Origin of the sequence: Serratia sp. ASV30, from assembly GCF_016428815.1 — a bacterium.
Lineage (GTDB): Bacteria > Pseudomonadota > Gammaproteobacteria > Enterobacterales > Enterobacteriaceae > Chania > Chania fonticola_C.
This window is the reverse complement of the sequence record NZ_JAELTL010000015.1, coordinates 1-57671: the sequence shown is the minus strand read 5'-3', so window position 1 is coordinate 57671 and position 57671 is coordinate 1. Positions and strand designations below refer to the sequence as shown.

At 53.7% G+C, this 57671-nt stretch carries 52 protein-coding genes, 1 tRNA gene and 2 pseudogenes (1 of these 55 running past the window's edge); 19 read left to right on the top strand and 36 right to left on the bottom strand.

Annotated features, from left to right (window positions below):
* The 3 genes from JHD74_RS09255 to argF all read right to left on the bottom strand — a co-directional run.
* Positions 1 to 687, bottom strand: partial view of an ABC transporter permease gene (locus tag JHD74_RS09255; protein WP_199062496.1) — the 5' portion only. It extends 366 nt beyond the left edge of the window; only the first 687 of its 1053 coding nucleotides appear in the window; the start codon lies at positions 685 to 687; its stop codon lies beyond the left edge, outside the window.
* Positions 688 to 698: 11 nt separating this feature from the next.
* A complete protein-coding gene (locus JHD74_RS09250; RefSeq protein WP_024529419.1) occupies positions 699 to 2267 on the bottom strand; it encodes an ABC transporter substrate-binding protein in 1569 nt (522 codons plus the stop codon).
* A gap of 221 nt (positions 2268 to 2488) precedes the next feature.
* Entirely contained in the window at positions 2489 to 3508 is a 1020-nt protein-coding gene (argF, locus tag JHD74_RS09245; RefSeq protein WP_024529418.1) for an ornithine carbamoyltransferase, read from the bottom strand.
* Positions 3509 to 3669: 161 nt separating this feature from the next.
* Between argF and rraB the strand changes: the two genes are divergently transcribed.
* Together rraB and miaE are read left to right on the top strand one after the other, a co-directional pair.
* Positions 3670 to 4098: a ribonuclease E inhibitor RraB gene (gene rraB / locus JHD74_RS09240; protein WP_024529417.1), complete on the top strand. Its 429-nt coding sequence runs from the start codon at positions 3670 to 3672 to the stop codon at positions 4096 to 4098.
* A 44-nt stretch (positions 4099 to 4142) separates the two neighbouring features.
* A complete protein-coding gene (gene miaE, locus JHD74_RS09235; RefSeq protein ID WP_199062494.1) occupies positions 4143 to 4910 on the top strand; it encodes a tRNA isopentenyl-2-thiomethyl-A-37 hydroxylase MiaE in 768 nt (255 codons plus the stop codon).
* Between the two features lie 184 nt (positions 4911 to 5094).
* Here the strand turns inward: miaE and JHD74_RS09230 are convergent, their stop codons facing one another.
* The 5 genes from JHD74_RS09230 to pepA form a co-directional block, all read right to left on the bottom strand.
* Positions 5095 to 6699: a GMC family oxidoreductase gene (locus JHD74_RS09230; protein ID WP_199062491.1), complete on the bottom strand. Its 1605-nt coding sequence runs from the start codon at positions 6697 to 6699 to the stop codon at positions 5095 to 5097.
* 512 nt (positions 6700 to 7211) lie between these two features.
* Positions 7212 to 7715, bottom strand: coding sequence for a GNAT family N-acetyltransferase (locus JHD74_RS09225; protein WP_024529414.1), 504 nt, complete (start codon positions 7713 to 7715; stop codon positions 7212 to 7214).
* 172 nt (positions 7716 to 7887) lie between these two features.
* A complete protein-coding gene (locus tag JHD74_RS09220; RefSeq protein WP_199062489.1) occupies positions 7888 to 10764 on the bottom strand; it encodes a valine--tRNA ligase in 2877 nt (958 codons plus the stop codon).
* A 14-nt stretch (positions 10765 to 10778) separates the two neighbouring features.
* A complete protein-coding gene (locus JHD74_RS09215; RefSeq protein WP_021179113.1) occupies positions 10779 to 11228 on the bottom strand; it encodes a DNA polymerase III subunit chi in 450 nt (149 codons plus the stop codon).
* Between the two features lie 81 nt (positions 11229 to 11309).
* Positions 11310 to 12821 (bottom strand): leucyl aminopeptidase, encoded by a 1512-nt coding sequence (pepA, locus tag JHD74_RS09210; protein ID WP_024486368.1) that lies wholly within the window; start codon positions 12819 to 12821, stop codon positions 11310 to 11312.
* Between the two features lie 280 nt (positions 12822 to 13101).
* Between pepA and lptF the strand changes: the two genes are divergently transcribed.
* The gene (gene lptF, locus JHD74_RS09205) at positions 13102 to 14196 is read left to right on the top strand and encodes an LPS export ABC transporter permease LptF (RefSeq protein WP_024529412.1); all 1095 of its coding nucleotides are present in this window, start codon (positions 13102 to 13104) and stop codon (positions 14194 to 14196) included.
* On the top strand, positions 14196 to 15266 hold the full coding sequence (gene lptG / locus JHD74_RS09200; protein ID WP_024529411.1) for an LPS export ABC transporter permease LptG: 1071 nt from the start codon (positions 14196 to 14198) through the stop codon (positions 15264 to 15266). The genes lptF and lptG overlap by 1 nt, the downstream gene beginning before the upstream one ends.
* A gap of 102 nt (positions 15267 to 15368) precedes the next feature.
* Here lptG and JHD74_RS09195 read toward each other — a convergent pair whose 3' ends face one another.
* The 20 genes from JHD74_RS09195 to JHD74_RS09100 form a co-directional block, all read right to left on the bottom strand.
* Entirely contained in the window at positions 15369 to 17165 is a 1797-nt protein-coding gene (locus JHD74_RS09195; protein WP_199062482.1) for a glycoside hydrolase family 28 protein, read from the bottom strand.
* A 181-nt stretch (positions 17166 to 17346) separates the two neighbouring features.
* Entirely contained in the window at positions 17347 to 17676 is a 330-nt protein-coding gene (locus JHD74_RS09190; protein ID WP_021179117.1) for a multidrug efflux SMR transporter, read from the bottom strand.
* Positions 17677 to 17687: 11 nt separating this feature from the next.
* Complete coding sequence (locus tag JHD74_RS09185; protein ID WP_024529409.1) at positions 17688 to 18047, bottom strand: multidrug efflux SMR transporter; 360 nt, start codon at positions 18045 to 18047, stop codon at positions 17688 to 17690.
* A 304-nt stretch (positions 18048 to 18351) separates the two neighbouring features.
* Positions 18352 to 19008, bottom strand: a complete 657-nt coding sequence (locus JHD74_RS09180; protein ID WP_199062480.1) for a hypothetical protein — start codon at positions 19006 to 19008, stop codon at positions 18352 to 18354.
* Between the two features lie 10 nt (positions 19009 to 19018).
* A complete protein-coding gene (locus JHD74_RS09175; RefSeq protein WP_161712736.1) occupies positions 19019 to 19654 on the bottom strand; it encodes a phosphate propanoyltransferase in 636 nt (211 codons plus the stop codon).
* A 35-nt stretch (positions 19655 to 19689) separates the two neighbouring features.
* Complete coding sequence (locus JHD74_RS09170) at positions 19690 to 20124, bottom strand: BMC domain-containing protein (RefSeq protein WP_173409885.1); 435 nt, start codon at positions 20122 to 20124, stop codon at positions 19690 to 19692.
* A gap of 10 nt (positions 20125 to 20134) precedes the next feature.
* Positions 20135 to 21085 (bottom strand): choline TMA-lyase-activating enzyme, encoded by a 951-nt coding sequence (cutD, locus tag JHD74_RS09165; protein ID WP_074028373.1) that lies wholly within the window; start codon positions 21083 to 21085, stop codon positions 20135 to 20137.
* 64 nt (positions 21086 to 21149) lie between these two features.
* Positions 21150 to 24569, bottom strand: a complete 3420-nt coding sequence (gene cutC / locus JHD74_RS09160) for a choline trimethylamine-lyase (RefSeq protein ID WP_173409884.1) — start codon at positions 24567 to 24569, stop codon at positions 21150 to 21152.
* Positions 24570 to 24639: 70 nt separating this feature from the next.
* Positions 24640 to 25794 carry a 1-propanol dehydrogenase PduQ gene (locus tag JHD74_RS09155; RefSeq protein ID WP_199062478.1) on the bottom strand — a complete coding sequence of 385 codons (1155 nt, stop codon included), beginning with the start codon at positions 25792 to 25794 and terminating at the stop codon, positions 24640 to 24642.
* Positions 25795 to 25812: 18 nt separating this feature from the next.
* The gene (locus JHD74_RS09150; RefSeq protein ID WP_021179125.1) at positions 25813 to 26070 is read right to left on the bottom strand and encodes a EutN/CcmL family microcompartment protein; all 258 of its coding nucleotides are present in this window, start codon (positions 26068 to 26070) and stop codon (positions 25813 to 25815) included.
* A 22-nt stretch (positions 26071 to 26092) separates the two neighbouring features.
* Positions 26093 to 27709 (bottom strand): acetaldehyde dehydrogenase (acetylating), encoded by a 1617-nt coding sequence (locus JHD74_RS09145; protein ID WP_098928933.1) that lies wholly within the window; start codon positions 27707 to 27709, stop codon positions 26093 to 26095.
* Positions 27710 to 27797: 88 nt separating this feature from the next.
* The gene (locus JHD74_RS09140) at positions 27798 to 28076 is read right to left on the bottom strand and encodes a BMC domain-containing protein (RefSeq protein WP_021179127.1); all 279 of its coding nucleotides are present in this window, start codon (positions 28074 to 28076) and stop codon (positions 27798 to 27800) included.
* A gap of 14 nt (positions 28077 to 28090) precedes the next feature.
* Positions 28091 to 28375, bottom strand: coding sequence for a BMC domain-containing protein (locus JHD74_RS09135; protein ID WP_021807825.1), 285 nt, complete (start codon positions 28373 to 28375; stop codon positions 28091 to 28093).
* Between the two features lie 25 nt (positions 28376 to 28400).
* The gene (locus tag JHD74_RS09130) at positions 28401 to 28679 is read right to left on the bottom strand and encodes a BMC domain-containing protein (protein WP_004249182.1); all 279 of its coding nucleotides are present in this window, start codon (positions 28677 to 28679) and stop codon (positions 28401 to 28403) included.
* Positions 28680 to 29311: 632 nt separating this feature from the next.
* Positions 29312 to 29833, bottom strand: a complete 522-nt coding sequence (locus JHD74_RS09125; RefSeq protein WP_199062476.1) for a FidL-like protein — start codon at positions 29831 to 29833, stop codon at positions 29312 to 29314.
* A 3-nt stretch (positions 29834 to 29836) separates the two neighbouring features.
* Positions 29837 to 30631, bottom strand: coding sequence for a winged helix-turn-helix domain-containing protein (locus JHD74_RS09120; protein ID WP_199062474.1), 795 nt, complete (start codon positions 30629 to 30631; stop codon positions 29837 to 29839).
* A gap of 40 nt (positions 30632 to 30671) precedes the next feature.
* A complete protein-coding gene (locus tag JHD74_RS09115; RefSeq protein ID WP_024484717.1) occupies positions 30672 to 31238 on the bottom strand; it encodes a TetR/AcrR family transcriptional regulator in 567 nt (188 codons plus the stop codon).
* Positions 31239 to 31464: 226 nt separating this feature from the next.
* Positions 31465 to 32853 (bottom strand): GntP family permease, encoded by a 1389-nt coding sequence (locus tag JHD74_RS09110; protein WP_024529399.1) that lies wholly within the window; start codon positions 32851 to 32853, stop codon positions 31465 to 31467.
* Entirely contained in the window at positions 32853 to 33815 is a 963-nt protein-coding gene (gene denD / locus JHD74_RS09105) for a D-erythronate dehydrogenase (protein ID WP_199062472.1), read from the bottom strand. Before denD ends, JHD74_RS09110 begins: the two co-directional genes overlap by 1 nt.
* Before the next feature lie 31 nt (positions 33816 to 33846).
* Positions 33847 to 34614 carry a DeoR/GlpR family DNA-binding transcription regulator gene (locus tag JHD74_RS09100; protein WP_199062470.1) on the bottom strand — a complete coding sequence of 256 codons (768 nt, stop codon included), beginning with the start codon at positions 34612 to 34614 and terminating at the stop codon, positions 33847 to 33849.
* A 554-nt stretch (positions 34615 to 35168) separates the two neighbouring features.
* Here JHD74_RS09100 and JHD74_RS09095 point away from each other — a divergent pair.
* Positions 35169 to 35253, top strand: a tRNA-Leu gene (locus JHD74_RS09095).
* A gap of 232 nt (positions 35254 to 35485) precedes the next feature.
* Here JHD74_RS09095 and JHD74_RS09090 read toward each other — a convergent pair.
* Both JHD74_RS09090 and JHD74_RS09085 read right to left on the bottom strand, forming a co-directional pair.
* Positions 35486 to 36757 (bottom strand): type II toxin-antitoxin system HipA family toxin, encoded by a 1272-nt coding sequence (locus JHD74_RS09090; protein ID WP_074028383.1) that lies wholly within the window; start codon positions 36755 to 36757, stop codon positions 35486 to 35488.
* Between the two features lie 2 nt (positions 36758 to 36759).
* Complete coding sequence (locus JHD74_RS09085) at positions 36760 to 37272, bottom strand: helix-turn-helix domain-containing protein (RefSeq protein ID WP_074028385.1); 513 nt, start codon at positions 37270 to 37272, stop codon at positions 36760 to 36762.
* A 375-nt stretch (positions 37273 to 37647) separates the two neighbouring features.
* Between JHD74_RS09085 and JHD74_RS09080 the strand changes: the two genes are divergently transcribed.
* Positions 37648 to 38283 carry a carbonic anhydrase gene (locus JHD74_RS09080; protein ID WP_024530881.1) on the top strand — a complete coding sequence of 212 codons (636 nt, stop codon included), beginning with the start codon at positions 37648 to 37650 and terminating at the stop codon, positions 38281 to 38283.
* A 346-nt stretch (positions 38284 to 38629) separates the two neighbouring features.
* On the opposite strand, the gene JHD74_RS09075 is transcribed toward JHD74_RS09080, so the two are convergent.
* The 3 genes from JHD74_RS09075 to JHD74_RS09065 all read right to left on the bottom strand — a co-directional run bounded on the left by JHD74_RS09075 (position 38630) and on the right by JHD74_RS09065 (position 40926).
* On the bottom strand, positions 38630 to 39247 hold the full coding sequence (locus tag JHD74_RS09075) for a LuxR C-terminal-related transcriptional regulator (RefSeq protein ID WP_074028386.1): 618 nt from the start codon (positions 39245 to 39247) through the stop codon (positions 38630 to 38632).
* Positions 39248 to 39633: 386 nt separating this feature from the next.
* Positions 39634 to 40125 carry a FidL-like protein gene (locus JHD74_RS09070; protein ID WP_199062468.1) on the bottom strand — a complete coding sequence of 164 codons (492 nt, stop codon included), beginning with the start codon at positions 40123 to 40125 and terminating at the stop codon, positions 39634 to 39636.
* A 6-nt stretch (positions 40126 to 40131) separates the two neighbouring features.
* Positions 40132 to 40926, bottom strand: coding sequence for a winged helix-turn-helix domain-containing protein (locus JHD74_RS09065; RefSeq protein WP_199062467.1), 795 nt, complete (start codon positions 40924 to 40926; stop codon positions 40132 to 40134).
* Positions 40927 to 41360: 434 nt separating this feature from the next.
* Here JHD74_RS09065 and JHD74_RS09060 point away from each other — a divergent pair, with 434 nt between their 5' ends.
* The 10 genes and pseudogenes from JHD74_RS09060 (at position 41361) to JHD74_RS09015 (ending at position 50611) form a co-directional block, all read left to right on the top strand.
* A complete protein-coding gene (locus tag JHD74_RS09060) occupies positions 41361 to 41888 on the top strand; it encodes a fimbrial protein (protein ID WP_074028399.1) in 528 nt (175 codons plus the stop codon).
* A gap of 85 nt (positions 41889 to 41973) precedes the next feature.
* A complete protein-coding gene (locus JHD74_RS09055) occupies positions 41974 to 42507 on the top strand; it encodes a fimbrial protein (RefSeq protein ID WP_199062465.1) in 534 nt (177 codons plus the stop codon).
* A gap of 136 nt (positions 42508 to 42643) precedes the next feature.
* Complete coding sequence (locus JHD74_RS09050; RefSeq protein WP_370592623.1) at positions 42644 to 45175, top strand: outer membrane usher protein; 2532 nt, start codon at positions 42644 to 42646, stop codon at positions 45173 to 45175.
* A 102-nt stretch (positions 45176 to 45277) separates the two neighbouring features.
* Positions 45278 to 46021: a fimbria/pilus periplasmic chaperone gene (locus JHD74_RS09045; protein ID WP_275505122.1), complete on the top strand. Its 744-nt coding sequence runs from the start codon at positions 45278 to 45280 to the stop codon at positions 46019 to 46021.
* Between the two features lie 27 nt (positions 46022 to 46048).
* Positions 46049 to 46699, top strand: coding sequence for a fimbrial protein (locus JHD74_RS09040; protein ID WP_065684347.1), 651 nt, complete (start codon positions 46049 to 46051; stop codon positions 46697 to 46699).
* 22 nt (positions 46700 to 46721) lie between these two features.
* The gene (locus JHD74_RS09035; RefSeq protein ID WP_065684348.1) at positions 46722 to 47225 is read left to right on the top strand and encodes a fimbrial protein; all 504 of its coding nucleotides are present in this window, start codon (positions 46722 to 46724) and stop codon (positions 47223 to 47225) included.
* Positions 47222 to 47707: a fimbrial protein gene (locus JHD74_RS09030; protein WP_074028403.1), complete on the top strand. Its 486-nt coding sequence runs from the start codon at positions 47222 to 47224 to the stop codon at positions 47705 to 47707. The genes JHD74_RS09035 and JHD74_RS09030 overlap by 4 nt, the downstream gene beginning before the upstream one ends.
* Positions 47704 to 48237 carry a fimbrial protein gene (locus tag JHD74_RS09025; protein WP_199062461.1) on the top strand — a complete coding sequence of 178 codons (534 nt, stop codon included), beginning with the start codon at positions 47704 to 47706 and terminating at the stop codon, positions 48235 to 48237. Before JHD74_RS09030 ends, JHD74_RS09025 begins: the two co-directional genes overlap by 4 nt.
* 1184 nt (positions 48238 to 49421) lie before the next feature.
* Positions 49422 to 49565 (top strand): annotated as a pseudogene (locus tag JHD74_RS09020) (carbonic anhydrase); the annotation flags it as partial.
* Between the two features lie 329 nt (positions 49566 to 49894).
* Positions 49895 to 50611, top strand: a complete 717-nt coding sequence (locus JHD74_RS09015; protein WP_199062459.1) for a LuxR family transcriptional regulator — start codon at positions 49895 to 49897, stop codon at positions 50609 to 50611.
* On the opposite strand, the gene JHD74_RS09010 is transcribed toward JHD74_RS09015, so the two are convergent.
* On the bottom strand, positions 50612 to 51256 hold the full coding sequence (locus JHD74_RS09010; RefSeq protein ID WP_199062457.1) for an acyl-homoserine-lactone synthase: 645 nt from the start codon (positions 51254 to 51256) through the stop codon (positions 50612 to 50614).
* A 337-nt stretch (positions 51257 to 51593) separates the two neighbouring features.
* On the opposite strand from JHD74_RS09010, the gene JHD74_RS09005 reads away from it, so the two are divergent.
* From JHD74_RS09005 to JHD74_RS08995, 3 genes are all read left to right on the top strand, one after another.
* Entirely contained in the window at positions 51594 to 52925 is a 1332-nt protein-coding gene (locus JHD74_RS09005) for a VWA domain-containing protein (RefSeq protein WP_186529849.1), read from the top strand.
* A gap of 11 nt (positions 52926 to 52936) precedes the next feature.
* Complete coding sequence (locus tag JHD74_RS09000) at positions 52937 to 54454, top strand: cell wall metabolism sensor histidine kinase WalK (RefSeq protein WP_199062455.1); 1518 nt, start codon at positions 52937 to 52939, stop codon at positions 54452 to 54454.
* Between the two features lie 145 nt (positions 54455 to 54599).
* Positions 54600 to 55283, top strand: coding sequence for a response regulator transcription factor (locus JHD74_RS08995; RefSeq protein ID WP_074028409.1), 684 nt, complete (start codon positions 54600 to 54602; stop codon positions 55281 to 55283).
* Positions 55284 to 55302: 19 nt separating this feature from the next.
* Here JHD74_RS08995 and JHD74_RS08990 read toward each other — a convergent pair.
* Both JHD74_RS08990 and JHD74_RS08985 read right to left on the bottom strand, forming a co-directional pair.
* Positions 55303 to 55461: pseudogene (locus tag JHD74_RS08990) on the bottom strand (restriction endonuclease); the annotation flags it as partial.
* 99 nt (positions 55462 to 55560) lie between these two features.
* Complete coding sequence (locus JHD74_RS08985; protein ID WP_199062447.1) at positions 55561 to 56298, bottom strand: LuxR family transcriptional regulator; 738 nt, start codon at positions 56296 to 56298, stop codon at positions 55561 to 55563.
* Between the last annotated feature and the right edge of the window lie 1373 nt (positions 56299 to 57671).

Genomic DNA, 57671 nt, shown 5'->3' with positions numbered 1-57671 from the left:
CGAATAATAGGCCAGCAGGCAAACCGGCAGCACCAGGTGTGCCAACGCATTGCGCACGGCCCCCGCATCGCCGGAAAGCCAGGTGTCGATCAGCGCGAAGCCGGTTTTGGCCTCGACGGTGTATTGGTAGACATCGTCCAACCGCCCCGGCCCGGCGCTCCACTGTAGCTTGGCGTAGAAAAGCAATAGCATCAGCAGCCCCAGCCAGAAGATGGGCACCGAATTGCCGAGCAGGGTAATAAAGCGCACGCCGATGTCCAGCTTGCTGCCGGCAAAACGCGCGCACAATACGCCAGCCAGCACGCCGAGCGGGGCTCCAATCACCAACGACAGCGTGGCCAATTCCAACGTGGCCGGGAAGGCATGCAGCAGATCCTGCAATACCGGTTGGCCGGTGGCGCTGGCGGTGCCGAGATCGCCATGGGCCAGCCGCTCCAGATAGTGCCAGAACTGCACCGGCAAAGAGCGATCCAGGCCAAGCTGCTGTTTTACCTGCTGATAGGTGGCGGCGCTGGCGTGATCGCCGACGATCTGCAACACGCGATCCACCGGCGACAGGGCAGACAGCAGGAAGGTGATCAACAACAGGCCGAACAGGGTCAGCGCCAGCGTGAGCAGCCCCTGCGCCAATCCCCAAAGACGACGCCGGGAACGGCTTCCCGGCGTAGATTTTATTGCTACCGACATGGCAATCCTGATTATTTGCTAACGCGATCGTAATAGACCATATCTGCATTCAGGCCCTGTTGATAGCCTTTGACGTTATCGCGCAGCACCACCTGCGTTTTGGCCTGATCGATAAACACATACGGTGAACTGCGCTGCAATTCCTGTTGCATAGCGGTATAGAGCGCAGTGCGTTTGGCCGGATCGGCCTCTGCGACCGCTGCCAGCGTTTGTTTGCTTAGCTCAGGGATCTGCCAACTGTTCAGCCCGGCTACCGTGCTGCTTTTGCCGTCGTTATAGGCGAAAGCGCTGGCATTGGAGTGCGCATCGAAGTAATCCGGGATCCACAGGCGGATCGCCGCCTGATGCTGCTTGGCGCGTACGCGGGCATAGACCTGGCTACCGGCGGCAGGCAACAGATCGAGCTTCACGCCACCTTGGGCAAAGCTGGCCTGTAACGACTGGGCGATGGTGATAAACGGCGGTTTGTTTTCCACGTCCAGCGTCAGGCTGGCGTTGGTGATCCCGGCTTTTTCCAGGATCGCCTTGGCCTTGGCCGGATCGAAGCTGAACGGGTTATCCTCCAGCGCCCCCGGCAGGCCGACGGGCAGGAAACTCTGATGGACGAAGTATTGCCCTTTCAGCAGATCTTTGGTGATGCCCTGATAATCCACCAGATAGCGAGCCGCTTCCCAGAAGGCCGGGTTCTTCAGCAGCGGGTTGGCGGTATTACCGGTGTTGAACACCAGATAGTTTTGCTCGGCGGAAGGGATTTCCAGCACCTTCACACCCGCCTGGCTTTTCAGCGCGGCGGTTTGATCCGGGCCGAGTTCACGCGCCACGTCGGCATCCCCTTGCTGGATCAGCAGGCGGCGCGCGCTTGGGTCTGGCACGTTCTTGATAATGATATTGCTCAGCAGCGGCTTATCGCCCGGTGAAGTTGGGTTGGCGTCCAGCACGATCGCCTGATGTGGCTGGTAAACCCGCATCTTGAACGGGCCGCTGCCCGCAGAGTGCATCTTCAACCAGGCGTTGCCGAAGTCATCACCCTTCACGTTAGGCTGCACGGCTTTGCTGTCGACGATTGAGGCGATCGGCGTCGAGAGGATATTCAGGGCAACCGCCGGGCTGACGTCTGCCGTCCAGCTTAGTTGCACGGTATGCTCGTCGATCTTTTTCAGCTGTTGTTCGATATTGTCCGGCTGCCAGCCGAGCACGTTGAGGATAAACGCCGGTGACTTGTTCATCTTCACTGCGCGGGTATAAGAGAAAATCACGTCGTCTGCAGTCAACGGGTTACCGGAGGAAAACGCTGCCTGTGGGCGCAGCTTGACCGTCAGGGTCTTGGCGGCGGCATCATCCTGCCAACTTTCCGCCAGCACCGGGATCACCTTGGCCGGATTGTCACGATCGGCCTGCACCAGACGCTGATAGAGGCTGGGGACGGTCTGGATGCTGGAAAGCTCATTGGCCTCCGCCGGATCCAGGCTGACGATATCGTCCAGTGACTGCACCACTACCAGCGTATTTGGCGGCGTGGCAGCCAGTGCGGTCGTGGAGAGGGCGGCAAGAATAAACAGCGGCAAGACTTTGGCTTTCATAGACGTTTTCCCTTAAATGTGCCGGTAAACCAGAACGGAGAAGAGGTTGTTCTCATTAGTTTTTTACGGCATTTCTGCCGCCAGAATGCCACGGTAGAACGTTGGTAAAAAACAGGCAAAGGCCAAGAAGTTATTTGATATGACGAAAAAGACTATAGAACCAGAAGGGGGGATTAACCAGAAGAAACCCTTCTATGAGAAGGGTTTTTTGAGAGGGTGATTTACAAGGTTTTGCTTAACGTGGCGACCATCACCGCCTTAATGGTGTGCAGGCGGTTCTCTGCCTGATCAAACACGATGCTGTGCTCTGACTCGAACACCTCGTTGGTCACTTCCATACCGCCGTGCATGCCGTACTGTTCGGCCATCTGTTTACCCAGCGTGGTTTGATCGTCGTGGAATGCTGGCAGACAGTGCAGGAATTTCACCTGTGGGTTGCCGGTCAGTTTCACCATTGCCATATTCACCTGATACGGCCTGAGCAGCGCAATCCGCTCCTGCCAGACTTCTTTGGCTTCCCCCATGGAAACCCAAACGTCGGTATACAGGAAATCGGCACCCTGTACGCCTTCGGCAATATCTTCCGTCAGGGTGATTTTGCCGCCGGTCTGCTGTGCGAGCGCCTGGCATTCTGCAACCAGCTCGGCCTGCGGCCAACAGGCCTTCGGCGCGACCAACCGCAGATCCATGCCTACCAGCGCGGCGGCTTCCAGCAGGGTATTGCCCATATTGTTACGTGCATCGCCAATGTAGGCGAATTTCACCTCGCTCAACGCTTTCCCCGGCAGGTGTTCACGCACGGTGAGCAGATCTGCCAGCAGCTGGGTGGGGTGGAACTCGTTGGTCAAGCCATTCCACACTGGCACACCAGCGTGTTCTGCCAAGGTTTCCACCAGGCACTGGCCAAAACCACGATATTGAATACCGTCGTACATCCGGCCCAGCACGCGTGCGGTGTCTTTCATCGACTCTTTATGGCCGATCTGGCTGCCGCTTGGGCCAAGGTAGGTCACCTGAGCGCCCTGATCGAATGCGGCAACTTCGAAAGAGCATCGGGTACGGGTAGAGTCTTTTTCGAAGATGAGCGCAATGTTCTTGCCTTGCAGATGGCGGGTTTCCTGGCCTTGCTTCTTGGCCAGCTTCAAATCGGCGGCCAACTGCAACAAGGACTGGATCTCACTGGGGGTAAAATCCATTAATCTCAAAAAGTGACGACTGTAGAACGGGTTCATCTGGCTCATCTCCGTAAATCCCTATCGTTTGATTGAATTTAAATTCACTTTATATGTATGAATATTCAATTTCAACCCCGAAGCAGAAATCTTTCACGTTTATCGTGGCAGCGGTGCCAGCGGTGTGTGAAAATAGAAGTAACGAAGCCCATTTTATTGAGGATAGAGGCATGGCAAACCGCGAATTGCTGGAAGAACAACGTGAAGAAACCCGCCTGATCATCGAAGAACTGCTGGAAGACGGCAGCGATCCGGATGCGCTCTACACTATCGAGCACCATTTCTCTGCCGAAAAGTTTGAAGTTCTGGAGCAGGCCGCCGTGGAAGCCTTCAAGTTGGGCTACGAAGTGACCGATGCCGAAGAGCTGGAAGTGGAAGATGGCTCCATGGTGATGTGTTGTGACGTGATCAGCGAAGTTGCGCTGAATGCCGAGCTGATCGACAGCCAGGTAGAACAACTGGTGGCACTGGCAGAAAAATGCGGTGTCAATTACGACGGTTGGGGCACCTACTATGAAGATCCGAACGGTGAAGAAGGCGACGACGATGAAGAAGACGGCGACTTTATCGATGAAGACGACGACGGCAAACGTCATTAATTAAATCCTGCGGGCTGGCGCAAGCTGGCCCCTGATAGAACCCGATGAAATACCAATCTCTGTTATCCCCGATTTTAAACTTCCTGCACTGTGAAACCCCGGATGGCTGGATCGAAGCGGCCCGCCGCCCGGAAAACCTGCCCCTGTTGCTGACCGACCACCTGGTATGCGAGCTGAAAGCGGCGCAGACCGGCATGTGGCTGATCCGCCGCTACGTGGCCGATAAAGAGAGTGGTGATGCCCTGCTGGCACTGCTCAGGCCCTATGAGGCGTTTGTGCACGAGGCGCAGGAAGTGCCGGAAGAGCTGTTCCGCCAGAGCGCGTTTACCAGGAAGATCCTGCCGAAGAATGGCTCGGCCTATGGCCAGGATTTGGTCGACAAGATGGTGTTGCTGATCAAAGAGGAGTTGCATCACTTCTCGCAGGTGCTGGAGATCATGCAGGCCCGGCAGATCCCTTATAGAAAGATCACCGCCAGCCGCTATGCCAAAAGCATGATCCGCGAGGTGCGTACTCACGATCCGGCCACTCTGATCGATAAGCTGATCTGCGGCGCGTATATCGAGGCCCGCTCCTGCGAACGCTTCGCCAAGCTGGCCCCGTTCCTGGACGATGAGCTGAACCGGTTTTATGTTTCGCTACTGCGTTCCGAAGCCCGCCATTATCAGGATTACCTGACGCTGGCAGAGCAGATCGCCGGTGGCGATATCAGCGAACGCGTGGCGTTTTTTGGCCAGTTGGAGGCGGAGCTGATCCGTTCACCGGACACCGAGTTCCGCTTCCACAGCGGCGTGCCGTTTCCCTCACCCTAACCCTCTCCCACAGGGCGAGGGGACCGATCGAGTTGGGCTGTAAATGTAGTGATTCTGCATGAGCGCCGACTAACTCACCTTGGTTGAAGGGGCGATAGCGGTTGCCAAGGTGACTCCTTCATTTCCAAACTGAGCAGGGGCTATCAGCTCCCTCTCCCTGTGGGAGAGGGTCGGGGTGAGGGGCCTATTCGGTTCCCAGTATCAAATCCACCGCCTTCTCGGCCAGCATAATGGTGGGGGCATTGGTGTTACCGCTGGTGACCTGCGGCATCACCGAACAGTCGACCACCCGAAGGCGTTCAAAGCCATGCACTCGTAGCTGCAAGTCGGTCACCGAGTCCTCCGTGTTTTGCCCCATACGGCAACTGCCCACCGGGTGATAGACCGTCTTGCAGAAGTTGCGCACAAACTCCTCCATCTGCGCCTCATCGTTTACCCACGCCGGTTGTGGCATCAGCAGATCTTTAATCAGCGGCTTGAGAGAGGCGGTCTCCAGGAAGCGCAGGCCAAATTTAACCGCGCGAATGCTGCCCGCCAGATCGTCTGGATGACCAAGATAGTTGGCCTGTAGCTTGACGGGATCGGCGGGGTTACGGCTGCGTAACTGCACCTGGCCACGCGCTTTGGGTTGCAGATAACCGACCTTGAGCGACATGCCGTGGATCGCCGGTAGCGGTTCGCCGGGCACGTCGTCCCAACTGTCGAGTATCGGCAGGAAATGTACCTGCACGTCTGGCCTGCCATTGCCTTGGGAATCGGCGAAGGCGGCCCCCTCCAGTACGTTAGAGGTCAAGACGCCGCTGCGAAAGGCTAGCCACTCGGCACCGTGACGCAGCGCCTGCAAGCCCCGATCGGCACCGAACAGGCTGACAGGTTCGCGGGTGCTGACGTTAATCGACATATGCAGGTGATCGTGGAAGTTTTTGCCCACCGGCAGATCGGCCAGTGGCGTAATGCCCAACTGCTCCAGATGTTCACGCGGGCCGATGCCGGACAGCATCAGGAGCTTCGGTGAGCCAACCGCCCCGGCGCTGAGGATCACTTCCTGGCTGGCGTGGGCGACGATCTCATTGCCACCGTTCAGGCTGTAGACTACTCCAGTTGCCACGTTGTTTTCGAAGGTGACGCGGTGTACCAGCGCGTTGAGTTTCACCACTAGCCGCGAGTTATCGCGTACGGCTTGCAGATAGGTGCGCGAGGTGCTGGCGCGTTCACCGTTGCGGGTGGTGGTCTGGTAGAATCCTACGCCGTGCTGGCTTTCACCGTTAAAGTCGTTGCGGTAGGGCAGATCCAACTCCTGGCCCGCGCGGATAAACGCCATGCTGAGCGGATGGCGGTAGCGGTTCTCGCTGACCGGCAGCAGCCCTTCGTTGCCGTGATACTCATCCGCCAGGCTTTCATTGGCTTCGGCGCGTTTGAAGTAGGGCAGCACGTCCTGATAGCCCCAGCCGGTACAGCCATACTGTTGCGCCCAGTCGTCGTAATCCTGCGGTTGGCCGCGCAGATAGATCATACCGTTTACCGAGCTACTGCCGCCCAGCACTTTGCCCTGGGCGATTTGCATGCGGCGGTTATTGGCGTGCGGCTCTGGTTCGGTTTCATACGGCCAGCTTTTCTTGGCGATGATCTTGGCAACCCCGGCGGGCATTTTGATAAACAGATTATTGTCGTCGCCGCCGGCTTCCAGCAGCAGGATGCGGGCCTGGGTACGGCGGATGAGCTGTGCCGCCAACACGCAACCCGCTGAGCCTGCGCCAACAATGATGTAATCGAAGTTATTTTCTGACATGACCGTTCCCTGTGCGTGATGGTTAGAGACTGTCATGGCAGAGTAACTCAGAGGAATAGTAGGTCAATTTGCGATCGTTAATTTATTAACGAATATCACAATAAATTTACATTACAGAATTCAGCATCATTTTAACTGGCTGAAATATAAAAATACCGTGCGTTTTTTTGAATAATGTTGATGTTAATGATTTTTTGAGGGTGATGTGTTCTTTCCCTCACCCCAACCCTCTCCCCAAGGAGAGGGAGCCAGTTCAGTGATGCGATTAGTCATCAGATTAAAATTATGGCTAGGGAGTTGTTGCGAAATTAAGGTCAGGCGTAGGAGATAATCTTTGGCACATTCTGTCCCCCAAGGAGAGGGAGCCAGTTCAGTGATGCGATTAGTCATCAGATTAAAATTATGGCTGGGGAGTTGTTGCGAAATTAAGGTCAGGCGTAGGAGCTAATCTATGGCACATTCGGTCCCCTCTCCCTGTGGGAGAGGGTTAGGGTGAGGGGGCATTGCGGCGGTTAAAGTGACTTCAGCATGGTGACTTCGCAGTCGCCGTGGCCGGTATTGCCCATGGCACAATCGATATGCTCAAAACCAAGATGCTCATACAGGCCAATCGCCTGCTGCAACGTGGCGGTCGTTTCCAGATAGCAGCGGTTGAACCCTTGCTGGCGTGCAAACTCCATCGCCTGTAGCGCCAGGCGTTTTGCCAAACCTTTGCCACGCAGCACCGGCAGGAAATACATTTTCTGTAATTCGCAGACGTCGATCTCACCGCCTTGCAGCGGCGCAACGCCACCCCCACCGGCAATCTGACCGTCTATCTCCACCACCCAGTAAGCACTGCGCGGTTGGCTATAGAGTTGGAACAAGGCGTCCAGATTGGGATCGGAAACGGTATAACCTTTATCCGCCGTCAGGCCATGTTCGGCGGAGACTTCGCGAATAACGTGAGCAATAGCGGCATTATCGTCGGCCGTGATTGGGCGTACCAGAAGACGCACTGGGGTGGCTGTTGTCATGTTTACACTCACCATCAAAGGGAACCTGAGGGGACCCGGAATTTCGTTGTTATTACGGAATGCACCGCATCAATAATACTTTGTAATAACACTTAAGCCTGGCTTTTGGCAATGCCGATAAAAAAACAGCGGGGAAAAATCACCCGCTGTTTTTGATCGGTAGTTTGCAGAATTACAGTGCAGCGATAGTCGCCTGCTGCTCCTGCAGCTTCAGCTTACCTTCTTTGCAGGCTGCCAGGCGTTCACGTTCTTTGGCCACCACTGCTTCCGGTGCACGAGCCACAAAGCCTTCGTTGGACAGCTTGCCTTCGATAGAAGCAATCTCACCATCCAGCTTGCCCATCTCTTTCGACAGGCGCGCGATTTCTGCGTCCTTGTCGATAAAGCCCGCCATCGGGATCAGCAGTTCGGCACCGTCCACCAGCTTGGTGACTGAAACCGGGCCTTTCTCGCCCGCAGGCAGCAGGGTGATGGAGCTCAGGCGCGCCAGGCGTTCGATAAAGCTCTGGTTTTCCTGCACACGACGTTGGGCATCACCATTGGCGTTACGCAGCAGCACTTCCAGCTGTTTGCTTGGCGCGATGTTCATCTCGGCGCGGATGTTACGCACCGCGATGATCGCCTGCTTGATCCACTCCAGATCGTTCAATGCCTGCTGGTCTTCCAGCGCGGCGTCAAAGGCTGGGAACGGCTGCAGCATGATGGTGTCTGCGGTTTCACCGGTCAGAGGCTTGACGCGCTGCCAGATGGTTTCGGTGATAAATGGAATGATTGGGTGCGCCAGGCGCAGCAATGCTTCCAGCACGGTGATCAGCGTATTGCGTGTGCCGCGCTGTTCGGCTTCGCTGCCGTTGAGCACGACCGGTTTGGTCAATTCCAGATACCAGTCGCAGAACTGGTTCCAGGTGAATTCGTACAGGATGCCCGCCGCGATATCGAAGCGATAGGTGTCCAGCGCCTCACGGTAGGCTTTCACCGTGCGGTTGAATTCGGCCAGGATCCAGCGGTCAGCCAGCGACAGCTGCATTTCGCCACCGTTGAAGCCGCAGTCGTGCGCTTCGGTGTTCATCAGCACAAAGCGGCTGGCGTTCCACAGCTTGTTACAGAAGTTGCGGTAGCCTTCCAGGCGCTTCATATCCCAGTTGATGTCACGGCCAGTAGAGGCCAGTGCGGCCAGGGTAAAGCGCAGGGCGTCGGTGCCGTGCGGTTCGATGCCGTTCGGGAACTGCTTCTCAGTGCGCTTGCGGATTTTCTCTGCCAGCTGCGGCTGCATCATGTTGCCGGTACGTTTCTCCAGCAGATCTTCCAGCGAGATACCGTCGACCATATCCAGCGGATCGATGACGTTACCCTTCGATTTGGACATCTTCTGCCCTTCGTCGTCGCGGATCAGGCCGGTCATGTACACGGTCTTGAACGGAACCTGTGGCTTGCCGTTTTCATCTTTAACGAAGTGCATGGTCAGCATGATCATGCGGGCAATCCAGAAGAAGATGATGTCGAAGCCGCTGACCAGCACGCTGGTCGGGTGGAAGGTCTTCAGATCCGGGGTCTGCTCTGGCCAACCCAGGGTCGAGAAGGTCCACAGGCCGGAGGAGAACCAGGTATCCAGCACGTCTTCGTCCTGGTTCAGCGCCACGTCGGCACCCAGGTTGTTTTCGCGACGTACTTCTTTTTCAGTGCGGCCAACGTACACTTTGCCTTCGGCGTCGTACCAGGCCGGGATGCGGTGGCCCCACCACAGCTGACGGGAGATACACCAGTCCTGGATATCGCGCATCCAGCTGAAGTACATGTTTTCGTACTGCTTAGGTACGAACTGGATCTCACCTTGCTCAACCGCTTCCACCGCGACTTTCGCCAGCGGTGCGGTACGCACGTACCATTGGTCGGTCAGCATTGGCTCGATAACTACGCCGCCACGGTCGCCGTAAGGCACGGTCAGATCGTGAGGTTTGATCTCTTCCAGCAGGCCGAGTTCGTCAAAGGCGGCAACCACGGCTTTACGCGCAGCAAAGCGCTCCAGGCCACGGAACTGCGCTGGCAGTTCGCCGCTGTAGGCGGTGCTGGCTTCGCCCAGGGTGTCGAACACCTCGGCTACTTCGAGGATGTCACCGTCGAAGCTCAGGATGTTGATCATCGGCAGGCCGTGACGCTTACCCACCTCATAGTCGTTGAAGTCGTGTGCCGGGGTGATTTTCACGCAGCCGGTGCCTTTCTCCATATCGGCGTGCTCGTCACCCACGATGCGGATGCGGCGGCCCACCAACGGCAGAATGATCTCTTTGCCAATCAGATCTTTGTAGCGTGGATCTTCCGGGTTTACCGCTACGCCGGTATCACCCAGCACGGTTTCCGGACGGGTGGTGGCAACCACCAGGTAGTCTTTGCCTTCCGCCGTTTTTGCCCCATCGGCCAGCGGATAGCGCAGGTGCCACATGGAACCTTTGGACTCGCGGTTTTCCACTTCCAGATCGGAGATGGCGGTGCGCAGTTTTGGATCCCAGTTCACCAGGCGTTTGCCACGGTAGATCAGATCTTCTTTGTACAGGCGGACAAACACTTCTTTCACCGCGTTGGACAGGCCTTCATCCATGGTGAAGCGCTCGCGCTCCCAATCCACGGAGTTGCCCAGACGGCGCATCTGGCGGGTGATGGTGCCGCCGGACTCGTCCTTCCACTGCCAGATTTTATCGATGAACGCATCGCGGCCATAATCATGGCGGGTTTTATTTTCTTCTGCGGCGATCTTGCGCTCAACCACCATCTGGGTCGCGATACCGGCATGGTCGGTACCGGCTTGCCACAGGGTATTTTTACCCTGCATGCGCTGGTAGCGGGTCATGGTGTCCATGATGGTCTGCTGGAACGCGTGGCCCATATGCAGGCTGCCGGTGACGTTCGGCGGCGGGATCATGATGCAGAAACTTTCCTGGCTGGTATCGCCATTCGGTTTGAAATAGCCCTGGCTTTCCCAGTGATCGTACAGCTTCTGTTCGATCTGGGTTGGGTCATAGGCGGTATCGAGATCGGTGTTGGTCTTTTCCATTTTTATTTCAAGGTTCAGTTAGTTGGCGGCGTGGCCGTGGTCAAATGGAAGCCGACGCTGCGATAGGCTTTGTAACGTTCGCGCGCCAACTGTTTCAAGGTGTCTTCGTAAGGGACGAAGTCTACCACTTCATGGAAAGCAGTAGCAAAATCTGCAAACTGCGGCAGCAGGGCGATCAGCAGATCGCGCGGGGCATTGCCGCGTTTGCCTGGCCAGCACAGTTCGACCGGGGCGCCAAAGTTTGGCCCTTCGCCTGCGAGATTGTGCGGCACAAATTGGTGTGGTTCACGTTGCCACAGGGCTTCATCCAGCCGCTGGGCCTGCTCCTGGCTTTCACAGGCGATCAGCACCCGCTTGCCAGCGCGCCATCTTTCGGCGGCAACGGCACAGGCCACAGCCTCGTGTGCACTGAGCGCACCAGCGGGTTCTGCGTGTTCAAGAAGGTAGAACGTTGCCTGTTTCATGATTCAATTCACCGTGGCCAAAAAATGTAAGGGCACAGCGTGCTGTGCCCTCGGTGATTATACCTGAATTACCGCGCGGATTTAATCGTCGCCGTTCAAGCCGGCACGATTGAGCAGGAACTGCGCCAGCAGGGCTACCGGGCGGCCAGTGGCCCCTTTGGCCTTGCCGGAGCGCCAGGCGGTACCGGCGATATCCAGGTGCGCCCAGCTGTACTTGCGGGTAAAGCGTGAAAGGAAGCACGCGGCGGTGATAGCACCACCAGGGCGGCCGCCAATGTTGGCCATATCCGCAAAGTTGGAATCCAGCTGCTCGTAATACTCATCGCTCATCGGCAAGCGCCACGCACGGTCACCCGATTGCTCGGAAGCGCCAATCAGCTCGTGAGCCAGCGGGTTGTGGTTCGACATCAGGCCAGTGATGTGGTGGCCTAATGCGATCACGCAGGCACCGGTCAGGGTAGCGATATCAATTACCAGCTCTGGCTCGAAACGTTCCACGTAGGTAAGGGTATCGCACAGTACCAGGCGGCCTTCGGCGTCGGTGTTCAGCACTTCTACCGTCTGGCCCGACATGGTGGTCAGCACGTCACCTGGGCGATAGGCACGTCCGCCCGGCATGTTTTCACAGCCAGCCAGCACGCCGATCACGTTCAGCGGCAGGTTCAGTTCTGCTACCACACGCATGACGCCGTACACGGTTGCCGCACCGCACATGTCGTATTTCATCTCGTCCATGCCATCGGCAGGTTTGATCGAGATGCCGCCGGAGTCGAAGGTCAGCCCTTTGCCTACCAGCACGATCGGCTTAGCGTCCGGGTTAGGATTTCCCTTATATTCCATCACCGACATCAGCGATTCATTTTGCGAACCGGCACCGACCGCCAGATAGGCGTTCATCCCCAGCTCTTTCATCTGTTGTTCACCGATGACGCGGGTGGTGATGTGGGTGCTGAAGGCGTCGGCCAACTGACGAGCCTGTGAGGCCAGATAACCGGCGTTACAGATGTTTGGTGGCATATTGCCGAGATCTTTGGCGGCCTTGATGCCGGAAGCCACGGCCAGGCCGTGTTGGATGGCGCGTTCACCGCTGGTCAGTTCACGGCGGGTTGGCACGTTGAACACCATTTTACGCAGCGGGCGACGTGGCTCTACCTTGTTGCTCTTCAACTGATCGAAGGTGTAGAGCGTTTCTTTGGCCGTTTCTACCGCCTGGCGCACCTTCCAGTAAGTATTGCGGCCTTTTACGTGCAGCTCGGTCAGGAAGCAGACGGCCTCCATGGAACCGGTGTCGTTAAGGGTATTGATGGTTTTCTGGATCACCTGCTTGTACTGGCGTTCATCGAGCTCGCGCTCTTTGCCACAGCCAATCAGCAAGATGCGTTCGGAGAGAATGTTCGGCACATGGTGCAGCAGTAATGTCTGCCCGACTTTGCCTTCCAGTTCGCCCCGGCGCAGTAGTGCGCTGATATAACCATCACTGATTTTGTCGAGTTGTTCTGCGATAGGTGACAGGCGGCGTGGTTCGAAAACACCTACTACAATACAGGCGCTGCGCTGTTTTTCCGGGCTACCGCTTTTTACACTGAACTCCATGCACTCTCCTGAATCTTAAAGACAACGACGAAAGCTACGGCTAGAATGACCTGCTCCGCCAAGATCTTCCGTCATTGAGTTAACTAACTAGGTTAACCTGAACGGCGTAAACGTTCTGTTTTGGCTACTATAGGTCTGTTCCTATAGGATGGCCAAACAGCTTGATGTTCTAATACTATTTTAGCTGTGAAGGTTGCCACATGATGAGAAAAAATGGCGGATTAGCGATGAAACTATCGATTTTCCTGCAAAAAGACAAGTTTTCACAGGCGTAATAAGCGTGATCATCATTAGATATCTGGTACGGGAAACGCTGAAGAGCCAAATTGCCATCCTGTTTATCCTGCTTCTGATCTTCTTTTGTCAGAATCTGGTCAGGGTGTTAGGTGATGCGGTCGACGGCAATATCCCGACAAATTTAGTCTTATCCCTGCTTGCATTGGGTGTGCCGAAGATGGCGCAGCTAATCTTGCCCTTAAGCCTGTTTCTTGGCCTCTTGATGACGTTTGGACGGTTGTATACCGAAAGCGAAATCACCGTCATGCACGCCTGCGGTCTGGGGAAACGGACCCTGATCATTGCCGCTATGGTGTTGGCGATCTTTACTTCGGCGGTGGCTGCGGTAAACGTTTTCTGGGTCGGGCCATGGGCGGCCAGCCATCAGGACGAAGTGATTGCCGAAGCCAAAGCCAACCCCAGCATTGCCGGGCTGGCTGAAGGGCAGTTCCAGCCCTCACAGGATGGTAATGCCGTACTGTTTGTCGGCAGCGTAAAGGGCAACACCTTCAACGACGTGTTCCTGGCGCAGCTACGCCCGAGCGGCAACCAACGCCCTTCGGTGGTGGTGGCCGAGCATGGGGTGATCAACCAGGGCCGCGATGGATCGCAGGTCGTCACGCTGGACAAAGGCACCCGGTTTGAAGGCACCGCGCTGCTGCGTGATTTCCGCATTACCGACTTCAATGACTATAAAGCGGTTATCGGCCATCAGTCCGTCACTATCGATAATACCCAGTCTGAGCAGATGTCGATGCGCACGCTGTGGGAATCAAATGAACCGGATGCGCGCGCCGAATTCCACTGGCGTCTGACGCTGGTCGTTTCCGTGGTGCTGATGGCTCTGCTGGTGGTGCCGCTCAGCGTGGTCAACCCGCGCCAAGGCCGCGTGCTGAGCATGTTGCCAGCGATGCTGCTGTATCTGATCTTCTTCCTGCTGCAGACCTCGCTGCGTTCCAATGCCGGTAAGGACAAGCTGGATCCGCTGGTGTGGATGTGGCTGGTGAACCTGGCGTACTTCGCGATTGCTCTGGCACTTAACCTGTGGGATACCGTGCCGATGCGCAAACTGCGTGCACGCCTGAGAGGAGCGGCCTGATGTTTGGTGTACTGGACCGTTATATCGGTAAAACGATTTTCAACACCATCATGATGACGCTGTTCATGCTGGTTTCGCTTTCCGGCATCATCAAGTTTGTCGATCAGTTGCGTAAAGTCGGGCAGGGTGAATATTCGGCGCTGGGTGCGGGGGTGTATACCCTGCTCAGCGTACCAAAGGATATTGAGATCTTCTTCCCGATGGCGGCGCTGCTAGGGGCATTGCTCGGTTTGGGCACCCTGGCTACGCGTAGCGAACTGGTGGTGATGCAGGCTTCTGGCTTCACCCGGCTGCAGATTGCTGGGTCGGTGATGAAAACCGCCATTCCGCTGGTCTTGCTGACGATGGCAATCGGCGAATGGGTGGCACCGCAGGGCGAACAGATGGCGCGTAACTACCGTGCGCAGCAGATGTACGGTGGCTCGCTGCTCTCTACCAAGAGCGGCCTGTGGGCGAAGGACGGCAACGACTTTATCTACATCGAACGGGTGGCAGGTGAAAAAGAGTTGGCTGGCGTCAACATTTACCACTTCAACGATCAGCGCCGTTTAGAGACCGTCCGCTATGCCGGTACCGCAGATTTTGAAGACGGTGCGTGGCAGCTTTCACAGGTGGATACCTCCGATCTGACCAATCCAAAACAGGTGACCAGTACCCAGACGTTGACCGGGGTGTGGAAAACCAACCTGACGCCGGACAAGCTGGGCGTGGTGGCGTTGGATCCGGATTCGCTTTCCATCAGCGGTTTGCACAACTATGTGAAGTACCTCAAGCAGAGTGGCCAGGAGGCCAGCCGTTATCAGCTGAATATGTGGAGCAAGATCTTCTCGCCGCTGTCGGTGGCGGTGATGATGCTGATGGCGCTGTCGTTTATCTTTGGCCCGCTGCGTAGCGTGCCAATGGGTGTGCGAGTGGTGATCGGTATCAGCTTCGGCTTCCTGTTCTACGTGCTGGATCAAATTTTCGGCCCGCTGAGCATGGTGTACAGCATGCCGCCAATTCTGGGGGCCCTGTTGCCAAGCTTGCTGTTCCTGTTGATTAGCCTTGTTTTGCTGCTGAAGCGGAAATAGTCAGGCCCAATAGACTGGGCCTGTATGCAAATCAAAGCCGCGATGTGTTAAGTCACCGCAGCAGAGGAAAGACGGGTGGGAGAGATCCTACCCGTTTTTCGCTTAGAGTGCAGAGGCGCTAGAAGGGAACAGTGCAAAGGCTTCGCTGCAATCGTAAGGCTCCTCGGATCCATTACGGTTATCCAGCACTTCAAACTCTGCGGCACCGTTGTCCGCGGCTTCCAACAGCCGATCCGCCAAGGATACCGGGCCAGGTCCCATCAGGATCTGGGCATAAGAAGGCGCGGCAGGGATTGATGCCGAGGCTTTGCTAGCCAACTGTGGGGCGCTGTCAAACACGGTGTTATCGAGCACAATATTTCTTAATGGCAGATCCTGGCCATCAGAGCTGAAGCCCCGTAAGGTGACCCGAACGTTATCTCCGTTGTAAATGGAGTCTGGCGTATCCACATAGTGGTAATTCTTGATGGTGACATCTTGAATATCGGGGTAGGCCTGGCCGGTTTTTTTGCTGTAGTAGGTATCTATGGTCAGCGCTTCCTGAGCGCGGCGGATGCAAATGCCATCATAGTTGATGTTCCTCACTTCTCCTCCAACGCTCATGTCGGTTTTGATACGCACGCCGACGGCAAAGTCAGCATCATGGCCGTCAATGCTCATATCCCGAATTTCCACGTCTTTGACCGCGCAGTCGGTTTCACTGCCGATTGACATACCATGGGTGAAGTAGAGGCGGTTATGCAGAATTTTGACGTTGCTGACGGTGTAAATAGGCAACTGCCCGGCATACTTTTCGGCAATCGGTGGGACACAGGCATTGCTGCTGTGGGCTTTGATGGCGATACCGTCATCACCGGTACTGATGTGGTTATAGGCAATCAGGACATTCTGCGATTGGCCAGGATCGATCGCATCGGTGTTCTTGGTCGTATCCGGGGTAAAGCAGGTGCTTGCTCGGGTATAGTTAGGGGAACCCGATGTCGCAGGGGTTGTCCCTTTCGGGCAATCATAGCCTGGAACCGTATAGGCCAGTGAAGGCGTTAACACCTTCACGCCCCAGACGACCACTCCATTGACCCCACTGGGGACAAAGTGGAATTTGGGCGCATTCTGTAAGGTGATCTTATACAGCGTGAAGTTCTGGCTGGTCGGCTTGGCGGAATTCTTGTTGGTGACCTGAATTAGCCGCGGGTTGTTCTGATTGGCGCCGGAAACGGTTTTGGTTAATGCGCCCACATCCCACCAGGTAAGGATATCGGCATATTTTCCGCTGGTGAGCACTGCCCCTCCTCGCCCGTCGATAATACCTTCGCCAATCACGCCGCTGTTTATTGCATCGGTGGCGGTAATCAATGCGTTACAGCCATTATCGGCACTGGCGGTTTCGCCACAGTTATTCTTACCGGCAATCTGGTAATCCACCGGGCTACGTGAGGCAAACAGGGTGATCCCTTGATCTACCCAGAGCGTTACGCCGCTTTTTAGCGTAAGTGGACCGCTCAAGAACGCATTCTCTTCGTTGCTGCCTGCGACCAATTTAACGGCACCGGTGTTGCAGGCGTCGATCGCGGCTTGAATACGCTGGGTATCGGGTTGGGAATTATTCACGTCAGCATCAATGGCTTCATCCAGTAGCCCTTTGGCATTCTGGTTCAGTTCGGCTGAGAGTGTTTGGCAGACTTCAGGCATTACCGGTTCTTTCCCGGCTAATTCTGGATCGTTAATGGCTGAGGCTGGCCAGGCACCACTGCGGTCAGCGACAGGTTTCTCAGTTTCAGGGGGAACAACGGGTTTAACTGGCTCAACAGGAGAGGCGATATTACCATCCGAGTTATCACAACCCGTCAGGGCCAGCAGAAAAATCGCCATAGCTGATAATGACTTGAAATTTCTTTGCATGATTTATCCCTAATAATGAAACAGTGTTCCGAAATTAGATATTGTCTTGCAAAATACGTGACTGCAACTATTACATATCTGGATTATGCAGTGTCGAATCATTAGCCAGCATTACTTATTGATGGCGTCAATCAGCCCCTTACCGCGCTACCTTGCCGCTGCGCTGTAAGGGGCTGAGATCTTACATCTGCGAGAAGATGTTCATAATGACGCCACCACCGATGATCAGCGCCATGGCGAATATGGCTGGGAGATCCGGTTTCTGCTTGTAGAGCAGCATCGAAACGAAGGTCACCCCGACGATGCCAAAGCCGCACCACAGCGAGTAAGCGACGCCCACCGGGATAAAGCCCATCGCCTTGGTCAGGGCGAAATAGCACAGGCAGTAAGCGCTAATCACCAGCACCGAAGGCCCCAGCTTTTTAAAGTTGTTGGTTTTTTTGATCATCGAGGTCCCGGTGATTTCCGAACCAATCGACAGTGCCAGCCACAAGAAGCCAATGTTAAACATAGTTGATACCCTTATTCTTCGGAGGAGCCCATTTTGGAGAAGAGGTTCATGATCACGATGCCGCTGGCAATCACGATCATGCCGATAATGGCTGGCATATCAGGGTGTTGGCCGTAAAACACCATGCCCAGGCTTGAGACCAGTAAAATCCCGGTGCCTGACCAGGTGGCGTAAGCCAGGCCGACAGGGATGTATTTCACCGCGTTGGATAACGAGTAATAACAAACGCAATACAACACTACGATCAAGCCGAGTAATAACGTCTTGGTGGTACCTTCGCTGTTATCAAACATTTTTAAGGTAGAGGTGGCCGAGGTCTCGGAGAAGATGACCAATAACATCCATACCCATGCTTTTGCCTTGGTAGACATAGAGTTCGCTCCTGATAAGTAATGATTTATATAAATTTAAAATTTGAGACTTATATTAATTACCCTTCACCCCAACCCTCTCCCACAGGGAGAGGGAGCCGAGTGTGCAACAACTTGGCTACGGTGCTGGTTTTTTTAATCACTCTTGTTACAGATTAACTTTGGTACCTGAATATCACGCCGCTCCAGCTCACTTGAAAATAAAGAGGAAATCGCAGCAAACTCGATCGGTCCCCTCTCCCTGTGGGAGAGGGTTAGGGTGAGGGGACTCTCTTCGGGGTAAAAGCCCTCACCTAGTTCTGTATTATTTTTTTCCTCGGCTATATTCCAGAGCTAAATCGGTCAGCTTGGCTCCCGGTGGTGAACGACCATTGAGCCGCTTGAGTTCGCTTAGCGTTACGTAAGCCTGTGGCGGCGCTGCCAACGGCTCCGTGGTGGCAGGCTGGGCCGATAGCATCCGATCCAACGTACAGAGCTCAATGCCCTGGGCCGCCAGTTTTGGCAGATAATCTGCCTGTGGAGCGCGGCTCAGGCCTTTCAGCTGATTTAATTCGCTGGTCGGGTTGCAGTTATAATCCAGCGCCATAATTGGCCTGCCGCTCATGCGGGCCAGATGAATAAACCGGGCAGCATCAGACTGTAATAAACCATTGGCCACTTCTGCCGCCGTCGCGAAATCGAGGAAAGGAATTAATACCCGCTCAATATTATCCAACGCGCCGGTTTGACTGATTTCCGCCAGCGAAGTTATTGGCCCTAGTTGGCTCCAATCTGTTTCTGCGTGAAACTGCCGGGCATTATCGCTAAACAGGATCACCGGCGAGAACGCCTGGCAGTGCTGCAAGCGTGCGCGGATAATTTCGTGGTAACCATCCGCTGCGGTTAACAACACCAACGCCCGTGGCCGCATCCGTGCGAGCACTTCACTGACCAACTTATCGATGATTTCACGCTGCATCATATTTGCCGCCTTAGGGAACGATAACCACGTTGTCACCGGAAGCCAGCCCGGCGGCGTTGGCTTCATCGGTATCAATGTGCAGTTCCAGAGCAAAACTGGCTTTGATCCGCACGATGACTTCGTCAAAGATCAGCCCACGCACGCCTGCCGCTTTCACCCGCACCTTCTGTCCGTTCTGCACGCCCAACCTGGCGGCATCCTGCGGGTTCATATGGATATGGCGCTGGGCACAAATCACCTGTGAATGCAGTGAAACATAGCCCGCCGGGCCAGCCAGCATGGCGTCACCGGAGGCGTTCAGATTGCCGGATTCGCGTACCGGAGCCTTCAGCCCCAGGGTAAAGCAGTCCGCCTTGGAGATTTCCAACTGAGTACATTCGCGCGCTGGCCCCAACACCCGCACCTTGGAGAGCGAGCCTTTCGGGCCGACGATCATCACGCACTCTTTCGCGGCGAACTGCCCCGGCTGGCGTAGCTCTTTGCATGGCGTCAGCCGATAACCGGCACCAAACAGCGTTTCAATATCCTGCTGCGACAGATGGACATGCCGGTTAGAAACCCCAACCGGGATGGCGATGCCGGTGGGAGAAGAATAGTTCTCTGCCAGGTTATGGCGGATCCTTTCCAGTAACGACTCATTAAACATACTGTTATTCCTACCCGATCTCAGAAGCTGTACGGTTATTTAGACTCTTTCTTGCCGCCGGTGCGGGCGGGTTTGTTGTCGGCAACAGGGGGTTCGACTACCGGCGCTGTGGCTTCTGACTGCGGGGCGGCCACTTCCGCTACTGGCGCTGGCGGTTCTTGCTGTACCTTGGCCGCTGGCGGCGTAAGCTCCTTGCCTTTCAGCCCGGTCAGCAGCGCGACGACCTGTTTTTCCGGGCGGGCAATCACCAACTGGCCTTTGATAAACGCCGGTTGTTTGATCACTGCCACACCGCTGTCGATGGCGGTTTTCACCGCGCTGATTTCACCGGCAAAGAACACGCTAACCAGGCCAGAACCAATCTTTTTGTACCCAAGGACCGTTACCGCTGCGGATTTACAGGCCGCATCGGCCGCGTGGATCGCGGCGGTCAGGCCATAGGTTTCAATCACTCCCAGGCTTAAGTTCATCTCAATCTCCTTAGTGCCTTACCAGGCGGATATCAAAGTCAAAGCGCTGGAAAAAAGCCGCCAGTTGGTCCAGTTCTTCATTGCTGTAACTTGGGTCGTCTTTGACCGGATAGATCATGTCGAGCCGCTGGTATTTGTTTTTACCCAGTTGGTGATAAGGCAACACGTCGATACGGCTGATATTGCCTTTGCGTGCCAGGGCCATGACATAGTCAATGGCACCGGTGATGGCATCGTAAGAATCGTTATAGCCGCGTACCAAAGGCATGCGCACCACGATGTGGCTGCCCAACTCCACCAGGCGCTCCAGGTTTCTTTTTACGCCTTCGTTGCCCATGCCAAACAACGCTTTATGCCGTGCGCTATCGATATGTTTAATATCGAACAGGAACATATCGGTGCAGGTCGCCAGCTTTTCATAATTGGCTAGCGAGGTGGTGCCATTGGTTTCGATGGCGGTGTTGATCATCTGTTTTTTGCATTCGGTCAGCAGCGCGGCCGCAAAGTCGGTTTGCAGGCTCAGCTCGCCACCGCCCAGGGTGACGCCACCGCCGGAGGCATGATAGAAATCGACGTCCTGCAGGATGATATCCATCAGCTCCTGCACCGTGACGTCCTTGCCCATGATGTCCAGTGCGCCGGAGATGCAGACTTCTTCGCACTTGCGGCAACCGATGCAGTCTATGTTGCGATCGAGGTGGTGCTTGAGATCGCCTTGTGCGTTTTGGCGCTGGGAATGGATCCCCACCGGGCAGACATCAACACATTGCCCACAGTCAACGCACTTATCATGTGAATACATCACCTGGAAATTGCTGGTGAGCCCCTCGGGGTTGGCGCACCAGGCGCAGAGGATGTTACAACCTTTGAAAAAAATCAGGGTGCGAATACCGTCTCCGTCGTAGATCGAGTATTTCTGGATATTGAATATCCGACCCTTTTTCTCCAGCGTGTTATCCATTCTATTTTCCCCTTTCTTCGAAGGCTGATGGGATAAGACGTCCCTGTCTTATCCAAGGCTAAGGTCAGAACTTCTCAATGACCGTACGGCTGATAATTTCGTCCTGAACTTCTTTGCACAACTCGACGAAGTACGCGCTGTAACCCGCTACGCGGACGATCAGGTCGCGATATTTCTCTGGCTCCACCTGTGCCTGCTTCAACACTTCGTTATCCACGTAGCTGAACTGCATCTGGCCGTTGCCCAGAATGGACGCGGTACGCAGCAGGGTGATCAGCCCGTTCTTGCCTTCCGGGGTATCGAGCAGCCCTTTGAGGAACTTGAAGTTGTGCACCATGCCGATGTTCATGGTTTCCACGTTCATCTTGCTGACGGACTTGATGATGGCGGTTGGGCCCTGTTTGTCCGCACCTTGCGTCGGGCTGATCCCGTCGGAAAGTGGCATCCAGGCCAGGCGGCCGTTTGGCGTCGCGGCGGTCAGTTCACCGATCGGCGTATTGTTGGAGATCGACAGGGTGCCGTGGCTCAGCGTGGAGTAGAGCATCTTGTACTTGCGGCACTCACGCTCGGTCCACTCGGTGATGTCCAGCGCGTACTGATCGACCGTGTCATCGTCGTTGCCGTACTTCGGCGCGTTCAGACAATCGCGGCGCAGCTGTTCAAAGCCTTCAAAGTTGGCCAGCAGCGCGTCACGGATCTGCTCCAGGGTGTATTTGCCATCCTGATACACCAGCTTGCGGATCGCGGCCATGGAGTCGACATAGGTCGCCAGACCGGAGAAGATCAGCCCAGGGCCGTGGTTGATCACTGCGCCACCGGCGGCCACGTCTTTACCCTGTTCCATACAGCCTTCCACCAGCAGCGACATCAGTGGTTTTGGTGCCACGTCGCGGTGGACACGCTGGCTGATCACGGTGCCAATAGCCGACAGTTTGACGATGTGCGCGATCTGCGCCTTCACCGCATTGTCGAACTCTTCGTAGGTTTTCAGGGTACTCAGCTCACCGGTATCCAACCCTTGATAGCTGTCGAACAGCACCATGCGGCCACGGTTGAGCACGAACTCGATGGCGATCGGCCACTGGGTATAACCGGTAGAGGTCCACTGATAGATGCGGCCGGATTTTTGCGGCTCTACGCAGCCCATCAGGCAGTAGTCGCGCGCGTCTTCAAAGTCGAAGCCCTTGCGCAGCATCATCTTGATGTGGGAATCATCAAAGTGGCAGGCCGGGAAGCCCATACCCGCTTTCACCACGTCGACGATCTTCTCCATGTACTTCTGCGGTGACTGGTTATGGATACGGCAGGCCAGCGACGGCTGGTACACTTTGACAAAGCGTACGGCGTCCATGATCAGATAGGTCAAATCGTTACAGGCATCGCCACCGCTGCGTTTCTGCCCGCCGATGGTCAGGTTGATAAACGGCTGGTAGCCAGCGAAGTACTTGGCACCCAGTTCGCTGGACATCCACATCAGTTCGGCACACTTGATGATGAAGGCCTGCAACAGTTCCAACGCCTGTTCCTGCGTCAGGCGGCCAGAGGCGATATCGGCCTGGTACATCGGGTAGCAATACTGATCCAGACGGCCCAGCGACAGCCCGGTCTGGTTCTCTTCCACTTCAAACAGCGACTCCACCGTCCAGATGCTTTGCAGCGCTTCTTGCAGGGTCTTCGGTGGGTTGGCTGGGACGTTTTCGTTGGTTTCTGCGATGGTCAGCAGTTCCGCACGGCGTGCCGGATCTTGCTCAATGGCGGCCAGTTCACGGGCCTTGTCCGCGATGCGCTTGGCATAGGCCACCACGCCGTCACAGGTTTCAATGGCCGCTTTGTAGAAGTAGATCTTGTCGATATCCGCCGGGTTTTCCATGCTCAGCGCCGCGAGGTGCTGTTGGGCATCGGCCTTGATGCCGTTCATCCCTTTGGTGAACAGCAGGATGTCGTAGCCTGGGCAAGTATCGCCACCGCCGTTAATCTGGTGGTAGGAAAGGTCGCTGACAAAGGTTTCACCGCTGAAGGCCCACACGCCCGCTTCGCGATACTGTGCCTCGCAGATCTCATCGAGCGAACGGCCTTCCCAGAACGGTACGATCTCTTCGCGGATCGTCTTCTTGTCGGCCTCGGAGATAACAAACGGATCCTGCGGGCGGGTGCCCATGGTGTCTAGCTCGTCACGCACCCAGCGCCAGGCGATATCCGGTGAGAACGCCCCGGCACGCGGTTTGCCGCACGGATGGCCGACGATCAACTCATCTTGCTGGATCAGGATCGGTGCGGTTTCACAGGCGGCGCGGAAAGACTTGGCGCGCAGCAGAATGGTTGGTAGACCCGGGTTGTTTTTCGCCATCTCGGTAAAGGTGATGGCGCGATAGATAGACACACTTGGGCGAGCATCGAGGTAGTTGTCACGCAGGCGTTGCAGGCGTGGTGTCAGCCCCTCCATCAGTTTGTGGGTTGCCACGTCTTGCGCCGAGGCTGCCACGAACGGGGCCGATGGCGCACTGTACTGTGGGCGAGCACCCGCCTGGCCAGCGAACAGTTTCACCTGCAGGTTGCTGTTGAGCGTCATCAGATTGCTACGGGCTGCCAGCAACATGGCGGAAAGATCGTTGATCACCAGTGCCGGATCGTCGAGGCGCACGCCGTGCAGCATGGCGTCAAACATTGGGTAGCCGTCCAGCTCACGCGGTGCGCGCACTTCGGAAAGCTCACACAGTTTCAGCCACAGGCACTCGACGATTTCGTAAGCCTGCTCCGGCGTCAGCACGCCACGGGTAATGTCCTGTTGATAGAAGCTGTACAGCAGCTTGTCGAAGCCGCCTGGGTAAACCGCATAGCTGCCGTTTTCCAGGTGCAGCGCCAGTTGGAAGAAGTAGAACGACTGGCAAGCCTCTTTAAAGCTGCTAGCCCCGTAAGCCGGGACTTTTTTCAGCATGGTAGCCGCTTCTTGCAGCTCCGCCTTGCGGTACGGATGGTTTTCTACCGCCGCCATGTTTTCTGCCTTGCTGGCCAGCTTCTGCGCCAGATGCATCGCCGCATTGCAGGCGTAGATCATGGCGCGGCATTGGTTGACTTCGTCTAGTCCAGAACGGCTGACGGCGCTGCCGATGCTTCTGGCACGGTCTTCCATTTCGGCTTCGATGGCGAACAATCCTTTGGTGATCACCGCCAGATAGTCTGGTGAGGTCTGGCCAAACGCGGTGAAGGCCGAAGGACTGCGCAGTTCGCTTTCGCTGTGGAACACGGCGGCGCGCGGCGTGGAGGATTGGCTGCCGATGATCAGCTCATCGGGGCCGATGTAGCCGGGCAGTTGCTTGACCAGCTCATTGAACAGCTTGGCATTCTTGACCAACTGCGGCATGCCGGCCACATCGCCACCCAGCGTTTCCAGAATGGCGGCACGTTCGGTGCTGATGGTGCTGTTTTGGGATAAGAGTCTTTCTGCCAGCAGTTTTACGCGTGGCGTCAGTGAATAATGGGCCATGTTCAAATCTCTCCTGATGTCCTGCGGCTTTCACACAAATTGGCAAAATCCGTTGACTGTAATGAGTGCGTTATTGAAGCTGTACCGGGCCGCCGCTGTAGGCGAGGCGGAACAGTTTCTCCAAATCTGCCGCGTTAACGTCGCGCGGGTTGGTTGGCGTGCAACTGTCGTGCAGCGCCTGCGTGGCCAGTTCGCCAAGGCAAACCTGGAAGCGGTGTTCCTCTACCCCTGCGGCTTGCAGATTGGCCGGTAGCTGCATTTCCTGTTTCAGCGTTTCGATCGCCACCAGCAGGCTGTTAACGCCATCACGAACTGAGGTGCTTGGCAGCCCCAACAGGCGAGCCAGGGCGGCATACTTGTGTGCGGCCGGGGTGTCGCAGTTGCCGTCAACGTCGGCATTGAAGGCGACCACCGATGTCATCAGCAGCGCATTGGCCCGGCCATGGGGGATGCCAAACATACCGCCGAGGGCGTGCGCCAGACTGTGGGTAATCCCCAACGAGGCATTGGTGAACGCCATCCCGGCCATGCATGAAGCGTTGTGCATTTTTTCCCGCGCTGGCAGGTTGCTGCCCTGTTGGTAGCAGGTCAGCAGGTGGCCGAACACCATCTGCACCACTTTTTCGGCCATTGCATCGCTGAAGTCGCTGGCCTTGCGGGAGACATAGGCCTCCAGGGCATGGCACAGCACATCCATCCCGGTATCGGCGGTAATGCTGGCCGGCACCGACTTCACTAACTGAGGATCGAGGATGGCGATGTCGGGCAGCATGAACTCGTCCACCAACACCAGCTTTTGGCTGCGGGACTTGATCACCGAGAAGCTGGTGACTTCGGAACCGGTGCCGCTGGTGGTGGGGATGGCGACAAAGCAAGGCTTGCTACGGCCGCTGTCTTTACGGCAATGCCACAGCGCATACATCACCGCCTTGGCGGCATCAATCACCGAGCCGCCACCCAAGGCAATCACCAGGTCCGGATAGTCGTCATCCATCAGTTTCATGCCGCTGACGATGGCGTAGATATCCGGGTCGGAGGCTACCTCGTCATACTGACGACAGCGGATCTGCTGTTGTTGGAGCAGGCTGGTTACCCGCTCGGCCAAGCCAAACTTCACCATCGCCTGATCGGTGACCAAAAACGCCGAGCGTCCAGGCAAGCTGCTCAGAGCGAGCAGCGCATCCTCACCGAAATGGATTTTTGGCTTAATCAGAAACTCATTCATGCCTACTTCCTCTTACTCTTAACGCTCCCGGTGAACCTTCTCGACAATGGCAACGATCGACATGGCCTTGTAGCGGTCTTTACTCAGTGCGAAATACTCTTCCACCAACACCAGATCGTTTTCACCGGCACCGACGCTGTCGACGGCGACGTAAGTGCGATCTTTGATGGCTTCCAGGTCGTCACCCAGCGCTGTGACCAGCAGCAGATTGCTGCCGCGTAGTTCGTCACTTTTCTGCGTGGCCACCACATGGCCGGTTACCTTTGCGAGGATCATGTTTTCACCCTTGGTTGATGTGTTACCGGGACAGGCGTCCAAGCACTTCCGTAATGATCCGTTCGACGTTCTCTTCGGTGATGTCATTGGCTGCGGCGTTAACCACTGCGCGGGTGACCGCCCCGAAACGATCGTCGCCCTGGGCATACAGCGGTGCCGGTGCGGCCTGTGGAGCTACCGCTGCCGTTGGAGCTGCAAAGCGGTTATCGTCGAAGATGCTGGTGCTATGGTTGGTTGGCGCACTGCACGGTTGAGCTGCGGGTTGTGGTTGGCGCAGATCCTCGATGCTACGAACGCCATAGCCGACTTTACGTACGTTCAGCAGGTTCATCGGGCCGACGTTGTCCGAGCTGGAGCCGCCACCGACGGCACCGCAACCGAGCGTCAACGCAGGTATAAGATTCGTGGTTGCGCCAATGCCTCCCAGCGCGGCGGGCGTATTGATCAGGATGCGGTGCACCGGTTTTTGCAGCGCAAACTCGCGGATCACCTGCTGGTTCTGGGTGTGGATGACCAGCGTATGCCCCAGACCTTCGTTGGTGAGTAACTCCACCACGCGGTCACAGGCGCTCATCCAGTCTTCTTCGATGTACAGCCCCAACACCGGGCAGAGTTTTTCACGGGCGTAAGGGTTTTTACGCGAGACGCTGTTTTGTAACGAAATCAGCACCCTGGTAGTCGCAGGTACGCAGAATCCGGCGCGTTCGCTGAGGTAGATGGCGGTCTTGCCCACCACTTCAGGATTAATCATGCCGTTCGGGCGTAACAGGATGTTGGCCAGGCGGGCAGACTCATCGTCGTTCATGAAGTAGCAGCCCTGGGCCAGTAACTCGCGGTGCACGTCCTGATAGATGCACTTTTCCACGATGATCGACTGTTCAGAGGCGCAGATCACGCCGTTATCGAAGGTCTTGCTGGTGATGATGTCCTTCACCGCCTGCTGGATATTGGCGCTGCGTTCGATAAACGCCGGGCCGTTGCCTGGGCCGCCGCTGATGGTTGGCGTGCCGGAACTGTAAGCTGCACGGACCATGCCTTCGCCGCCGGTAGCCAGGATCAGTGCGACGTCTTTGCTGTGCATCAGGGCTTTGGTGGCTTCCAGCGTCAACTGGGTCAGGCCATCAACGATACCCGCTGGGGCACCGGCCTGGAGCGCGGCCTGTTTGACGATCTCAATCGCCCGCTGGCTGCACTGGCGTGCATTAGGGTGCGGGGAGAAAATAATGGCGTTCCCGGCCTTCAGCGCGATCAGCGTCTTATAGAAAATGGTTGAGGTTGGGTTGGTGGACGGCACCAGAGCGGTAATAACCCCTAACGGGACGCCCACGTCCATGACTTTATTCTGCTGATCGTCACGAATAATACCGACGGTTTTTAAATCCTTAATATGCTCAAAAACTTTTTCAGAGGCGAAAATGTTTTTTAACACCTTGTCTTGCCAATTGCCGAAGCCGGTTTCTTCATGGGCCATCTTCGCCAATTCTTCTGCATGCCTGGCCGCTTCGCTGGCAATATGTTTAATAATGCCGTCGATCTTTTCCTGTGAATACTTGGCAAACAGCAATTGCGCCTGTTTGGCATTTTTAATCAGCGTGCGAGCCTGCTGAATGGATTGTAAATCCGGATCTAATGTGGTCATTAGTCTATTCCCCTGAATAGGAGTTTAATTTTTTACTTGCTGTAATCGGGTAGAGTACTTATCTGCCACTGCCGGTAATCAGGCTGAATTACGCCTTATGCTGTGAGGCGATTTTCTCAATATCATTATGTGGGCGTGCAATAACCCGTGATGAAATGACTTCGCCAATCCGGCTGGCGGCTTCAATACCGGATTCCACCGCCGCATTAACGGCACCCACGTCGCCTTTCACCATCACGGTGACCAGGCCGGAGCCGACGTTTTCATAGCCAATCAGTTCAATATTGGCGGCCTTACACATGGCATCGGCGGCTTCGATAGCTGGCACCAACCCTTTGGTTTCGATCAATCCGAGTGCATCTTTCATCGGTGAATTCCTTGTTATTCGGTGATTTTGTACTGCGAGATGATTTTCTGGATATCGTTATGCGGGCGGGCAATCACCAGTGAGGTAACCACTTCACCCACGCGCTTGGCCGATTCGATACCGGAATCCACCGCCGCCTTGACCGCGCCAACGTCGCCTTTCACCATCGCGGTAACCAGGCCGGAACCGACGTTCTCATAGCCGATCAGTTCCACGTTGGCCGCTTTGCACATCGCATCGGCGGCTTCAATACAGGCCACCAGCCCTTTGGTTTCAATCAATCCTAATGCGTCACCCATGATCCGTTCTCCTCAGAAGCGTTGTTTACGCTTTATGCTTAATCACGATTTTGTTGATGTCGTTGTGTGGGCGGGCGATAACCAGTGAAGTCACTACTTCACCCACGCGTTGTGCGGATTCCACGCCGGAATCGACGGCGGCTTTTACCGCACCGACGTCACCTTTCACCATGGCGGTGACCAGGCCGGAACCGACGTTTTCATAGCCGATCAGTTCGACGTTGGCCGCTTTGCACATGGCATCCGCCGCTTCAATACAGGCCACCAACCCTTTGGTTTCGATTAAGCCTAATGCATCACCCATTGTTGTTTCCTCCACAAAGCCGGTTTATGAGTTGTCATCTGCTGTGCCGTTCGGCCATGAGGGGATCAAGGTTTCCGACGGCTAAGGGCACTATACCCCTCCGGCAGTTATTCAAAATATAAATTCATTAATCAATATCTATTTAGTTTTTTGTTCTAATAATAAGCGTTAATTTATCCTATTTTTATCTGTTTGCTCTGATAATCAGCCCGATAATAGTTCTGCTCCCTGGCAAGAAATGGCGGGTTTTGGCATTCACTCAAGGGCGGAAAATAATGTTAAATCTATGGTTATCAAATGGGTTTTTTAGGTAGCGGAGGGTCTTGCAGACTGTGGGGCAGCGCAGGTTTTTTTGGGGAGTTGTTAAGGTCGGCAATCTCCCCTCACCCTAACCCTCTCCCGCAGGGAGAGGGGACTGAACGTGCCACAGATTAGCCTCTGTACCTAACTTCGGCTCCGTACTGGCTCCCTCTCCTTTTTGGAGATGGGGTTGGGGTGAGGGGGAAATGGCGATCGCCGAATAACCGACAGGCATTATGACTATCAGGGGTATTTTTAGGGGATTGTAAGGGCTAAGGGAGGCTGACCAGAGGCTTATGACAAGGGGGAACAGCTTTGCTGGGAAACGGGCGCTACTCTAACTGGCTGCCGGGTTTCAACGCGCAGATAAACAGTGGGGAGTTGATCGAACTGAGCAGCACGGTATCGGCGTTGATTTTTTCCATCGCCAATTGCAGGCCGTCGTGGCTGTCTGACATTTCCCGCATAAAGTAATCAAAGATCACGTCGGGTGATTGATCGATAGAGGACTTGCTGGAGACCCAACGGTTGATCTGATAATAGCGGGCACTTGGGGAAACGCGCTTGCTGGCATAATCAAACTGTACGTAGCGTTGTAAATAAAGCCAGCCTGCCTCTGAGTCTGAATATCCTTCCACCACGATGGAACCTTTACCTTTGACATTAAAGTTAAAGTGGATATTGACGTTGACGGATTCAGTGACGGTGTCTTCAAAATGCATAATGGCTTTGGTTGAGCAATTTAAAATATCATCGCGCCGGATAACATTCTGCTTAACGGTGATAAATAGTGAGACCAGTAGCAATATGATAGAGACGGCAAACAGCCTTCTCCCCCAGCCCAGTGTTTTCATAATTTATTTCCATGAATAATAAAAATAGTTATCGCAGTAGCTGAATGTATTATCTTGATGTTTGGCGCAATGTGCGAGAAATGTCCGGCCTAAACCGTTGGATTGCAGCTTATCACCATAAAAGAACAGAAAACGTTCGTCTTTATCATACTTTATGTTCTTTTTTTCTTTGACGGCAATAAAGTTTTTCAGGTAATTCTCGCGCATTCTTGGATTTATCATGGCGTCGGTGGATAACACCTCAATGGGTTCCTGCGCGACGGGGGGGAAGACGAGTGGGGTCAGGCTGCCGTTGTTACTCCACGACCAGCCGATCAGCGCGATGGCCAATAGGGATATCATCGCCCCGGCATAACCCCAGTAGCGATCGTTGCTGGTTGGGTCCGCCCCAACCGTTACTGGCTCTGGAGCTACCTCGACAGGGGATCCCTGTTCGCTGGCATGTATTACCGGATGCAACAAGGAGTCATCGATCACTTCGATCGTCAGCTCTGGGTTGATTTCCAGCCGGCCCCGGGCCACGGTGACGATCACGTTCTCAATGCCGTAACGGCGGAAGGCTTTGCGCAGGATGCTCAGATACTGGTTCAGATTGCTGTTGGAGGACATCAGCCCGTTGTCGTCCCAAACCCGCTGCATCACCGTATCGCGGCTGATCACGCCAGGATGCTGGATCATGAAGAACAGCAGGGCGTTGGCAGTGATGGTGAGCTGGCTATCTGACTTGCCGCCGTCGTCCAGCTTTAGCGAGCCTTCGGTGGCGTCATAAATAAGAAAGGCATTAATTTTATATTTCATTATCGCCCCTGGGTGATTGGCTGCCCGCGAACCGCGGAGGTTAAAGCTCCTCGAAGGTCATTGCCGCCAGCCTCGTCACCAATGCAAGCCGCTCTTCCGGCGTCATAGTGACTCCTTCCGTGAGTTCAGAAAGCCACAGGCCGTCTGCACCATAGCGCACCAAGTTACCTACGTAGCTGCGATCCAGTTCATCGGCGTTGGCCAGATGTTGCAGCACCCAGTCCCGCCAGCATTTACGCAACACCATTTCATGCGGCATGGCCAGCGACAGCAGGGCCAATTGACGGCTGGTGTCGGTTTCACTGATGCCTGCCAGGTACATCAGATAGGCCCGGGAGAAGCGCCCGCGCGGGTTATCGTCCACGGCCATCAGTGCCATAATCCCGCGATCCATCACCGCCAACAGGCGAATAAACAGTGCGTGGATCAGCTCCTGCCTGCCGGGAAAGTGGTGCAGCAGCCCGCCCTTGCTGACCCCAGCCTGTTTGGCGACGGCGTTTAGCGACAGCGCGGCAATCCCATCTTTGGCTGCGATGATACTAGCGGCTTCCAGCAACTGCTCTTGCAGTCGTTCCGGGTCTTTCTTGCGATGCACGTGGGTATTCATGCGGCGATCATACCGACCAGCCGGTATGTCATTTTTGATCGAGGTCAATCCGCTTCCCCTAAAGGTCTGACCAATCCTGAATAATGATAGGTAGGTCAAACTATTTTAGTTATCAAGGAATTAGGAAAGTTTTTGCTAGCTTAATCGGGGGGCTAACTGGAGCGTTTAGGCTGACAAGTGGCTCGGGCGGCTCCCTCTCCCTGTGGGAGAGGGTTGGGGTGAGGGGCTACAAGATCCAGTCCAGCAGTAAAATACCGACCAGGCTGATCGCCCAGGCTATAGTGGTGGGCACTGACCAGACCATCATCTGCTGCTTCACGTCCTTAATCCCCATCATCCTGTTGACTACCCAAAACATGCTGTCGTTAAAGTAGCTGAAGAACAGCGCGCCCATGGTGGCGGCCTGCGCGGCGGCGAGCATATTGACGCCGGGCAACTGGCTGACGATGGGGGCCGAGATGGACGCTGCGGTGATCATGGCAACGGTGCCCGACCCCTGTATCAAGCGCACCAGCGTAGCGATAAAGAAGGGGATCAACACCGGAGACAGCGGCAGATTGGCGACGTGCTGAGCCAGCAAGGTGCCAGTGCCACTTTCACGCAATACCGCCCCTAGCGCGCCACCGGCACCGGTCACCAGCAGGATAATCCCGGCGGCCTGCAAGCCTTCCTCCAGTCTCTCCAGCGTCTCGTGCTTGTCTACCTTGGGCATCAGGGTGTAAACCGCCAACAGCACGCTGATGGCCAACGCAATCACCGGTGCACCGAGGAAGGCAAAGGCTTGCCCCCACAGGCTTTCCCCCAGCCAGGCCATTCCTTCAGCCTTGGCCAGCATAGTGTTCACCGCGTTGATAAAGATCAGTACGATGGGCGCGATGATTGGCAACAGCGATAGCGTTAAGCTCGGCAGCACCTTGGCCTCTTTCTCGGCCAGATAGCGCTGGTGGGCGGTCCGCAGATCTTCCGGCTCCTCATCCTGGTTTTCCGGCGTAAAATCAGGGTAATAGGTACCGAGCCAGCGCGCATAGATCACGATGCCGATCACGCAGGGAATGGCCAGCACCAGCCCGGCCAGCATCATGGCGCCGATATCCACGCCGAAGATCCCCGCGACGCCTAATGGGCCAGGGGTTGGCGGCACCGCGTGGTGGGTAATGATCAGGCCGCCAGCCAAGGCTACACCGAGCGTCAGCAGGTTGCGTTGCCCCTTCTTGGCCAGCGCTTTGACCAGCGGATAAAGGATGACGAAGGCAGAATCGACAAAGATCGGGATGCTGACGATATAGCCGGTGATCGCCAACGCCCACTCTTCGCGCTTTTTACCCAGCCACTTGATAAAGCTGAAGGCGATCTGCTCCGCCGCGCCAGAAACTTCCAGCACGCGGCCCATCATCACCCCCAGACCAATGACAATTCCGATGCTGCCGAGCGTGCTGCCAAACCCTTTGGAGATGGTATCTACCGTTTGCATGGCGCTCAGCCCGCCGCTGATCCCGGCGATAGAAGCCGCCGCCAGCATGGCGATCAGTGCGTGAACCCGGGTGCGCAATACCAGCCACACCAGTACGAATACGGCCACCGCCAAACCAATGATGGGAGTATAAAGTGCCATAATCAGCTCCCGGCCTGTGGCATCTCATCGCGCATAAAGGCGCGGATGACCTGTTGGAAGTTCTCATCGGCGAAGAACCCTAACGCCAATGCGCGTTGCACATCGAAGTTGCCTGGCCAACTGGCGACAATGCGGTTGATGGCTTCATCCGGCACAAAGCTCACTTTGGCACGAGCCTGCTCACCGGCTACCTCCTCCAGTGCGGCTAGCATCTGCTCCACCGTGACACTGATGCCAGGCAGGTTGACGATGCGTGAGGTGCCAAACTGCGCGGCGGGCAGCGTGGCAGCATGGATAAAGTTGCGTACCACGGTGCCGGGGCTGGACAGCCACAAAGCCAACTCCGGGGAGACCGGGCAGACGGAAGGCTCCCCGTGCAGCGGTTCACGGATGATGCCGCTGGCAAAGGAGGAGGCCGCCTTATTCGGCTTGCCGGGGCGCACGCTGATGGTAGGCAGACGCAGCACACGCGCATCGACAAATCCTTTGCGGGCGTAATCGTTGATCAACAGCTCACACAGCGCCTTTTGTGCGCCATAGGAGGATTGCGGCTGCACGGCGCAATCATCAGTAACGGTGTCCGGAAGCTGGCCACCAAACACTGCCAACGAACTGGTGAAGATAAACTTCATCGCTGGGGCATGGCGGCGAGCGGCCTCCAGTAGCTGGCGAGTCGCGTCGAAGTTCACCTGCATCCCGAGATCGAAGTCGCTTTCTGCATGGCTACTGACGATGGCGGCCAGGTGATAGAGCACGCTGCACTCACTGTCGATCAACCGATCGGCGGCATCGGGTTGAGTGAGGTCGAGTGCCAGGCAGCGAACTCGTGGATCCGCTAGCGCGGCGTTTGGTTGCTGGATATCAGCCAGAACCAGTTCGTCAAAAGGCAGCGTATTGTCTTGCAGCAGCGCGGCTGCCAAGCGTTGACCCAAAAAACCTGCTCCACCGGTAATGATGACCTTCATGGTTTTATTCCTTTTCCTGTAGGGGTTGTTATCAGAGGTTGATGCTGTGCAGCCGCACGCCACGCTCTTGGAGTTGCTGCTGCGTTTCTGGCGGCAGGGCGGCATCGCAGATGATGTCGTCGAGCGCCGTCAGTGGGCAGACGCGAAACATGCCGTACTTGCCGTATTTACTGCTGTCGGAGACCAGCACCTTGCGCCGGGCCACGTCCAGCAGCGCCTGTTTCACCAGCACTTTCTCCTCGTGCGGGGTAGATAGGCCATGCTCTAAATCCCAGGAGCTGGTGCTGATAAAGGCCACGTCGATATTCAAGGTGCGCAATAGCATGGCGGCGCAGCTGCCGACGCAGGAATAGTTGCGTTGATCGACCCGCCCGCCGGTGTGAAACAGGTTGAGCTGTGGGCGATTCATCAGGTGCTGGATAATGGAAAAATCGTTGGTGACTACCGTCAGGTTGAAGCGCTCGGCCAGTTGGCGGGCGATCTCGAAGCTGGTGGTGCCCGCGTCCAGGTAGACCACCTGGCCATCCTCGACCAGCCTGGCGGCATATTTGCCGATGGCCCGTTTTTGCCGGTGATGCAGTTGGGCCTTCTCTTTGTAGGCCAGTTCCTGGCGTAGTGCGTCACTCAGGCGCACGCCGCCGCTGACGCTAATCACCTTGCCTTCTTCTTCCAGTTGATGAATGTCACGCCTGACGGTCATATGTGAAACGCTCATCAACTCGGCCAAGGCCACGATGGTGACCAACTGATACTCATGTACATAGCGATAGATAAAATCGCGGCGTTCCGATGGGATCATGCTCAACTCCGGGTCGGTAGCGATGGTGCCGCTGGATGGCTGTTATTTTTTGTTATGTTATTAATATTCAATCATTTGATTTAACAAATAAACGAGGGTTGTCACAGAAGGGTGGGTGGGGGACTGTAGAGTATTTTGGTGAAAAGTTATTTGTATTCAATTGGTTGTTTTTTTTATTTGCGATAATGGGAGTCACAGAAGGTTGTGATGAAAAGTGTGAGGTGTAACAAAAAAGTGCAGGATGGTGGTGGGGCAGCAGAGTAGATTGGCTGATGGCAGCCTATCTGCCCACTGCATAAAATCTGCTTCTTGGAAAATTATCCAGCCACTCACAAATCGGCTCGATCGGCTCCCTCTCCCTGTGGGAGCGGGTTGGTGTGAGGGGCGATCGCGGTCACTGATGAACTCAATTTAGAGTGATAAATGAGCAGAGTAAGCCGAGAAAATCGACGGGTGACGTTTTTTTCAACATTCAACTCGTTGAATGCTTGATAAGTGTTGCGCGAGGCAAGTGGGAAGGTATAATGCCCACGTTTTCCGCATACTACTTCAGTGCCGAAGTGGCGAAATCGGTAGACGCAGTTGATTCAAAATCAACCGTAGAGATACGTGCCGGTTCGAGTCCGGCCTTCGGCACCATTAGTCAGTACGCAAATCAAGTCGCCTTCGAGCGGCTTTTTTTGTGCCTGAAATCCAGTCCCCGCAAGGCTCCTTGAGGTTTTTCAGACAACCTGATTCAATCAACATCAACTTAGGGTTTACGTACGAACGTCTGCAATTTGCTTTGCCACCGGATTGATTGAACGGAAAAACTCAGTGATTTCATTGCTAACCAGTGCTCAGCACTCTAGGTGTCGTATGTTTGCTAGGGTTATCCATTCGCAACTCTAAATGCTTCAGACATTCGTTCCTGCTCCCGAAGAGGTAGTCCCAAACCATCAGCAATTGTCCTCCATTGAGCCACGATCCCCATAAAGTTTTCAATAATTTCATCGGCCTGTGCCAAGTTCAAACGGAAATATTCAGCGACTTCGCGTGCCAGTTCGAGATCTAGTGCATTATCTGCTTCGGTGATATTAAGCTTTAGGCCGTCAGACCAGGGAACGGGATTCATATCGTAGGCTGCAGAAAGCCGCCAGCCTTTGCCAGGGACCAAAATGAAACCATGATTGCGTAAGTGATCATCGGTGTTAGAGACAAGAATATTGAAAACAATCCTTGACCAGAGTTCTTGCAGGTCGGTTTTTGTTTGTGCGCCATGTCTTATCAGGACGTCTGCAAGTTCAAGATAACTGACACCTGTAGAGGCATCATCACCATCTTGATGTCTGGTCATTGTCATGGCAGAAGCAAAATGAAGGCGCTGGCCGGATCCTGTACGGTCGAACCGACGGACCATAAAGCAGTGGTAATCGCAGGCATATTTATGCGCTTCAGCTGTTGCGACGTTCAGCCCACAACCCACGGCGAGAGCATTGGCTACCATCTCCCAGCCGCCAACATCGTAATCATCTTTGGTGCTGGGAAATTTTGCGATATAGAGATGGCCATGCTTGTCCACGACACTTGCTTTGGGCCTTGCCCCACCTAGAGAGCCACCTGGCGCAATGAGCATCCGCAACCATTCCTGACCCTGTAGGGATGTATTGTCTGGATCATCTTCCAGTGCGCGGCTTGCCCTTTCTAAAGCGTGAATTTCGGTAAAGGGAGGTGCCGCTTCGTCAGCTCGGTTATCAAGAAATTCACCTTCATCATTAAGCTTGTAGCGTAGAGCTCCTACTCGATAAAGATCATGTACACCCAAGAGATAATTTGATTCGTATAGCCTGGTTCCTTCAGCTTGGATACCGGCACGAATATCCCGTTCAAGGCGACGCTTCATCAGTATTCGGCCCCAGCGATCGGGACTGGAGTCACCAAATATACCGAATTTATCCCGTGGGTGAGTGGGGTACTGGGCACCCTCGAATAAAAGAATTTCTGGATCAAGTTGCAAACGATTGAGGTCGGGATCAGTCAGTGCTAGAGGGTCATACTGAAATTCAAACAACTCTCGCGTACGAGTTTGTCGGCTATGCAGCAAGCCAACTCGCTTTGGCCCGCGCATTCCATCCCAGTCTGCATATACCCCAATCATCGCCATCGTTAACTCCCTTTGATTGACTTCTTCAATGGTTTCAGCAGGGCAGCCAGATCGGCCGACGTTGTGCCTGTCGCTTTGTGGGCTGTATTGTTTGCTTCGGAGCCAGCTTTTGTTGTTGTAGCTGCCTGCTTATCTGATCCTTCATACCTGTAGGCAGCCTCAGAGCGCGGCTTTTTGTCTACCGGTGCTTTATTGGGTTTTGCTTTGGAAGTGAAAACGATGTCCTTCTTTATCAGCCGGGAATCCTGAAGTTGGCGGCCTAGTTGATCTTCGGCTGCCAACTTATTCAGATCGTTTTCAAGCCCTAACACCTGCATGACAGATAGATATGCACCTATCGTTACGCCTGTTCCCCCGGCTTCAAGCGAACGTAGCGTCATTGGCGACATACCAGCCCGTTCTGCTACCTGTTTAGCCGTCAGCTTGCGCCGAAGACGCGCAAGCTTCAGCCGCTCACCAAAATCAGTCAGCAACTGGTTAGTTGTAGGAAGTAGTGGTGCTGTTTTTTTCGCCATAATATCAATATTTTATCTTTTTAGTACAGATTACACCATAATATTAGCATAATTTTGACATGAAGCAGCAAGGGGGATGACGTGTGATACTAATATTTTTACTAAAAATGGTTTAAAACGCCAGAATATTAACACTTTTGAAATGGCTTCGAAGGAGGGAAGGGGATTTGTACGTATTCACTAGCCCCGTATCTGCATCGTCCATTTATGCAACGTCTGTGTTACCTGGGCTCTTATGTTCCTTGCAGATAGTCTACCCATACTAAAAGCACTCCGCTGGACCTCTGGGGCGTCTAGCTTAAGGTTTTGCCCGCTTTCCAGCTTAGCCAGCAAGGATTATCATACTATCGAGACTACAGATCTAGAGAGTGTGCTATGCAACATATTATTGAAGGTTTTCTCAGTTTCCAGAAAGAGATTTTCCCGCAGCGTAAGGAACTCTTCCGCAGCCTGGCCTCCAGCCAGAACCCTAAAGCGCTTTTTATTTCGTGTTCTGACAGCCGCCTGGTACCCGAGCTGGTGACCCAGCAAGAACCGGGGCAGCTTTTCGTTATCCGTAACGCTGGCAACATCGTCCCTTCCTTTGGCCCGGAGCCGGGTGGGGTGTCGGCGACCATCGAATACGCGGTTGTGGCGCTAGGCGTTACTGACATAGTGATCTGCGGCCACTCGAACTGTGGTGCCATGAAGGCTATAGCTTCTTGCCAGTGCCTTGACCCGATGCCTGCTGTTGCCCACTGGCTGCACTATGCGGACGCGGCAAAAGCGGTGGTAGAGAAGAAAACCTGGGATAGCGAAATCGACAAAGTTAACGCTATGGTTGAAGAGAACGTGATAGCCCAGCTCAACAATATCAAGACTCATCCGTCCGTTGCCGTTGGTCTGCGCGACAACGCCCTGCGCCTGCACGGCTGGGTGTACGACATCGAAAGTGGCGAGATCCGCACGCTGGATAAAAATACCAAGAATTTCGTTTCGCTGGCGGATAACCCCGAGGTCTACTTCGAGTAAAAGATGCTTGCTCTTGGCCATGATACTGAATCCACGTTTCGACGTGGATTTTTTTAGGATTAGATCTAATTAGTTGAATATGATTAATAATGTTCGCTTTTGATACTCACTAAAAACCTTGGCAGATTTCCTCGATATGGAGCTGTCCCTTATACACAACTCGGCATCTTGCTGTTTTTTATAGGCGTTACTTTAAACTTGTCAATTTGCCGCCCGAAAAATTCTCTTTAAAATCAGCCTGCTGTGTTTCTCAAATTACGGCCATTTGACCGCAATTTAAGATGGGTACAAGAGACAGTAATATGGAGAGGGGATGGAAAATTCATGTTCAATTTACTTTTCTTGGCTAGTGACGGGTTAAACCGCCCTGCAGCATCCAATGGAATAACTCGCTAGTGCGTCTGAAATTCAATTTTTTCATTGCCGCGCGTTTGTGCGAGCTTATGGTTTTCTCCTTGATACCCATGCAACTTGCAACGCTGGCATGCGCTTTACCCTGCTTAAGATGATGCAGCACTTCTTGCTCACGCGGTGTGAGTGGCTCGTGGAGACAGACTTTTGCTGTTTGCTGAGTGTCTTCGGGCTGCGGTTGTTGTGAAAGCAGGATGTTCTCAATGAGGTGTAAAACGGTGCTCACCGATTGGTGCCGGTATAAGATATTGGACGTTGCCACACCACGGTATAAGTGCTGTAGATGAGCATCTTTTCTATCCGCGATGGCAAAATAAAGCGTCGGGCTACTGTCCCCAGAGGAAGAGGCTGGCGCAATAAATGTGCCACAGCGAATGGCCTGAAAGATAATATCAGCAGTTATTCCATTCGAAGGGCCGGTATAAAAGCGGATCTTTTTATTTTTAAAATAGCTGGATAGGGCCATAGCGAGTCCTGCAATGAAAAAATTATCATCGTCTATGATGCGGATGGTCAATGTTTCCATCATCATGGCATTGTTCGTGCTGTTCATGTTCTCTTCGTCCTGGTTTACGCTTCTTGGTTTGAGTCATCAATTTTTTGACGTCACGACTCTTGGCTTTTATCTGCACGCGTATCGACTGATTCCGGTATTACAGTGCGGGTTACGATATTAATCACCGGATAAAAGCCGGCTATGCAGCGGCAGCAATAGGCTAACCAACAAGATGCTCTGCATTCAAGTTAATGACTTTTAATTGCTGTATCTGGTTAAATGATTTGCCCGGTGGTGTTTTATCAGTTTTTTATCCTGCAACTTGCGCTGGCGACTAGCGTATTAGGCGGTGTTAACTAGGGTGGTCCTCAATTAACTTTAGCGGGATGGTATTAATAAAGGCTTAATCAGTGAGTGAAAGATGATTAAGCCTTTTGGTTAAGTTAATCCAATGTTCTAGCACAAACAAAGTGGGGGTTGGTTAACCCTTTAATAAGATATGCATTATTATTTAAATGCTTTGTTTCCATATAGAATGCGACGCCTGGCGCTTCTGGTAGCACGTATTCTTGCCAGATTTCGTCTGGTACATTATCTATGGGATGGCGCTCTTCCCGGATAATCATGGCTTTGGAAAAGTCTTTAAAGTCGGATTGCTTCATGGTGACGAAAACTCGCCTGGAAAATATATAATTTTTCCCTTCTCCTTTGAGGGAACCCACTGTGAGCGCCTCACTGCTGCCTTCATGGGCAGTGATGATGCTAATATCAAGATTGAGTTCAAGTTTCTTGCCCTCCTTTGTCGCTATGTGCGAACTCAAATGAGTATCACAGCGAAACGGTTTCCAGTGCGAGCGGTTGAAATAGTGATAAACGCCACTCAGGATGACAATAACGATGACAAGGCTGGTCAGACCGATAATAATTCTGTTCATGTGAGCCTACTCAACCTGCTTGAAGTTGTTGCAGTTTTTATAGTTTGTATCGTTATTCTTGGTGCAAACCGACATAAAATGAACCTTAAGGAATTCGTTGGTAGGACGTGCTTCCATATAATAGATGTCAAGATCGGTCTGCGCACAATCGATCCCTTCATTGGCCAGCATTTTTCGCGCATGTTCAGATTGCACGGGGTCATGCTTACCTTCATTCAAAGTATAGATATGGCATTTATCCAGGATCCCGATGAGCGCAGGCTGTTCATTCTTGCTTAGGGTCACCCATGCCGCCGCCGCCGCGGTGACGCACAGAACAAAGAGCAGAGACAATGCCAGAATTTTCATTCTGCGTAATGGTTTTTTTGAGCTTGTGTTCACACCGGCCGCTACGACGTTATCCACCGCTGCCGGTTGACTCGACGGCTGAAGTTCAATGTGTTCAGCAGAAGCCAATTCTTTGGGGGGCTTGGTTTCTGGATGGATTTCCGCATCCAATTTAAAGCCTATGCGCGGCACCGTGATCAGAATGTCTTTACTCATCCCAAGTGCCTCAAAGGCTTTTCTCAACTCGCTGATATGGTTGCTCAACGTGGCGCCGGACGGAGAAAACCCAAAATCCTCCCAGACATGCTTGAGCAGAATTTCACGCGTCAATTCAGTTTTATTATTCTTTATCAACTCGCTTAACAATCTTGTCGCCGGGTTAGATAACCCTACCGTTAGTTGGGTATTATTCCTCAGCATTAATAATCGACTTTCCGGATCGAAAATCAGTGTTAGATTTATTATGTATTTCATGCGGATACCTATTTGATTCTGGTGTACAAACATCAAAATATTCAATACTAAGATTAGTCTTGAAACAAGATTAGTAGAATCTAGGGTAGGTCAGCACTGGCAGTCAACTCCTTTTGAGGAAATTATTTTCCGCCTGAAACAGGGTTGAAATTAAAGGAGTTTTAGTTTTTAACGGGTCGCCATTCCTTAGTTTTACATGCTGATATGTCGGTTAATTTTATTTAATTTCAGAATTTTCATCCAATTTTTTGCTATTAATTAGATTTTTTAGCTTTTTAATTTTTTGGGATATATCATATTTCCAGTTGCCGGTAGCTATGACATGGCATGCAGAAGAGAGGCGTAAACCTCTCTTTCATGTGCCGGTTGTGTGAACCTGAATAATTGGCGACTTCACACAAATGGGAATGGACCCTTTAAAGGATAAAGTTGAAATGAAATTGAATAAAATCATGATGGCCGCAGTTTTGGCATTCGGTACTATTTCTGGTGCACAGGCTGCAGATGAAGGACATGGTAAAGTTACCTTCACTGGCTCTATTATTGATGCACCTTGCTCAATTGATCCTAAGTCTGTTGATCAGACCGTTGATCTGGGCGCAGTGTCGAACGTTTCCCTGCTGAATGGTGGTAACTCTGACCCGAAGCCGTTTGAAATTCGCCTGGAAAAATGCAGCCTGGATACCGCGAAAACAGTGACCACTACTTTTGATGGTGCGGCTGGCAAAAATGGCCTGTTGGGTATGACCGGTGATGCCAAAGGCGCCAGCATTGCAATTACCGATGGCAGCAATAACCTGATTGCACTGGGTAAACCAAGCGCGGGCCAACTGATCAGCGCCGGTGCTTCTGAAGCGACTTTGGCCTTCAGCGCTTATCTGAAAGGCGACGGCGGCGATGATAAATCTATCGTTCCGGGTAAATTCCAGAGCGTGGCCAACTTCATTCTGAACTACAAATAATTTGGCTTGTTGACAGGATTAATCATGTATGCGGGCCGTGCCCCGCATACATTCTTGCCAGAATGACTCGTGGGAGAATGATGAGATGAAACAGCCAGGAATGCTTTATTCGGCGTTTTGCCTGTTAATGCTGTTACCAATGCAAAGCAGCGTGGCTGCGGCGGGTTGGGGGCGGGTTAACATGCAAGGCGCCGTAATTGAAACGGCCTGCGCCATTGATACCAATAGCCGCGATCAGACTATTGATATGTCAGTAGCACCATTGAGCCAAATTATACGCGATGGGCAAGGTGCTATTCGCCCATTCAGTATTCGCCTGGTTAATTGTGTGTTAGGACGCATTGATGAAAATTTAGCGAAGTGGCAACGCTTTCAGGTGACATTCGATGGGCGGGTGGATAATGGATTATTCGGTGTCGACGGGCAAGCTCGCGGCGTTGCGTTACAGCTTAGCGACAGCGAGGGAAATATCGTATCACCTGGCAATCCAACGCCGTTGCTTGATATTACCGAAGGTGACAGAGCACTAAATTATTCGCTGCGGCTGGTCAGCAATCAACAGAAATTACGCAGTGGAGAATACACCTCAACCATTAGGTTTAAAATGGACTATTACTGATTGGATGATAATAACGTGGAAAAACGTTAGGTTTTAAATCACCAGATGTGCCTGTCACTTATTTCCTGTTCGTGGAAATACAAAGTTTTTCATTGATAGCGCTGGCGTAAAAATAAGAAGTAAGGGATTGATGAGCATGATAATGCCGAGCTGGAATTTATTACCCTTCCGCCCTCGTGCAGTAGGGATTTGTATTGCCTGCGCGTTGGGTCTTTTTGGGTATTACGCCAGTGCGGAAGAGGTGCAGTTCAATACCGACGTTCTGGATGTAAAAGATCGCGAAAATATTGATCTGGGCCAGTTCTCGCGTGGCGGATATATCATGCCGGGCGATTATATGATGTTGGTGCGCGTTAATAAGCAGGAGCTGCCTGAGCAAACCGTTACTTTTTACCCGGCGGAGCAGGACGCTGACGATAGCGCCGCGTGCATCAGCCCGGCAATGGTAGAACAGTTCGGCTTAAAACCGGACGTGAAAGAAAAACTGACCTGGTGGCATCAAGGTGAGTGTCTGTCGGTGGATAGCCTGCCGGGCACGTCGGCGCGTGCCGATTTGGGCAGCGCCAGCCTCACTGTTAGCTTGCCTCAGGCCTATCTGGAATATGCCGCCGACAACTGGGATCCGCCGTCGCGTTGGGATGAGGGCGTGCCAGGGTTGCTGTTGGATTATTACCTCAACGCGCAGGCCCAACGGCAACAGCAGCGGGGGCAGCAGGGATATAACCTCAGCGGCAACGGCACGGTGGGGGCCAATCTGGGTGCCTGGCGGCTGCGGGCAGACTGGCAAACGCGGCTGGATCATCAAACCGGTCGCGGGCAGCCGACGCAGCAGAGCTGGGACTGGAGCCGTTATTACGCCTATCGCGCGGTCCCGCGTTTGGGGGCCAAGCTGTCGGTCGGGGAGAACTTCCTGTATTCCGACATTTTTGACAGTTTCCGGTTTACCGGTGCCAGCCTGATCAGCGACGACAGTATGTTGCCGCCGAACCTGCGCGGTTACGCCCCGGAGATCACCGGGGTAGCACGCACCAACGCCAAGGTGGTGGTCAGCCAGCAGGGGCGTGTGCTGTATGAAACCCAGGTTGCGTCCGGCCCGTTCCGCATTCAGGACATCAATGATGCGGTCTCTGGGCAGTTGGATGTGCGGGTTGAAGAACAGGACGGCAGCGTACAGGAATTCCGCCTCGATACCGCCAGCATCCCGTATCTGACCCGGCCGGGGACGGTGCGCTACAAACTGGCGAGCGGCCGCCCCTCGGACTGGAAACACAATACCAACGGGCCGCTGTTTGCGACCGGCGAGTTTTCCTGGGGCGTCAGCAATGGCTGGTCACTGTACGGCGGCGGCGTAGCGGGCGGTGATTACAACGCCCTGGCGGTCGGTATCGGGCGGGATCTGATGATGTTCGGTGCACTGTCGTTTGATGTGACCCAGTCGCGGGCGCGTTTGGCACAGTTGGAAGACGCCACCCTAACAGGTGGTTCTTATCGGCTGAGCTACTCGAAAAACTTCGATGAGTACGACAGCCAGGTGACCTTTGCCGGCTACCGCTTCTCGGAGCGGAACTACATGTCGATGAGTGAATTCCTGGATGCGCGCACCTATGGCACACGCAACCAGAACAGCAAGGAGATGTACACCATCAGCTTCAGCCAGCACTTACGCGATCTCGGGTTAAGTGCCTACCTGAACTACAACCATCAGACTTACTGGGACAGCGCGGCCAACGATCGTTACACCCTGACGCTGTCACGTAATTTTGATATCGGCCGGTTCAGGAACCTGAGCCTGTCACTGACGGGGTATCGCAATAAGTATAACGGCGTCAATGACGACGGCATGTACCTCTCGCTGTCGATGCCGTGGGGGAGCAACGGCTCGGTCAGCTACAGCGGCAGCTATGACCGTAACGACAACACCCATCAGGTGGGGTACTACGATCGGCTGGAAAACGGCGATAGCTATCAGTTGGGCAGCGGCATCTCACGCAACGGTGCATTGGCGAGCGCTTATTACACCCATCAGGGCGATATGGCGCAGGTAAATGCCAATGCCAGCTACCAGGAGGGGCATTATTCGTCGGCCGGGATATCGCTGCAAGGGGGGGCGACCGCCACCGTGAAAGGTGCGGCGCTGCACAGGTCAGGGATGATGGGTGGCACCCGCATGATGGTGGACACCGGCGGCGTGGCGGATATTCCTATTGGCGGCTATGGCGCGGTGACGCGCACCAACCGCTTCGGCAAGGCGGTGGTGACGGATGTCAGCAGTTATTACCGCAACCGGATCAGCATTGATGTTAACAAGCTGCCGGAGAATGCCGAAGCGACGCGTTCAGTGGTGCAGGCCACCCTGACCGAAGGGGCGATTGGTTATCGCCGATTTGAAGTGATCGCCGGTGAGAAAGCGATGGCGGTGATCCGCCTGGCGGACGGTTCGACGCCGCCGTTTGGCGCCACGGTGAAAAACCGCAAACAGCAGGATGTGGGCATTGTTAACGATGGTGGCAGCCTGTACCTGAGCGGCATTAACCCGAATGAGGAGATGACCGTGCGATGGGACGGGCGGGCGCAGTGTGCGCTGACATTGCCGGAGCACATTCCGCAAGACGATTTGGCCAACCTGTTGTTGCCGTGCCGCCTGCTGCCGGTGGAGACGGCGGAATAACGACGGAAACGTATTTAGCCATGGGGCAGGCCGGAGCTGTTTCTCCCCCTCCCCGGCTTTTTTATTGAATTTAAAGAAAGTGAGTAATTAATGATGAACCTAATGAGTCAATCCCTTTATTCGTTGGCGGGCAGCTTGCTGGCCGGGGTGTTGGGCCTTCAGCAGGCCCAGGCCGCGATAGCGCTGGATCGCACCCGGGTGGTGTTTAACGGTGGTGAAAAATCGACCAGCCTGACCATCAGCAACGAAAACAAGCAGTTGCCATACCTGGCGCAAGGCTGGGTGGAAGATGCGCAGGGCAATAAAATCACTACGCCTTTGACGGTGTTACCGCCGTTACAGCGCCTGGAGCCGGGGGCAAAAAGCCAGATCAAGGTGCAGGCCTTACCGGCCGCCAACCTGTTGGTGCAGGATCGCGAGACGCTGTTCTATTTCAACCTGCGTGAGATCCCGCCAAAGAGTGAAAAGCCCAACACGCTACAACTGGCGTTGCAAACGCGGATCAAACTGTTTTACCGGCCAAAAGCACTGAGCAATACCGAAGGTGCGGCCCCTTGGCAGGAGCAGCTAACGCTGACCAGGCAGGGCGACAAATACCAGGTGAACAACCCAACGCCGTATTACATCACCATTGTGGATGCCAGCAGTAAACCGGGGAGCGCCAGCGCCAAGGGTTTTGAACCGGTGATGGTGGCGCCAAAAGGCAAAGAGATGTTGAACGTCGGCGTGGCAGCGCTGGGCAATGCGCCGGTGCTGACCTATGTCAATGACTACGGCGGCCGCCCGCAATTGCAGTTCAACTGCGGTGGTGCTGAGTGCAAGGCCAAGCCCGTCAAGCCAAGCTGATAACCGGGTGTAGAGAGGGAACTGAACATGCAACAGCGAAAACAACGGAGCGGCTTCCTGTCTTGCCCTGAGCGGCAATATCTGTTGGCCAGGGTGGCTGCGGCACTGATGGTGCCAGTGGTGATTGGCAGCATGTTGGCGCTGATGCCTGAGGCAGGCGCGGCGGATAACTGGAACGTTGACGGTGCTAACGGGGTGTTGCATGTGCGTGGTGCGCTGACCGAAAGCGCCTGCCGCCTGGAGATGACCTCGGCTTATCAGGATGTGTGGTTGGGGGAAACCGGCACCGCCCGGTTGGCGCAGATTGGCGCACAGGGCACGCCGGTGGCGGTGCGGTTGCGCTTGCAGGATTGCCTGCGTACCCCGGCGAACAACCGCGATGAGCGCAATGGCAATCTGTTGTGGAGTGCTCACCAACCGGCGGTGTCGCTGAGTTTTGTTGCCCCGGCGGATGCGGATAACCCGCAGTTAATCGCGGTGCGCGGGGCATCCGGCGTGGCGTTGCGCATGGTGGACCAACTCGGCAGGGATATCCGCCTGGGGAGCCGAGGTGCGCCGTTGATGCTGGCTGTGGGGCAGGATCAACTGGACTATGTCGTAAAGCTGGAGCGCACCCGAGCGCCGTTGCAGGCGGGGGCCTATTCGGCTCATGTGGATTTCAGGCTCAATTATGACTAAGGCGGGTGATGTGGAGACAACGATGTTATGCAGGCTGGGGCCAGCGTTGTCTGCGGCGTGCCTGGCACTGATGGCCTGGGGCGGATGTTTCCCGGCCTTGGCGAAAACGGCTACCGCCACGGTGACCGTCAAAATCACGTTGACGGCACCGCCATGTGACGTCAACGACAACAAGCTGATTGAAGTGAACTTCGGCAACGACGTGATGACCACCCGTGTGGACGGCGAGTACAAAAAAATGCCGATCAACTACACGCTGAAATGCCAGGGTGGCGCGTCAAATGCGGTGCGGATGCGGATTGATGGTCAGGGGGCGGCGTTTGACGCCGGGGTATTGAAAACCAACAAGACGGATTTTGGCATTGCGCTGCTGAACAACGGCAAGCGGCTGCCGATCAACGGTTGGTTGAATTTTACTTATCCTGATCAGCCAACGCTTGAGGCGGTGCCGGTGAAGCGCAGCGGTGCCAGGCTGAGCGGCGGGGCGTTTTCCGCTGGCGCGACGATGAAGGTGGAATACCGATGAAAGGTTATTCAGGCATGGTCTTGCTGCTGGCCTGCGGAGCTCTGAGCACCCCAGGGCTGGCGGCGGAGAACATGAAGTTCTACGGCACCCTGGTTGAGCCCCCGGCTTGTACCATTAATAACGGTGGCAATGTTGATGTCGATTTCGGTAACCGGGTCGGGGTTAAAAAGGTGGATGGGGTGAACTATTTGCAGCCGATGAATTACCAGATTAGCTGCGTTCCCGATGCCAATGCCTGGCGGATGACGCTGGAAATAGCCGGGAAAGTGGCGACTTACGACAAGGCGGGCGTCATCACCAATATCACCGATCTGGCGATCCAGATCAGGCAAAACGGCGTTCCCTTCGAGCTGAACAAGCCGATAGCCATCAACCCGACTAACCCGCCACAACTGGAAGCGGTGCCGGTAAAGCGGCCAGGATCGACGTTAAAAGAAGGGGCGTTCGAGGCCACGGCTACCCTGAAGGCGGTTTACCAATGAACGGGTGTGGGCAACAGCTTAATGCAGTGCTGATCGCCGGGGTTCTGGCGTTTAGCGGGCAGGTACAGGCCGACAACGTTCGCCTGCATGGTGCACTGGTCGCCGAACCCTGCGTGATTGCGCCGGGGGACGAGAACGTGCGGCTGGATTTTGGCACGGTGATCGACAAATACCTGTACGCCAATGAACGCACCCACGGGCAGGCGTTCGATATTCGCCTGGGGGAGTGCGATCTGAGCCTAGGGAAAACGGTCAAGGTGACCTTCAGCGGCACGGAAAACCCGAGCCTTAAGGGGTTGCTGGCGATTGACGGCGGCAGCAAGGCCTCCGGCATCGCAATCGGTATGGAAACCCAGGGCGGCCAACCTTTGCCGTTGAACAAGGCCGGTGAGGGATACCGGCTGATTGCTGGCAATAACACCCTGACGGTGCTGGCCTATGTGCAGGGGGAGCCAGAGGCGATTGCCCAGCGGCGAATTGTGCGCGGGCCGTTTAGCGCTATTGCCACCTTTAGACTGGAATATGAGTAAGGCGGCATCCGACTGGCTGGCAGCAGCGGCGCTGTGTTAAGCAACTGCATAGAAAATTATCGTATACAGCGCCTGCGGCTTTACGAGCAGGCCCGGCGGCGGGGGATGTCAACAGCAGACTCCAACGCGCGGGTGCAGGCGTATGATATGCGGTGGAACAGATGGGTGAACGGCATGTTTCTGTGCTGCTTTGCCATGGTGGAAACTCAAAAGGATCCAGTATGTTCTTGTTGAACAAATACATCTTGGTTATGTTGTTATGTGCTGCGTTCGTATCCGGATACGCCAAATCCTCGGCTACACTCGAAAGTGCAGATGGGAACTATCCTCCAACTTCTGTCAAGTTCACAGGGTTTCAGGGGGAAAAAGTGAGGGACTTTGCCGACCAAGGCTACAAACCTCAGTGCACCATTGAGGTGTGGATTCCGTTCGAGGGGGTGGGGACAGTGAAATATAGCTTGTGGATGTGGGCAACGTACGGAGGTGACAACATCCCACGGTGTTGGGGCGCTCCAGCAGGTATCGTTTGGACACCTGCGGAAAAGTTTGAACAGGCGCGGAACATCGCATTGGCCGCCCCCGCGATGCCCCTCTCCAGTATACTGTACGGATATTATGGGGAATGTTCCGTGACTGTGTGGTGGGGGGTTGGGTACAATGGGGCTCAACGGGTTATATCTAATTGTACTCCCATATCCACGTCTACGAGTTGTGCCGCTGACGTACCTCCTACCGTGGAACACCCGGCAAATACCACGGGACATATCCGTAGTACTCAACGGGCCAATCTGCACCTCAGATGTGACGGAAGGACGAGCGTCACCGTGTCCGTACCAGAGTCTGACCTTGTATTAAGGAAAGGGGAGTCGACCATCGCCACGAAGTTCTTTATAGGGGAACACGGTCAGACGTCTACTAATCTGACCGTGGCCAACGAAGGAATTGTGTCCTTACTCAGCGTCATCGATTCACAGGGAGGAGATGTCGGAACTTATATTGGATCCGTAGTCGTGAACGTTACATGGGATTAATGGGAGGCCTCCAACCGGACATACTGTCCCCGTATCTGTGTTCGGGAGGAGGTTGGATGGTGGTTAAGTAATATTGGACATGAACTTATTGTGAGGTCAGTCCCTGTTGACCGATTTTTCCTCAGTTAACCCGCCGTTGAAATTTCGTGAACGTCAATTGCCGTTGGTCTGCGCGACAACGCCGTGCGCCTGCATGGCTGGGTGTACGACATCGAAAGTGGCGAGATCCGCACGCTGGATAAAAATACCAAGAATTTCGTTTCGCTGGCGGATAACCCCGAGGTCTACTTCGAGTAAAAGATGCTTGCTCTTGGCCATGATACTGAATCCACGTTGCGACGTGGATTTTTTTATGGGCAGATCTATTCATACACCTCGTTAAGGCTTTGCTCCTACGTTTCGTTCGACTTCCTGCCTATCGTATAGCCGATGTTATCTGCAGTGTTATCACAGTGTTGGATGGCGTGCTGAGCATGCCAGCTGTTATGAGTGGGGCTGCCTGGCTATGACTAGCACAGCTCCTGAAAGGGATAGGGGGCAGAAAACTCGGTGCTATCGGCCTGGCCTCCTTATCTGGTATATTCGGCTAGGTAGAAATTATTTAAGCAATCGGGGGCAGGTCGTTAATGGAAAACGAAGAACATATTAGTAACATTATCAAAACGCACCTCGAAGCGACATTAAACGATCTCGGGGAATTCATCTGGGCGTATGTGGTGTTATCGAAAAAAGATATGTCCTGTATCTTTGGGGTAACCAACTATCCGGGGGAATGGGTAGAGCATTATAAAGCCAATGGTTTACAGTATACCGATCCGGTGGTGATCACCGCGCTAAACCGGTTAACGCCTTTTTCCTGGGATGAAAATCTGATGACGGGCGGAGGTTTTCATTTTTCCGAACTCTTCGAGCGGGCCAGGAAATTTGGCTTGAATAATGGCTATACGTTTGTATTGCATGATTATAATAATAACCTGGTCACCTTATCTTTTATTCTTGCTCCTGAAACCAGAGCGGAATTAACCCAAACGCTGATCCAGAATAAAGGTGATATTTCTGTTTTACTGGCGTCAGTGCATGAGATCTACCTAACCCTGAATTCGCTGTCGGAAAAAAACGCCTCTCGCTCGGAAAAAAGCGCCCAATTTACCGAACGGGAAAACGAAATCCTCTACTGGGCCAGCGTGGGCAAAACCTATCAGGAGACGGGGATGATCCTCGGGATCACTACGCGTACGGTCAAGTTTCATATGTCCAACATCGTCAAAAAGCTGGGAGTCGCAAATGCCCGGCATGCAATACGTCTAGGTGTGGAACTTCAACTGATTAAACCGGTTAGTTGATTACAAAGAAGGCTCAGCCGCCAGCGGCCAGTCGTTCAACCTGGTTTCGTCCGCTGCGCTGTGCTTGCTGAATATCTTGGCTTTTAGCTTCCTCTGGCTCTCAGAATCGACATGGCCGAGCAACAGATAGACCGGCTCATCTTTCTCGGAAACACCGGTTTCCAATACGGTGACATTCCAGCCCGAGGTTCTGATGATATGCATCATCGGATGGCTGGCGACGGCAAGAATGCCATCATAGTGATGTTGCCGCGCATAGTTAATCAGTGAGAGAAACAAAGCCATAGTGACGGGAAACTTACGGCCTAACAGCGAATGGGTTCTTTCTTTATCCACGAAGAAACGCGTGGATTCAATGTAGTTGCCTTCTGGAATGTTGACATTGTTAAAGAATGAGGAAAATGTACTGTTCAACATATTATTGTATTTCATATCTATCATCCTGGTTCCGCATATAATCATGCCGTTCTCCACGCCAAAAATATAGTTGGTCTTGTCATTGTCAAACTGATCGACCTCCTTGCCATCCGAACAGTCGACTGCCCATTGCAGTCTGTCTTTAAAGGTGTTTTTTCTTAACATAAAAAGATCTTCAGATTTCTCATTGCTCATTGAAGCATAGTTAACGCTGTAAATAGTAAACATAATGTCACCTGTGAATGAATATATAGAGATAAGTTCATCCGGTAACATCAGTGAAGTTTCATTAAGAGCATGCCGGTACAGAGGAATGATAATGCTTTTTAATAGATTTACGTAACCTTATTATAGGAATTAACGGGTTTTTAGCTGGTGCTGGGAAAGGTGTTTTAGGCGGCACTCCGGGCTTAAAAGTGATATGTTTCTTAGCGCATGCGAAACGGAGGGATCTGCAAGCACCGGCAACTTTTACCCATTTTTTACATCTTTATACAGATAACAGACAACTCGCTGGCCGAGACGGGCAAGAATGGATGCGATTCTTTTGACAAGGAGCTTCACCATGGATCTGAAATGTATTTTTGCGTTATTCACCCTGTCTGTGCTGCCCTGGAGTGCTAGCGCAGCCCCGGCGGCCCCCAAGGTCGTCGTCAAGTCTGAAGTTGCCTCGCCCGTGGTGTTGGAAAATACCCAGGATAAAAACTACCTGAAAATCTCGTTGGTGGGCTATCCGCTGCCGCAGGAAAAACGCAGCCCGATCAATCTGGCACTGGTCATCGATCGCTCCACCTCAATGAGTGGCGATCGTATCGAAAACGCCAGAAAGGCGGCGATCGCCGCTGTTAACATGCTTAACGGTAATGACACGCTTTCGGTCGTTGCCTATGACTCCGGGGTTGAGGTGGTGATCCCGGCGACCAAGGTCAAAGATACCAAAGAACTGATTAATAAAATTAACAAAAGTATTGAACCGCGTGGGATGACGGCGCTGTTTGCCGGGGTGAGCAAGGGTATCGATCAGGTGAGCAAGCATCTGGATAAAGAGCAGGTTAATCGCATTGTTCTACTTTCCGACGGGCAGGCCAACGTTGGGCCGACCTCCAACAGTGAGCTAGCCGAGCTGGCTAAACTGGCGGCCAAGAAAGGTATCGCCATTACCACCATCGGCATTGGTGATGGTTATAACGAAGATCTGATGACCACCATTGCTGGCTATAGCGATGGCAACCATGCCTTTGTTGAGCAATCCAGCGATTTGGAAAAGACCTTCGCCCACGAGTTTAACGACGCCATGTCCGTGGTGGCACAGGATGTGGTGGTGGTGATCAAAACCGCCGATAAGGTTACGCCGGTTCGCCTGCTGGGGCGTGATGGCAGCATCAGCGGCAATACGGTCACCGTAAAACTGAACCAGCTGTATTCCAATCAGGAAAAATATGTTCTGCTGGAAGTGATCCCGGCCAAGGGCAGCAACGCCCAGAGCAAACCGCTGGCCGATGTTAACGTGCGTTACGCCAACCTGAGTACCAAGCAGGTCGATACCTTCAATGAAAAGGTGGTGGTACGTTATAGCCAGTCCGCTAAGGACGTGAGCGCCGCGCAGGTTGATGAGGTGTTGGTGGATTCGGCCATTCAGAAGGCAGCGATTGAAAATGAGCGCGCGGTAGAGCTGATGGATGCAGGCAAAATGGAAGAGGCCAAACAGGTGTTTAGCGCTAATGCGGCAGCCCTAGAAAGCTTGCCTGTCAGTGCCGCCCCAGCCAGACAAAAAGCCGAAGCTAGCGCGCAGAAGAACAAAGAGCTGATGGGTAAAATGGAGAGCGACAGCAAGGAATCGACCCGCAAAGCGGTGAAAGAACAGAACTACAACATCAAAACCCAGAAGAACCAGTAGCAAGGAGCCTAATGAGCCAGCGTACTTCCAGAAGTTTGACGGTTTTTATCATTATCACCGTGGCGGTCTTCAGCCTGATCGCCTATCTGGGAGTGCGCACCCTTGAGCACGAAGTGTTGTTACGCCATTACCAATCCCAGACCATGGCGCAGACGCGCGCCGTTCAGGCCAGCGACAGCGTCATGGATATTCTGCGGCAGAAAGCGACGCGGCTGGACGCGATCACAGACTATATTCAACCCAACGAACAGGCGCTCAAGGAGCTGGTCGAGAAAGATCACGACATTGATGGCGTGTTTGTCCTGCAGAAAAATCGGTTGTTGTACCCCGACGAAAATGGCCCGCTGAGCCAAAAAGAACTCGCCTGGGTTCAGGCCATCACGCCGCTGGTGAACGATCCTTCTTTGCTTTACGGTCACAGCGTAAAAAGCGAAATGGCTGTCCCACAATCCGGCTGGTATATCACCGGCGAGGTGCAGGAGCCGTTGCTGATTTACTGGCGCACTATCGGCAGCGATACCATCGGATTTCGGGTTCCTTATATCAAGCTGTTGTCGGACGTGATTAATACGGTCAACGTCGATTTTGGTAGCGACACGCTGGTGTTGGTAGAAAACGGACGCCTGCTGTACCAAAGCAATCCTTACGTCGAGCTGGGAAACCTGCAGCCGCTGGCCGAACAGAGCCTGCCTTATCCGCTTACCGGCTGGCAGGTGAGCTATTACGGCAAAGCGGCCAGCACTACGGCGGTCTACCTGTGGGGCGGGGCGTTTATCCTGCTAATGTTGGCCATCATGGGTTTGATCATTTTCCGTCTCTACAGGGAATATACCCAGACGGCACGGCTGGCGCGCCAGCAGGTGGGTTTTGTCAGCCAGGTGTCCCACGAGCTGAAAACGCCGCTGACCAATATCACGCTGTATGCCGAGTTGCTGAAAGAGGAGCTGGACGAACAGCACGACGAAGGGCTGCGTTATCTGGACGTGATTATCGGCGAGAGCCAGCGCTTATCGCGCCTGATCCAGAACATTTTGAGTTTTACCCGTGAACCGAAGCTGCACTTTCAGCCCATCGATCTCAAACCGCTGCTGACGAAGATTGCGCAGACTTTCATGCCGTTATATCAGGCCAAGGGGATGGCGATCTCACTCTCGTTAGGCGAAAGCGTGGTGGTGCAGAGTGATATCGATCGCCTGACGCAGATTATCAATAACCTGCTGAGCAACGCAGAGAAGTACGCCACTGCCGGTAAACAGGTCGATATGCTGGTGGCGTGCAGTGCAGATCATGTCGATATTCACGTGCGGGATTATGGTGCCGGTATCGCCGAGAAAGAGCTCAGGATGATTTTCCTGCCCTTTTACCGGGTGAAGTCAGGCATTACCGAGGGCGTTTCGGGCACCGGCATTGGCCTGACGATTGCCCAGCAGCTGGCACACAGCCTGGGCGGGGAGATCCTGGTTGCGCCGCAGTCGCCTGGGGTGCGCTTCACCTTGCGGCTGGCGCGCGCAATACCATCGAATAACTGACGACAACAAACGGGCTACTGCACCTGATTCCGGCACCGTACCAGCTCCCTCTCCCTGTGGGAGAGGGTTGGGGTGAGGGGAAAACACAGCACCGCAGGCGATAATCGAACATCACCGCTAATAGCATCAACCACAGGGAGTCATGATGAAAATACTGGTCGTTGAAGACGATACGAACATTCGCCAGGGATTGGTAGAAGCGCTCTCCCGCGAGGGTTACAGCCTGATCGCCGCAGAGAATGGCAAAGTGGCGCTGGAGATGTATCAGCAGGAAAAACCGGATTTTATCATCCTCGATATCATGATGCCGGAGCTGGATGGTTACGCGGTATGCCGTGAGATCCGCAAACAGGATGAGCAGATCCCGATTATCTTTTTGTCCGCCAAGGATGAAGAGATCGACCGGGTGGTCGGGTTGGAACTGGGAGCAGATGATTACATCAGCAAGCCGTTTGGCATTCACGAGATCCGTGCCAGGATAAAGACCATCGCCAGGCGTTGCCTGCGCAGCAAGACCGCGCAGCCAGATGCCAGTTTTTGCTTTGGTGATTTAACCGTTTACCCGAATGAGCTGTGCGCTCTGCGCCAAGCGGCGCGGCTGGAGCTTTCACTGCGGGAGATTAAAATCCTGGAGTGCCTGCATCAGCATAAAAACAAAGTCGTTACGCGCGAGATGTTGTTTGATGCCGCCTGGGGTTATGACTTCCTGCCCAATAGCCGCACGTTGGACCAGCATATCTCCAAGCTGCGCAAGACCATTGAGCTTGATGCGAATAGCCCGTTGCTGATCCGCACTGTGCATGGGATGGGGTATCGGTATTTGGGGTGAAGGCTGCGTGGGTATTATCTCACCCCTTAAACACCTGCCCACGATGCCACTCCACAAACCTATCCAAAGGATAATGTTCGGCACTCTTGGGAAGCCAAATCGCCTTGCTGGCAAAATCCCAGAACAGCCGCTTGACCATCTGGCTGCCGTTCACGCCTGCTGAAAGCAGTAGTTTCATGCTCGCAAAACGAAAGGGATTCAACAGCTGCTAGGCAAGCATCAGCCGTTCAGCCTCCACCTTACTGACTTTCTTACAGGGGCAGTGGGAGTCTTTATTTCAACGCGTGATCGGTTTGACAAGCTGCCATTCGGCCCTCAGCCTGATGGCATGTTTGGCATTGGTCACACCCATCTTTTTCACAATATTGCCGATATGGAATTTTATCGTACGGATCTTCACGTCTAGAATAATGGCAATTTCCTGGTAGGTTTTACCCATGCTGGCCCAATAGAGCACCTCGTTCTCTCGCGTTGTCAGGGGATCTTTTTCTACGCTGGAGTTATCGCGATTATTTCGCTCGGTTTCCCGGTGCCGGGTGGTGATCCTTTCGTGGACGTTAGCCAGCAGCATCTGCAAACGGGCCTTGTTAGGGTGTATTTGGCCCTCTATATCGATGGATTTGTTATCATTAAGCGTTAGCGTCAGCATCGCCAAATTATGATCGTGGTCATGCAATACAAAGGTATAGCCAGTGGTAATATTATAGTTCTTTGCATGGCTGAATATATCTGAGGGCTTTAGACTTGGATTTATTGGCGTGCTTTCATCCCAGGGAAATGGCGAGACTCTTTGCAGGGCGCAGAGCACCACGGGATCGATGCATTGGTAGTTCCTTTCTTTATAGATATCAATCCATTGGCTTGGGTAGCTGGAGGTTATCACTGTCTCCATAAGGTCTTTCTTGTTAAGTATCATATAGGCGTATTTGAAATCGCCAAATTCCGCTATTTCTTTATCCAGATGGTTTTTAAATGCATTTTTTTCATCGTGGCTAGCAGAAAACAATGTAGACATCAGATTACCTCAATCTGAAATAATAACGCTACTAACATAACTTGTGGGACAATAGTCTAGCCTAACCGTTATTGAACACCAGATAATATACTGGCTTGCCGGCGATTTTCGATAAAATAGCAAAAAAAACCTGACCTCGTTGGGTCAGGTTGCCACATTGGCCAACACCAGGGAAATTTTTACTGCCATTATCTTAAAGCCATTTTCTTGGTTGAGGCAAGCGCTCTATGCTGGATTTTGGCTGTCTATCACCATTATCCGGCTTAGGATTAGTATTGCCTTACGTTGATCATTACAGCGGCATGGCATCTGCATTGATATTCTTGCTGCTAACTCTTGGCATTATCTGAGGGGGTTACTCAGAGTTGCGTTGGTAACTCACTATTATTTGATCATTATTTGATCAGTCTTGGGCCTGCTTTTATAACGAAAAACGCTTGTTAGACCTCAATATAACCATATTGAGTCCGCGTTATTGCTGTTTACAGCCTACTATAAGACGCTAATCGAGCTGTTGATATCATCGGGTGGAACCGGTCCGCCATGCAGGACTTCTCTGGATATATCCTGTATCTACAAAAGCAGGTGGGGCTGGCTCGTGCCGAAGGGGAGCTGTGCTATGCGGCCAGCCGTTGATTTTTCCTTGTTCCCGAGTGGAGGAGGCGTCTGGCACCTCTTGTCGGGTGAGATCATTGTGTTGCTCAATAGATTGTTGTCACGGTAATCCGAAGCTTGATCTTCACCGATAGCTAAAAAATTGAGGTCTCAGCAGTGGGCTGGAGGCCTTGAAACCGCTCTCAGACGGGTTCTTATGAGATAAAACGGATTTTTTTCAATGAAAAAGTGATGATAATCACAAATAAACACCCTTAAATCGCTCATTAAATGGTCATTCCGTTGCCATTATGTTGCATTGTCGTGTCTGGTAAACGGGAGAGGGTGAGACTATTCTGGTTCATGAGCTAAGCAACACGTTATAGCGCTCCTTTTATGGAAATGTTCTTGATCATCCTTGCGTATTATTTGTCCGTTAATACCCTTTATCTACTGCTGTGTCAGCATTTTTTAAGATAAAGCTTATTTGTGATGCGTGGATTATTGAAGAATATTCTTAGTCCGTTGCGAGCTTCCTAATTAACGTTTTAAACTAAAATATATACTGTTAATCCTAGGAATCTTCAGAATGAATAATAACAACTTGATAGGTATTATCGATGAATATGGTCATTCGCGATCGTTTTAACCGATTTTGAATAATTGTTTTTAGCCATTAATATTGTTTTGGAAATTAAGAAATAACTTAGTTTCAGTAAATGGTATTCTGCTCATCCAACGGCGTAATGGAGTTGGTAAACTGTCTCTTATACACATCT

Coding starts and splice junctions, on each gene's coding strand:
- JHD74_RS09250 (WP_024529419.1), bottom strand. CDS start 2,267: ATGAAAGCCAAAGTCTTGCCGCTGTTTATTCTTGCCGCCCTCTCCACG.
- argF (WP_024529418.1), bottom strand. CDS start 3,508: ATGAGCCAGATGAACCCGTTCTACAGTCGTCACTTTTTGAGATTAATG.
- rraB (WP_024529417.1), top strand. CDS start 3,670: ATGGCAAACCGCGAATTGCTGGAAGAACAACGTGAAGAAACCCGCCTG.
- miaE (WP_199062494.1), top strand. CDS start 4,143: ATGAAATACCAATCTCTGTTATCCCCGATTTTAAACTTCCTGCACTGT.
- JHD74_RS09230 (WP_199062491.1), bottom strand. CDS start 6,699: ATGTCAGAAAATAACTTCGATTACATCATTGTTGGCGCAGGCTCAGCG.
- JHD74_RS09225 (WP_024529414.1), bottom strand. CDS start 7,715: ATGACAACAGCCACCCCAGTGCGTCTTCTGGTACGCCCAATCACGGCC.
- JHD74_RS09220 (WP_199062489.1), bottom strand. CDS start 10,764: ATGGAAAAGACCAACACCGATCTCGATACCGCCTATGACCCAACCCAG.
- JHD74_RS09215 (WP_021179113.1), bottom strand. CDS start 11,228: ATGAAACAGGCAACGTTCTACCTTCTTGAACACGCAGAACCCGCTGGT.
- pepA (WP_024486368.1), bottom strand. CDS start 12,821: ATGGAGTTCAGTGTAAAAAGCGGTAGCCCGGAAAAACAGCGCAGCGCC.
- lptG (WP_024529411.1), top strand. CDS start 14,196: ATGTTTGGTGTACTGGACCGTTATATCGGTAAAACGATTTTCAACACC.
- JHD74_RS09195 (WP_199062482.1), bottom strand. CDS start 17,165: ATGCAAAGAAATTTCAAGTCATTATCAGCTATGGCGATTTTTCTGCTG.
- JHD74_RS09190 (WP_021179117.1), bottom strand. CDS start 17,676: ATGTTTAACATTGGCTTCTTGTGGCTGGCACTGTCGATTGGTTCGGAA.
- JHD74_RS09185 (WP_024529409.1), bottom strand. CDS start 18,047: ATGTCTACCAAGGCAAAAGCATGGGTATGGATGTTATTGGTCATCTTC.
- JHD74_RS09180 (WP_199062480.1), bottom strand. CDS start 19,008: ATGATGCAGCGTGAAATCATCGATAAGTTGGTCAGTGAAGTGCTCGCA.
- JHD74_RS09175 (WP_161712736.1), bottom strand. CDS start 19,654: ATGTTTAATGAGTCGTTACTGGAAAGGATCCGCCATAACCTGGCAGAG.
- JHD74_RS09170 (WP_173409885.1), bottom strand. CDS start 20,124: ATGAACTTAAGCCTGGGAGTGATTGAAACCTATGGCCTGACCGCCGCG.
- cutD (WP_074028373.1), bottom strand. CDS start 21,085: ATGGATAACACGCTGGAGAAAAAGGGTCGGATATTCAATATCCAGAAA.
- cutC (WP_173409884.1), bottom strand. CDS start 24,569: ATGGCCCATTATTCACTGACGCCACGCGTAAAACTGCTGGCAGAAAGA.
- JHD74_RS09155 (WP_199062478.1), bottom strand. CDS start 25,794: ATGAATGAGTTTCTGATTAAGCCAAAAATCCATTTCGGTGAGGATGCG.
- JHD74_RS09150 (WP_021179125.1), bottom strand. CDS start 26,070: ATGATCCTCGCAAAGGTAACCGGCCATGTGGTGGCCACGCAGAAAAGT.
- JHD74_RS09145 (WP_098928933.1), bottom strand. CDS start 27,709: ATGACCACATTAGATCCGGATTTACAATCCATTCAGCAGGCTCGCACG.
- JHD74_RS09140 (WP_021179127.1), bottom strand. CDS start 28,076: ATGAAAGATGCACTCGGATTGATCGAAACCAAAGGGTTGGTGCCAGCT.
- JHD74_RS09135 (WP_021807825.1), bottom strand. CDS start 28,375: ATGGGTGACGCATTAGGATTGATTGAAACCAAAGGGCTGGTGGCCTGT.
- JHD74_RS09130 (WP_004249182.1), bottom strand. CDS start 28,679: ATGGGTGATGCATTAGGCTTAATCGAAACCAAAGGGTTGGTGGCCTGT.
- JHD74_RS09125 (WP_199062476.1), bottom strand. CDS start 29,833: ATGAAAACACTGGGCTGGGGGAGAAGGCTGTTTGCCGTCTCTATCATA.
- JHD74_RS09120 (WP_199062474.1), bottom strand. CDS start 30,631: ATGAAATATAAAATTAATGCCTTTCTTATTTATGACGCCACCGAAGGC.
- JHD74_RS09115 (WP_024484717.1), bottom strand. CDS start 31,238: ATGAATACCCACGTGCATCGCAAGAAAGACCCGGAACGACTGCAAGAG.
- denD (WP_199062472.1), bottom strand. CDS start 33,815: ATGAAGGTCATCATTACCGGTGGAGCAGGTTTTTTGGGTCAACGCTTG.
- JHD74_RS09100 (WP_199062470.1), bottom strand. CDS start 34,614: ATGATCCCATCGGAACGCCGCGATTTTATCTATCGCTATGTACATGAG.
- JHD74_RS09090 (WP_074028383.1), bottom strand. CDS start 36,757: ATGGCGATGATTGGGGTATATGCAGACTGGGATGGAATGCGCGGGCCA.
- JHD74_RS09085 (WP_074028385.1), bottom strand. CDS start 37,272: ATGGCGAAAAAAACAGCACCACTACTTCCTACAACTAACCAGTTGCTG.
- JHD74_RS09080 (WP_024530881.1), top strand. CDS start 37,648: ATGCAACATATTATTGAAGGTTTTCTCAGTTTCCAGAAAGAGATTTTC.
- JHD74_RS09075 (WP_074028386.1), bottom strand. CDS start 39,247: ATGAACAGCACGAACAATGCCATGATGATGGAAACATTGACCATCCGC.
- JHD74_RS09070 (WP_199062468.1), bottom strand. CDS start 40,125: ATGAACAGAATTATTATCGGTCTGACCAGCCTTGTCATCGTTATTGTC.
- JHD74_RS09065 (WP_199062467.1), bottom strand. CDS start 40,926: ATGAAATACATAATAAATCTAACACTGATTTTCGATCCGGAAAGTCGA.
- JHD74_RS09060 (WP_074028399.1), top strand. CDS start 41,361: ATGAAATTGAATAAAATCATGATGGCCGCAGTTTTGGCATTCGGTACT.
- JHD74_RS09055 (WP_199062465.1), top strand. CDS start 41,974: ATGAAACAGCCAGGAATGCTTTATTCGGCGTTTTGCCTGTTAATGCTG.
- JHD74_RS09050 (WP_370592623.1), top strand. CDS start 42,644: ATGATAATGCCGAGCTGGAATTTATTACCCTTCCGCCCTCGTGCAGTA.
- JHD74_RS09045 (WP_275505122.1), top strand. CDS start 45,278: ATGAGTCAATCCCTTTATTCGTTGGCGGGCAGCTTGCTGGCCGGGGTG.
- JHD74_RS09040 (WP_065684347.1), top strand. CDS start 46,049: ATGCAACAGCGAAAACAACGGAGCGGCTTCCTGTCTTGCCCTGAGCGG.
- JHD74_RS09035 (WP_065684348.1), top strand. CDS start 46,722: ATGTTATGCAGGCTGGGGCCAGCGTTGTCTGCGGCGTGCCTGGCACTG.
- JHD74_RS09030 (WP_074028403.1), top strand. CDS start 47,222: ATGAAAGGTTATTCAGGCATGGTCTTGCTGCTGGCCTGCGGAGCTCTG.
- JHD74_RS09025 (WP_199062461.1), top strand. CDS start 47,704: ATGAACGGGTGTGGGCAACAGCTTAATGCAGTGCTGATCGCCGGGGTT.
- JHD74_RS09015 (WP_199062459.1), top strand. CDS start 49,895: ATGGAAAACGAAGAACATATTAGTAACATTATCAAAACGCACCTCGAA.
- JHD74_RS09010 (WP_199062457.1), bottom strand. CDS start 51,256: ATGTTTACTATTTACAGCGTTAACTATGCTTCAATGAGCAATGAGAAA.
- JHD74_RS09005 (WP_186529849.1), top strand. CDS start 51,594: ATGGATCTGAAATGTATTTTTGCGTTATTCACCCTGTCTGTGCTGCCC.
- JHD74_RS09000 (WP_199062455.1), top strand. CDS start 52,937: ATGAGCCAGCGTACTTCCAGAAGTTTGACGGTTTTTATCATTATCACC.
- JHD74_RS08995 (WP_074028409.1), top strand. CDS start 54,600: ATGAAAATACTGGTCGTTGAAGACGATACGAACATTCGCCAGGGATTG.
- JHD74_RS08985 (WP_199062447.1), bottom strand. CDS start 56,298: ATGTCTACATTGTTTTCTGCTAGCCACGATGAAAAAAATGCATTTAAA.